Annotated in this window: 49 protein-coding genes, 1 tRNA gene, 1 other RNA gene and 4 pseudogenes (2 of these 55 cut by a window edge); 11 read left to right on the top strand and 44 right to left on the bottom strand. The window is 55.2% G+C overall.

Annotation, left to right across the window (positions count from 1 at the left end):
- The 4 genes from O1V66_RS21050 to O1V66_RS21035 form a co-directional block, all read right to left on the bottom strand.
- Positions 1-32: transfer RNA gene (locus tag O1V66_RS21050), tRNA-Gly, on the bottom strand; it reaches 42 nt to the left of the window's first position.
- Positions 33-271: 239 nt separating this feature from the next.
- Complete coding sequence (locus O1V66_RS21045) at positions 272-1,603, bottom strand: c-type cytochrome (protein ID WP_045049545.1); 1,332 nt, start codon at positions 1,601-1,603, stop codon at positions 272-274.
- 10 nt (positions 1,604-1,613) lie between these two features.
- Entirely contained in the window at positions 1,614-3,398 is a 1,785-nt protein-coding gene (locus O1V66_RS21040; RefSeq protein ID WP_045049546.1) for a GMC family oxidoreductase, read from the bottom strand.
- Between the two features lie 2 nt (positions 3,399-3,400).
- Positions 3,401-4,138, bottom strand: coding sequence for a gluconate 2-dehydrogenase subunit 3 family protein (locus tag O1V66_RS21035; RefSeq protein WP_045049547.1), 738 nt, complete (start codon positions 4,136-4,138; stop codon positions 3,401-3,403).
- Here O1V66_RS21035 and O1V66_RS21030 point away from each other — a divergent pair.
- Positions 4,044-4,241 carry a hypothetical protein gene (locus O1V66_RS21030; RefSeq protein WP_187329840.1) on the top strand — a complete coding sequence of 66 codons (198 nt, stop codon included), beginning with the start codon at positions 4,044-4,046 and terminating at the stop codon, positions 4,239-4,241. The genes O1V66_RS21035 and O1V66_RS21030 overlap by 95 nt on opposite strands.
- A gap of 253 nt (positions 4,242-4,494) precedes the next feature.
- Here O1V66_RS21030 and lysS read toward each other — a convergent pair whose 3' ends face one another.
- The 5 genes from lysS to xerD form a co-directional block, all read right to left on the bottom strand.
- Positions 4,495-6,027, bottom strand: a complete 1,533-nt coding sequence (gene lysS / locus O1V66_RS21025) for a lysine--tRNA ligase (RefSeq protein WP_045049548.1) — start codon at positions 6,025-6,027, stop codon at positions 4,495-4,497.
- Positions 6,028-6,036: 9 nt separating this feature from the next.
- Positions 6,037-7,135, bottom strand: a protein-coding gene (gene prfB, locus O1V66_RS21020; protein ID WP_152623670.1) for a peptide chain release factor 2 whose coding sequence is annotated in 2 segments (ribosomal slippage) — positions 6,037-7,059 and positions 7,061-7,135 — 1,098 coding nt in all. Because the reading frame shifts where the segments join, the coding sequence is not laid out codon by codon here.
- A gap of 126 nt (positions 7,136-7,261) precedes the next feature.
- Entirely contained in the window at positions 7,262-8,995 is a 1,734-nt protein-coding gene (gene recJ, locus O1V66_RS21015; RefSeq protein WP_045049550.1) for a single-stranded-DNA-specific exonuclease RecJ, read from the bottom strand.
- A 108-nt stretch (positions 8,996-9,103) separates the two neighbouring features.
- Complete coding sequence (dsbC, locus tag O1V66_RS21010; RefSeq protein WP_045049551.1) at positions 9,104-9,811, bottom strand: bifunctional protein-disulfide isomerase/oxidoreductase DsbC; 708 nt, start codon at positions 9,809-9,811, stop codon at positions 9,104-9,106.
- Positions 9,812-9,836: 25 nt separating this feature from the next.
- Positions 9,837-10,718: a site-specific tyrosine recombinase XerD gene (gene xerD, locus O1V66_RS21005; protein WP_045049605.1), complete on the bottom strand. Its 882-nt coding sequence runs from the start codon at positions 10,716-10,718 to the stop codon at positions 9,837-9,839.
- Positions 10,719-10,870: 152 nt separating this feature from the next.
- Here xerD and fldB point away from each other — a divergent pair, with 152 nt between their 5' ends.
- The gene (gene fldB, locus O1V66_RS21000; protein WP_045049552.1) at positions 10,871-11,389 is read left to right on the top strand and encodes a flavodoxin FldB; all 519 of its coding nucleotides are present in this window, start codon (positions 10,871-10,873) and stop codon (positions 11,387-11,389) included.
- 145 nt (positions 11,390-11,534) lie between these two features.
- Here fldB and O1V66_RS20995 read toward each other — a convergent pair whose 3' ends face one another.
- Entirely contained in the window at positions 11,535-12,002 is a 468-nt protein-coding gene (locus tag O1V66_RS20995) for a protein YgfX (protein WP_045049553.1), read from the bottom strand.
- The gene (gene sdhE / locus O1V66_RS20990; protein ID WP_045049606.1) at positions 11,983-12,249 is read right to left on the bottom strand and encodes an FAD assembly factor SdhE; all 267 of its coding nucleotides are present in this window, start codon (positions 12,247-12,249) and stop codon (positions 11,983-11,985) included. Before sdhE ends, O1V66_RS20995 begins: the two co-directional genes overlap by 20 nt.
- Positions 12,250-12,574: 325 nt before the next feature.
- On the opposite strand from sdhE, the gene ygfZ reads away from it, so the two are divergent.
- Positions 12,575-13,567: a tRNA-modifying protein YgfZ gene (gene ygfZ / locus O1V66_RS20985; protein WP_045049554.1), complete on the top strand. Its 993-nt coding sequence runs from the start codon at positions 12,575-12,577 to the stop codon at positions 13,565-13,567.
- Between the two features lie 112 nt (positions 13,568-13,679).
- On the opposite strand, the gene trhA is transcribed toward ygfZ, so the two are convergent.
- On the bottom strand, positions 13,680-14,324 hold the full coding sequence (trhA, locus tag O1V66_RS20980) for a PAQR family membrane homeostasis protein TrhA (RefSeq protein WP_045049555.1): 645 nt from the start codon (positions 14,322-14,324) through the stop codon (positions 13,680-13,682).
- 300 nt (positions 14,325-14,624) lie between these two features.
- Here trhA and O1V66_RS20975 point away from each other — a divergent pair.
- Positions 14,625-15,234 (top strand): annotated as a pseudogene (locus O1V66_RS20975) (HD domain-containing protein).
- Between the two features lie 88 nt (positions 15,235-15,322).
- On the opposite strand, the gene O1V66_RS20970 reads toward O1V66_RS20975, so the two are convergent.
- The 17 genes and pseudogenes from O1V66_RS20970 to O1V66_RS20890 form a co-directional block, all read right to left on the bottom strand.
- Positions 15,323-16,630, bottom strand: coding sequence for an ABC transporter substrate-binding protein (locus tag O1V66_RS20970; protein WP_045049557.1), 1,308 nt, complete (start codon positions 16,628-16,630; stop codon positions 15,323-15,325).
- Complete coding sequence (locus O1V66_RS20965; RefSeq protein WP_187329835.1) at positions 16,623-17,732, bottom strand: ABC transporter ATP-binding protein; 1,110 nt, start codon at positions 17,730-17,732, stop codon at positions 16,623-16,625. The genes O1V66_RS20970 and O1V66_RS20965 overlap by 8 nt, the downstream gene beginning before the upstream one ends.
- A complete protein-coding gene (locus tag O1V66_RS20960) occupies positions 17,732-18,559 on the bottom strand; it encodes a phosphodiesterase (protein WP_045049559.1) in 828 nt (275 codons plus the stop codon). The genes O1V66_RS20965 and O1V66_RS20960 overlap by 1 nt, the downstream gene beginning before the upstream one ends.
- A 9-nt stretch (positions 18,560-18,568) precedes the next feature.
- A pseudogene (locus tag O1V66_RS20955) lies at positions 18,569-19,458 on the bottom strand (carbohydrate ABC transporter permease).
- Positions 19,448-20,321, bottom strand: a pseudogene (locus O1V66_RS20950) (carbohydrate ABC transporter permease). Before O1V66_RS20950 ends, O1V66_RS20955 begins: the two co-directional pseudogenes overlap by 11 nt.
- A gap of 151 nt (positions 20,322-20,472) precedes the next feature.
- Positions 20,473-21,402, bottom strand: coding sequence for a ribokinase (locus tag O1V66_RS20945; protein ID WP_045049562.1), 930 nt, complete (start codon positions 21,400-21,402; stop codon positions 20,473-20,475).
- Between the two features lie 22 nt (positions 21,403-21,424).
- The gene (gene alsK, locus O1V66_RS20940; RefSeq protein ID WP_045049563.1) at positions 21,425-22,345 is read right to left on the bottom strand and encodes an allose kinase; all 921 of its coding nucleotides are present in this window, start codon (positions 22,343-22,345) and stop codon (positions 21,425-21,427) included.
- Positions 22,346-22,360: 15 nt separating this feature from the next.
- Positions 22,361-23,041 carry a D-allulose 6-phosphate 3-epimerase gene (gene alsE, locus O1V66_RS20935; protein WP_045049564.1) on the bottom strand — a complete coding sequence of 227 codons (681 nt, stop codon included), beginning with the start codon at positions 23,039-23,041 and terminating at the stop codon, positions 22,361-22,363.
- A 64-nt stretch (positions 23,042-23,105) separates the two neighbouring features.
- Entirely contained in the window at positions 23,106-24,134 is a 1,029-nt protein-coding gene (locus tag O1V66_RS20930) for an ABC transporter permease (RefSeq protein WP_045049607.1), read from the bottom strand.
- A 112-nt stretch (positions 24,135-24,246) separates the two neighbouring features.
- Complete coding sequence (locus tag O1V66_RS20925) at positions 24,247-25,236, bottom strand: ABC transporter permease (RefSeq protein ID WP_045049565.1); 990 nt, start codon at positions 25,234-25,236, stop codon at positions 24,247-24,249.
- A pseudogene (locus tag O1V66_RS20920) lies at positions 25,229-26,763 on the bottom strand (sugar ABC transporter ATP-binding protein). Before O1V66_RS20920 ends, O1V66_RS20925 begins: the two are co-directional and overlap by 8 nt.
- A gap of 2 nt (positions 26,764-26,765) precedes the next feature.
- Complete coding sequence (locus O1V66_RS20915; protein ID WP_045049567.1) at positions 26,766-27,749, bottom strand: substrate-binding domain-containing protein; 984 nt, start codon at positions 27,747-27,749, stop codon at positions 26,766-26,768.
- Between the two features lie 100 nt (positions 27,750-27,849).
- Positions 27,850-28,668 (bottom strand): DeoR/GlpR family DNA-binding transcription regulator, encoded by an 819-nt coding sequence (locus O1V66_RS20910; RefSeq protein ID WP_045049568.1) that lies wholly within the window; start codon positions 28,666-28,668, stop codon positions 27,850-27,852.
- A 430-nt stretch (positions 28,669-29,098) separates the two neighbouring features.
- Complete coding sequence (locus O1V66_RS20905) at positions 29,099-30,424, bottom strand: MFS transporter (protein WP_045049569.1); 1,326 nt, start codon at positions 30,422-30,424, stop codon at positions 29,099-29,101.
- Positions 30,421-31,065: a DUF4286 family protein gene (locus O1V66_RS20900; protein WP_045049570.1), complete on the bottom strand. Its 645-nt coding sequence runs from the start codon at positions 31,063-31,065 to the stop codon at positions 30,421-30,423. The genes O1V66_RS20905 and O1V66_RS20900 overlap by 4 nt, the downstream gene beginning before the upstream one ends.
- A gap of 88 nt (positions 31,066-31,153) precedes the next feature.
- Positions 31,154-32,437 carry an amidase gene (locus O1V66_RS20895; protein WP_269128000.1) on the bottom strand — a complete coding sequence of 428 codons (1,284 nt, stop codon included), beginning with the start codon at positions 32,435-32,437 and terminating at the stop codon, positions 31,154-31,156.
- Positions 32,438-32,551: 114 nt separating this feature from the next.
- Entirely contained in the window at positions 32,552-33,250 is a 699-nt protein-coding gene (locus O1V66_RS20890; RefSeq protein ID WP_045049572.1) for a DUF2848 domain-containing protein, read from the bottom strand.
- Positions 33,251-33,386: 136 nt separating this feature from the next.
- Here O1V66_RS20890 and O1V66_RS20885 point away from each other — a divergent pair, with 136 nt between their 5' ends.
- Positions 33,387-34,064 (top strand): GntR family transcriptional regulator, encoded by a 678-nt coding sequence (locus tag O1V66_RS20885; protein ID WP_045049573.1) that lies wholly within the window; start codon positions 33,387-33,389, stop codon positions 34,062-34,064.
- Positions 34,065-34,069: 5 nt separating this feature from the next.
- Here the strand turns inward: O1V66_RS20885 and O1V66_RS20880 are convergent, their stop codons facing one another.
- The gene (locus O1V66_RS20880) at positions 34,070-34,816 is read right to left on the bottom strand and encodes an SDR family oxidoreductase (protein WP_045049574.1); all 747 of its coding nucleotides are present in this window, start codon (positions 34,814-34,816) and stop codon (positions 34,070-34,072) included.
- 186 nt (positions 34,817-35,002) lie between these two features.
- Here O1V66_RS20880 and O1V66_RS20875 point away from each other — a divergent pair, with 186 nt between their 5' ends.
- Both O1V66_RS20875 and O1V66_RS20870 read left to right on the top strand, forming a co-directional pair.
- Positions 35,003-35,557 (top strand): chorismate mutase, encoded by a 555-nt coding sequence (locus tag O1V66_RS20875; protein WP_045049608.1) that lies wholly within the window; start codon positions 35,003-35,005, stop codon positions 35,555-35,557.
- Between the two features lie 120 nt (positions 35,558-35,677).
- On the top strand, positions 35,678-36,973 hold the full coding sequence (locus O1V66_RS20870) for a carbohydrate porin (protein ID WP_052673476.1): 1,296 nt from the start codon (positions 35,678-35,680) through the stop codon (positions 36,971-36,973).
- Between the two features lie 142 nt (positions 36,974-37,115).
- On the opposite strand, the gene gcvP is transcribed toward O1V66_RS20870, so the two are convergent.
- From gcvP to O1V66_RS20835, 7 genes are all read right to left on the bottom strand, one after another.
- The gene (gene gcvP / locus O1V66_RS20865) at positions 37,116-39,989 is read right to left on the bottom strand and encodes an aminomethyl-transferring glycine dehydrogenase (protein WP_045049575.1); all 2,874 of its coding nucleotides are present in this window, start codon (positions 39,987-39,989) and stop codon (positions 37,116-37,118) included.
- A 141-nt stretch (positions 39,990-40,130) separates the two neighbouring features.
- On the bottom strand, positions 40,131-40,517 hold the full coding sequence (gene gcvH / locus O1V66_RS20860; RefSeq protein WP_045049576.1) for a glycine cleavage system protein GcvH: 387 nt from the start codon (positions 40,515-40,517) through the stop codon (positions 40,131-40,133).
- 50 nt (positions 40,518-40,567) lie between these two features.
- Entirely contained in the window at positions 40,568-41,662 is a 1,095-nt protein-coding gene (gene gcvT, locus O1V66_RS20855; RefSeq protein WP_045049577.1) for a glycine cleavage system aminomethyltransferase GcvT, read from the bottom strand.
- Between the two features lie 397 nt (positions 41,663-42,059).
- Positions 42,060-43,283 (bottom strand): FAD-dependent 2-octaprenylphenol hydroxylase, encoded by a 1,224-nt coding sequence (gene ubiI, locus O1V66_RS20850; RefSeq protein WP_045049578.1) that lies wholly within the window; start codon positions 43,281-43,283, stop codon positions 42,060-42,062.
- A gap of 55 nt (positions 43,284-43,338) precedes the next feature.
- The gene (gene ubiH, locus O1V66_RS20845) at positions 43,339-44,517 is read right to left on the bottom strand and encodes a 2-octaprenyl-6-methoxyphenyl hydroxylase (RefSeq protein ID WP_045049579.1); all 1,179 of its coding nucleotides are present in this window, start codon (positions 44,515-44,517) and stop codon (positions 43,339-43,341) included.
- Positions 44,518-44,521: 4 nt separating this feature from the next.
- Entirely contained in the window at positions 44,522-45,850 is a 1,329-nt protein-coding gene (pepP, locus tag O1V66_RS20840) for a Xaa-Pro aminopeptidase (protein WP_045049580.1), read from the bottom strand.
- A gap of 78 nt (positions 45,851-45,928) precedes the next feature.
- Positions 45,929-46,501, bottom strand: a complete 573-nt coding sequence (locus O1V66_RS20835) for a YecA/YgfB family protein (RefSeq protein ID WP_082051070.1) — start codon at positions 46,499-46,501, stop codon at positions 45,929-45,931.
- 206 nt (positions 46,502-46,707) lie between these two features.
- Here O1V66_RS20835 and zapA point away from each other — a divergent pair, with 206 nt between their 5' ends.
- The 3 genes from zapA (at position 46,708) to O1V66_RS20820 (ending at position 47,950) form a co-directional block, all read left to right on the top strand.
- The gene (zapA, locus tag O1V66_RS20830; RefSeq protein WP_009637913.1) at positions 46,708-47,037 is read left to right on the top strand and encodes a cell division protein ZapA; all 330 of its coding nucleotides are present in this window, start codon (positions 46,708-46,710) and stop codon (positions 47,035-47,037) included.
- A gap of 60 nt (positions 47,038-47,097) precedes the next feature.
- Positions 47,098-47,280: non-coding RNA, 6S RNA (gene ssrS, locus O1V66_RS20825), on the top strand.
- Positions 47,281-47,317: 37 nt separating this feature from the next.
- Complete coding sequence (locus tag O1V66_RS20820) at positions 47,318-47,950, top strand: 5-formyltetrahydrofolate cyclo-ligase (protein WP_045049582.1); 633 nt, start codon at positions 47,318-47,320, stop codon at positions 47,948-47,950.
- Between the two features lie 57 nt (positions 47,951-48,007).
- Here O1V66_RS20820 and serA read toward each other — a convergent pair whose 3' ends face one another.
- Positions 48,008-49,246 carry a phosphoglycerate dehydrogenase gene (gene serA / locus O1V66_RS20815; RefSeq protein WP_045049583.1) on the bottom strand — a complete coding sequence of 413 codons (1,239 nt, stop codon included), beginning with the start codon at positions 49,244-49,246 and terminating at the stop codon, positions 48,008-48,010.
- Positions 49,247-49,604: 358 nt separating this feature from the next.
- On the bottom strand, positions 49,605-50,270 hold the full coding sequence (gene rpiA / locus O1V66_RS20810) for a ribose-5-phosphate isomerase RpiA (protein WP_045049584.1): 666 nt from the start codon (positions 50,268-50,270) through the stop codon (positions 49,605-49,607).
- 189 nt (positions 50,271-50,459) lie between these two features.
- Here rpiA and O1V66_RS20805 point away from each other — a divergent pair, with 189 nt between their 5' ends.
- Positions 50,460-51,362: a LysR family transcriptional regulator ArgP gene (locus tag O1V66_RS20805; RefSeq protein ID WP_045049585.1), complete on the top strand. Its 903-nt coding sequence runs from the start codon at positions 50,460-50,462 to the stop codon at positions 51,360-51,362.
- 125 nt (positions 51,363-51,487) lie between these two features.
- Here the strand turns inward: O1V66_RS20805 and O1V66_RS20800 are convergent, their stop codons facing one another.
- The 5 genes from O1V66_RS20800 to O1V66_RS20780 all read right to left on the bottom strand — a co-directional run.
- The gene (locus tag O1V66_RS20800; RefSeq protein WP_072045124.1) at positions 51,488-52,222 is read right to left on the bottom strand and encodes an oxidative stress defense protein; all 735 of its coding nucleotides are present in this window, start codon (positions 52,220-52,222) and stop codon (positions 51,488-51,490) included.
- Between the two features lie 80 nt (positions 52,223-52,302).
- A complete protein-coding gene (argO, locus tag O1V66_RS20795) occupies positions 52,303-52,920 on the bottom strand; it encodes an arginine exporter ArgO (protein WP_045049587.1) in 618 nt (205 codons plus the stop codon).
- Positions 52,921-53,095: 175 nt separating this feature from the next.
- Positions 53,096-54,034, bottom strand: a complete 939-nt coding sequence (mscS, locus tag O1V66_RS20790) for a small-conductance mechanosensitive channel MscS (protein WP_045049588.1) — start codon at positions 54,032-54,034, stop codon at positions 53,096-53,098.
- A gap of 131 nt (positions 54,035-54,165) precedes the next feature.
- Positions 54,166-55,437 (bottom strand): MFS transporter, encoded by a 1,272-nt coding sequence (locus tag O1V66_RS20785; RefSeq protein WP_045049589.1) that lies wholly within the window; start codon positions 55,435-55,437, stop codon positions 54,166-54,168.
- Positions 55,438-55,495: 58 nt separating this feature from the next.
- Positions 55,496-57,671: the 3' portion of a beta-galactosidase gene (locus tag O1V66_RS20780; protein WP_045049590.1), read on the bottom strand. Its footprint extends 956 nt past the window's final position; the window shows 2,176 of its 3,132 coding nt (coding positions 957-3,132); its start codon lies off the right edge, out of view; its stop codon occupies positions 55,496-55,498.

Below are 57,671 nucleotides of genomic sequence, written 5' to 3'. Positions count from 1 at the left end.
AAGCTACCGTTCTACCATTGAACTACACCCGCTTCGGTGTGAGGTGCATTATAACCCCTTGTGGCTGGGTAGCAAGGTGCTCTCTTAAATAACTGCAATATTTTTAAGTATTTAGATGCCCTTAAAAATCATATCGAAAAAAGGGGTTGCCCATTCATCAGGCAACCCCTTTTTAATTTTCACGATATCCGTATTTGCTGCCGTTATGGCAATCACTGCATTTGCCGCGACAACCGTGAGTACCGCATCTACTGCGATTGTCTCGTCGTGATTACTTCACCGGCGGCAGTTTCTCGAGATTCATGTTCCCGAGCAGCTTTTTGTCGACAATCATGTCTTCGTCATCACGAACCTTTTTAACATCGGTAGCGGTCACTTTGTCCTGCGCCGTGTTGCCCCAGCTGGTGCGCACAAAGTTCACTACGTCGGCGACCTGCTGGTCGTTCAGGCGCCAGCCGAATGCAGGCATGGTGATGTTTGACGGAGCGCCTTTCACGCCCGGCAGAGTATCACCGGTCAGCACGATATGAATGACAGACGTCGGGTCATCGGCCAGCACAACCGGATTGCCTTTCAGCTCAGGGAAGAAACGCTTGTAGCCGGTGCCGTCGGTTTTATGACATGCCGCGCAGCTATCGACATACACCGCCGCGCCCTGTTTGCTGTCATCGCCTTTCCACAACGCTTTCGCTACCGTGTCGTCAGGTTTGAACGCAGGCTCGCTGTTATCCCTGGCATCCAGAGACTTCAGATATTTGGCGATAGCCGTCGCGTCTTCCGGCGTCAGGTATTGCAGGCTGTGTTTCACGACGTTGGTCATGCCACCGAATACGGCGGTGTGATCGTTACGTCCGGTGCGCAGGAACTGGACCAGATCGTCTTCGCTCCAGCGTCCAAGGCCGGTACGATCGTCGCCGCGCAGATTGCTGGCGGTCCAGCCTTCAATCGGTGCCGCACTGCCTGACAGGAAAGCATTGCCGCCGTCGTTGTTCATGGCTTTTTCTTTCATGGTGATGTCGCGTGGCGTGTGACACGCGCCACAGTGCCCAAGGCCTTCTACCAGATAACGACCCCGCGCCAATTGCGGATCTTCATTCATTTTCGCGGTAAAGGGCTGCACATTCGGCGCAAAAGCGGTACGCCAAATTGCCAGCGGCCAACGCATCGACAGTGGCCATGGAATGTCGCTGTCGCGATTAGGTTCGGCAACCGGCTTCACGCCATGCATGAAGTAGGCATACAGCGCCTGCATATCGGCATCGCTCACCACGGAATAAGACGGGAACGGCATGGCCGGATACAGCGTCTGGCCATTTTTCGCCACACCCTTGCGCACCGCGTTTTCGAAATCTTCGAGCGTATAGTCGCCGATTCCGTTGGTTTTGTCCGGCGTGATGTTGGTGGAATAAATAGCGCCAATCGGCGTTACCATCTTCAAACCGCCCGCAAACGGCGTGCCGCCTTCGGCAGTATGACAGGCTACGCAGTCACCGGCGCGAGCAAGATATTCACCGCGTTTAATCAGCTCGGCACTGCTGTTATCGTCGGCCAGTGCTGCAAACGCCACCGAGCCCAGGAACAAGGCAGAAAGTAATTTTTTCATCGCAATTTCCTTATGCCTGAACCAGAGGGCCGGGGTTTTTCAGATAGGTCTCGCGAATCGCTTTTGCAGACCAATACGTTAACGCCGCCACCATGCCGGTCGGGTTGTAGCCCAGCCCCTGCGGGAAGGCAGACGCGCCCGGAACGAAGACGTTATGCACGTCCCAGCTTTGCAGATAGCGGTTGATGGCGCTGGTTTTCGGATCTTCACCCATAATCGCGCCGCCGTTCATGTGCGTGGTCTGGTAAACGGTGCTGTCAAAATGCGTGTTGGCATTTTTCGGCGCGCCGGAAATCACCTTTGGATTCATCGCTACTGCAATCTTGTGCATCTTCTCGTACATGAATTGCGACATCTTGACGTCGTTTTCCTGCCAGTCGAAAGTCATACGCAGCAGCGGTTGGCCGTGAATGTCTTTGTAGGTCGGATCGAGGTCAAGATAGTTGGAGCGGTAGGACTGGTGCGCGCCGTGGGCATCCATCGACACGTTATGGGTGTAGGAATCCGCCACTGCCGCTTTCCATTTACTGCCCCAGGCCGGCGTGCCCGGAGGGGTCGCGACGCCTGAAATCGGTTTCGAACCCGCCTGGTTAACCCAGAACGGCGAACCGCCGACAAAGCCATATTTGGCGTGATCAAAGTTGTCGGCATTGAAATCATCCACGCCCACCCCGGCTCCGCCTGCACCAATAAAGGTATTGGTGAACTTGTCGGTATCGAAGAAGGTCTTGATGGTCGTCAGGTTCTGATAGGCAAAGTTACGGCCAACCACCCCTTCGTTGGTGATAGGGTCATAAGGCTTGCCGATGCCGGACAGCAACATCAAATGCACGTTGTGGAACTGGAAGGCAGAAAGGATGACGAGATCTGCCGGTTGTTCAACCTGCTGGCCCAGCGCATCGACATAGGTCACGCCGGTGGCGCGTTTTTTGTCGTCGGTCAGATTAACGCGCAGGACATAGGCATTGTTACGCAGCTCGAACTGGGATTCCTGACGCAGTGAAGGCAGGATATTCACGTTCGGCGAGGCTTTGGAATACATGTAACAGGCGTAACCGCTGCAATAACCGCAGAAGTTGCATGGGCCCATCTGCGCGCCATAGGTGTTGGTATACGGGCCGGAAGTGTTGGCAGAAGGCAGGTCATAAGGATGATAACCTACTGATTCTGCTGCCTGTGCAAACAATTGTGCCGAGTAGGTGCGCTTCTGGGCTGGCAACGGGAACTTGTCGGAACGGTCTGGCGCAAAGGGGTTACCCTGACCTTTGGCTCCGACTTGCTGGCCTTTGATAGTCCACGGCGAACCGGAAGTCCCAAACACTTTTTCGGCTTTGTCGAAGAAAGGTTCAAGCTCGGTATAGTTCACCCCAAAGTCTTGAATAGTCATCCCTTCTGGAATGAATTTTTTGCCGTAGCGCTCTTCATAGTGGCTGCGCATGTTCAGCTCGATAGGATCGACGCGGAAATGCACACCCGACCAGTGCAGGCCTGCGCCGCCAGTACCGGTTCCTGGCAGAAAGGCGTTCAGCTGGCGATAAGGCATTGCGGTCTGCGTAACATTGTGGCGAATGGTCACCGTGCTTTTCGACAGATCCTGGAACAGTTTTTTACGGATGTTATAGGTCAGTTCATCTACGACCTGCGGGTACGCGCCGTCTGGATAGGTATCGCGGCTTGGGCCACGTTCAAGCGCAACAACGCTCAGACCCGCTTCGGTCAACTCTTTGGCCATGATTGAGCCAGCCCAACCAAAACCGACGATAACTGCATCAACTTTCTTCATTGCTTTAGGCATAGTTACGCTCTTTCACCACTGATAGACACCGGCGGGAACGGATAGCGTTCGCCGCGTTCAACCCAATCCATAAAGTCGGCACGGGCACCGGGGAAGCCGATAAGCTTCCAGCCAACCATTTGATTGTTGCCGCCGTGGATAGGGTCGCAGAAGAAACCTTCGCGGGTGTTTTGCAGCAGGAAGGAGAAGAAGACTTTGCTCGGAACCTGTTTGAATTCGGCTTTGCCGCTTTCAAATTCTGTAAGCAGTGTCTCTTGCTGTTCGGCATTCAACTGATTGAAGACTTTACCAAATCGGGTTTTGGCATAGTCGTTGGCATCGGCAATACCCAGCTGATAAATCTGGAACGGGCCGAGTGGCAGCTGGTATCCAAAGTCGTGTTCGGCTTCAGGATTGAAAGGCCCCTGCATGTACCAGTTGGCACCGGTGGCGTAAGGCGTATCCATCTGACGATCGATATATTCCGGCACGCCCGCTTCCAGTGCGCCCGGACCGCGATCGTCTGCGGGAATCAAACGCGCAACGGCAGCCTGCAAGAAGGCGTACTCTTCGGCAGTGAATTTGGTTGGGTGATAATCGGGAGCCTTTACGTCCGCCGATTGAGACGGTTTGGATTCGCTTGCCTGCACAGGAGCAGACATAGCAATGAAACCGGTTCCATTTAAAGCCACGGCAGGTGCGATTGCGATGGTTTTGAGAAGGAAGTCTCTACGGGAATTTCCAGTATTTTTAGACGACATAGCAGGTGTTGTATTAACCAGAAAGTGGTGGAATTTGTTATACGCCTATGACCAGCGCGCTGATTTGTTAATTTCTTCCAAACTAAGCTGGAAGAATATGTAAAAATTTTACCACAATGTTAATACGTGTAATTGGCGAATGATGCCAATAAATGTTTCTTGTTGTAAAAATATGGTTATAAAATAAAAATTATTTTGTAGTTTTTATAAAATTAGTTGAGTTAAATTGCAGCGGTTTTTTACTGGGCAAGTGCGGGGAAAAGGGGTAAAAATTTTTGAATTCAAAGAGATGAAAAAGAATTTTTTGATATGGCGGGGAAAAATAACCCTCCCTTTAAAGAGAGGGTCAGGTTCAATTATTTCTGTGGGCGCATGGCCGGGAACAGAATAACGTCACGAATAGTGTGACTGTTGGTAAACAGCATAACCATACGGTCGATACCAATACCCAGGCCTGCTGTCGGCGGCATGCCGTGTTCCAGCGCGGTCACGTAGTCTTCGTCGAAGAACATGGCTTCGTCGTCGCCTGCATCTTTCGCTGTAACCTGGTCTGCGAAACGCTGCGCCTGATCTTCGGCATCGTTCAGCTCGGAGAAGCCGTTACCGATTTCACGTCCGCCGATGAAGAACTCGAAGCGATCGGTCACTTCAGGGTTTTCGTCGTTGCGGCGCGCCAGCGGAGACACTTCAGCCGGATATTCGGTGATGAAGGTCGGCTGGATCAGATGGCTTTCTGCAACTTCTTCGAAGATTTCACAGACAACACGGCCCAGACCCCAGCTCTTCTCAACCTTGATACCAATGGATTCAGCGATAGCGCACGCCTTGTCCATGTCGGCCAAATCGGCGACGTTGGTTTCAGGACGGTATTTCAGAATCGCTTCGGTCATGGTCAGCTTGGTGAACGGCTTGCCAAAGTCGAAGGTCTGATCGCCATACTGCACCACGCTGCTGCCCAGCACGGTTTCGGTCAGCGTGCGGAACAGAGATTCGGTCAGCACGATGAGGTCACGATAATCCGCATACGCCATATAGAGTTCCATCATGGTGAACTCTGGGTTGTGACGTGGAGAGACGCCTTCGTTACGGAAGTTGCGGTTGATCTCGAATACGCGATCAAAGCCTCCCACAACCAGACGCTTCAGATACAGTTCCGGCGCAATACGCAGGTACATGTCGATATCCAGCGCATTGTGGTGAGTAATGAACGGACGTGCAGAAGCACCGCCAGGGATGACTTGCATCATTGGCGTTTCGACTTCCATAAAGTCCTGATCAACCATGAACTTACGGATACCAGCCATGATTTGCGAACGGATCTGGAAGGTTTTGCGTGATTCGTCGTTGGCAATCAGATCAAGATAACGCTGACGATAGCGAGTTTCCTGATCGGCAAGGCCGTGGAACTTGTCTGGCAACGGACGCAGTGCCTTGGTCAAAAGGCGCAGTTCAGTAACATGAATGGAGAGTTCGCCGGTCTTGGTTTTGAACAGCTTGCCTTTGGCACCCAGAATATCGCCCAGATCCCACTTCTTGAACTCTTCGTTGTACTGGCCTTCCGGCAGGTCGTCGCGCGCAACGTACAGCTGAATGCGGCCGCCAACATCCTGAAGGGTCACGAACGATGCCTTGCCCATAATACGGCGCGTCATCATACGGCCACCCACGGTGACTTCGACGTTCAGCGCTTCCAGCTCTTCGTTTTCTTTGTTGCCGTATTCCGCATGCAGTGCATCGGACACGCTATCACGACGGAAATCGTTCGGGAAAGCGATGCCTTTCTCACGCAAAAGGGCCAGCTTCTCACGACGCGCTTTCAGCTCGTTGTTAAGTTCCTGCGCGCTTTCCGCGCCCTGTGGCTGCTGCCCAGATGGTTGTTGCTCAGACATTTCGGTTCCTTATAACCCGGCTTTCAAACTTGCTTCGATGAATTTATCCAGGTCGCCATCTAATACGGCCTGTGTATTGCGTGTTTCCACACCCGTGCGCAGATCTTTGATACGCGAGTCGTCCAGAACGTAGGAACGGATCTGGCTGCCCCAGCCGATATCGGACTTGCTGTCTTCCAACTGTTGTTTATCAGCATTTTTCTTTTGCATCTCATACTCATAAAGCTTGGCTTTCAGCTGCTTCATGGCCTGATCACGGTTTTTATGCTGTGAACGGTCGTTCTGACACTGCACCACGATGTTGGTTGGCATGTGGGTAATACGTACCGCAGATTCGGTTTTGTTGACGTGCTGACCGCCCGCACCGGAGGCGCGGTAAACGTCGATACGCAAATCTGCCGGATTGATTTCGATGTCGATATCGTCATCAACTTCAGGATAGACGAACACGGAGCTGAACGACGTATGGCGACGGCCGCCGGAGTCGAACGGGCTTTTACGCACCAGGCGGTGAACGCCGGTTTCGGTACGCAACCAGCCAAACGCGTAGTCGCCGATGATTTTAACGGTGGCGGATTTAAGTCCGGCCACATCGCCATCGGACTCTTCGATGATTTCGGTTTTGAAACCACGGGCATCGGCCCAGCGCAGGAACATACGCAGCAGCATGCTGGCCCAGTCCTGAGCCTCGGTGCCGCCGGAGCCTGCCTGAATGTCGAGGTAGCAATCGGCGCTGTCGTATTCACCGGAGAACATGCGGCGGAACTCGAGCTGGTCCAGCTTGGACATCAGCACATCAAGCTCGGCTACGGCTTCGTTGAAAGTCTCTTCATCTTCGGCTTCAACGGCCAGTTCCAGCAGGCCGGCAACGTCTTCACGGCCCTGATACAGCTGGTCGATGGTATCAACGATGGCTTCCAGTGCGGAGCGCTCTTTACCCAGCGCCTGCGCGCGTTCAGGTTCGTTCCATACGTCCGGCTGTTCCAGCTCGGCGTTAACTTCTTCTAGGCGTTCTTTCTTGGTATCGTAGTCAAAGATACCCCCTAAGAACCGCGGCTCTGTCGGCCAAGTCCTGAATGCGGTTTTTTACCGGATTAATTTCAAACATGATTTTTTCGCGTCTTACGTTGAGTCGGTTCTGGCACAGCGCCATTCGAACCGCATATTCTAAAGGAAATGGCGCCTCTTTTATAGCAAGAGGCGCTAATAATCTACTCGGCGGCGGCGGTGCGCTCTAGCGCGGCCACAAATGTTGAATCATCAGTTGAACGCTGCGATTACCGCGATACTCGTTGATGTCCAGCTTGTAGGCCAGTTGCACTTCGCGCACGCTGGTGTCGGGCCACAGCGTCGGGTCGATATTAAAGGCAATGCCGTCAAGCAGCGGACCGCCGCCGAGCGGTTCGATCATCAGCTTCAAATGCCGCTCTTTCAGCAGCTTTTGCTGAAGAATACGGAAGGTGCCGTCGAAGACCGGCTCGGGGAATGCCTGTCCCCACGGGCCGCCATCACGTAATAGCTCGGCGGTTTCAAGAGACATCTCGCTCGCCGACAGTTCGCCATCGGACCAGACAATGCCCTCGAGATGCGAAGGGTCGAGCCATTCCCCCACAAGCTCTGCAAAACACTCACGAAACTGGTCGAACTTGCTCTCTTCGAGTGAAAGCCCGGCCGCCATGGCATGTCCGCCGAACTTCATCATCAACCCCGGATTGAGGGTATCGATACGCTCCAGCGCATCGCGCATATGCAGGCCACTGATGGAACGCCCGGACCCTTTGAGTACCCCCTCGCCCGCCGGGGCAAAAGCGATAACGGGGCGATTAAAACGTTCTTTCAAGCGCGAAGCCAGAATGCCGACTACGCCCTGATGCCACTCCGGATGGTACATCGCCAATCCGTACGGCAGATTTTCACTGCGAGTTTCCAGCTTCTGACAAAGCGCCAGCGCTTCAACCTGCATGCCCTGCTCGATTTCGCGGCGGGTCAGATTCAGGGCATCGAGGTCACTTGCCAGTGCGCGCGCCTGTGCCATGTCTTCACTCAGCAGCAGTGCTACACCGATAGACATATCGTCGAGACGGCCCGCCGCATTCAGGCGAGGCCCCAGGGCAAAGCCGAGATCGCTGGCGGTAAGTTGCCTTGCATCGCGCCCTGCTACTTCCAGCAATGCCCGCACACCCGCACGGCATTTACCGGCGCGGATACGATTAAGCCCTTGATAAACGAGAATACGGTTATTGGTATCGAGGGGGACGACGTCGGCCACGGTGCCAAGCGCCACGAGATCCAGCCATTCGGCCAGATTCGGCATAGGCAGGCCACGTTGTTCAAACCAACCGCTTTCCCGCAATTTACTGCGCAGTGCCAGCATCAGATAAAATGCCACGCCGACGCCTGCCAGCGATTTCGACGCAAAGGTGCAGCCGTGCAGGTTCGGGTTGATAATCGCTTCGGCGGCAGGCAGCGTTTCGCCGGGCAAATGGTGATCGGTGATTAACACCTGAATGCCCAGTTTATGCGCCAGCTCGACACCCGCGTGGGAGGAAATGCCGTTGTCGACGGTCAGGATCAGCTGCGCACCGCGCGCCGCAGCCTGCTCGACTACTTCGGGACTTAATCCATAGCCGTCTTCAAAGCGATTGGGGACCAGATATTTTACGCTGTCGCAGCCCATACTGCGCAAAGACAGCACGGTCAATGCGGTGCTGGTTGCGCCATCGGCATCAAAGTCGCCCACAATCATGATTTGCAGACGCTCGGCCAGCGCATTTTGAAGCAGGCTTACGGCCGCATCGATGCCGTCCAGATCCTGATAGCCGAGTAAACCTTTTACACCGCGCTCAAGCTCCTGGCTCTGTTTGACGCCGCGCATGGCGTATAGACGACGCAGTAAGGGGGCAAGGTCGGCAGGGAGATTTGCGCCTTCTTCCACATTACGGCGCTTAAGCTGGGTCTTGACTGTCACTAAAACCAACCTTTTGTAGTGCCAAACTCTTACAGAGAGAAAGGCGATCGGTTTTTGGCCGATCGCCTGCTGTTAACGGCTATTTTAACCGCATTGACGAGGGAAGTCCTACGCCTTGATCCCAAGTATCTGCGCCATCGCCGCTGGCGGTTGATATCCAGGCATCAGCGTACCGTCTTCAAGCACAATGGCAGGCGTGCCGGTTACGCCAAGCTGCTCACCCAGTGCGTAATGCTTTGAGATATCCACTTTGCTGGCGGCAGATTTGGCGATAGGCGAAATAGTCTCGCCGCGCATTGCGTCATCCAGTGCCTTGTTACGATTGGCGGTATTCCAGATAGACTGCATGTTTTTCTCGGTTTCAGAACCCAGCCCTTCGCGCGGGAATGCCAGATAGCGTACGGTGATACCGAGATCGTTATAGCCTTTCATCTGCTGATGTAGCCTGTGGCAGTAACCGCAGGTAATGTCGGTAAATACGGTGATGACCTTTTTCTCGCTGGCCGCCTTGTAAACGATCATCTCGTTTTTCAGCGCGTCCACTTTGGCGATCAGTGCCTGATTGCTGAGATTGACCGGCCGCTCGCCGCTGACATCAAACAGCGGCCCCTGCAACACATAGCGACCATCTTCGCTGACATAAATGACGCCCTGCGGCGTGGTCACGGCTTTCAGCCCTTTGACGGGCGAAGACTGAACCTCGGGATTCTCGAGGCCAATCTTGTTGAACGTCGCCTTCAACGCGGCATCGTCGGCGTGTGCGGCGTTGAAAAGTCCTGCTGACATCATCGCCAGCATCAATACCGTTATTTTCATCATGACGTCCTGTATTTGCCTCGGATCAAGCACGAGGGTGATGTTGTTGATGTAGCTGCTTTAAACGCTCCGTCGCGACATGCGTGTAAATCTGGGTGGTCGACAGGTCGCTGTGCCCCAAAAGCATCTGTACGACACGCAGGTCGGCCCCGTGGTTCAAAAGATGTGTCGCAAATGCGTGGCGCAGCACGTGGGGCGAGAGTTTGTCGGCATTGATACCCGCCAGTACGGCGTAATGCTTGATACGGTGCCAAAACGTCTGCCGCGTCATTTGCTGGCTGCGACTGCTCGGGAAAACGACGTCAAGCGACTGCCCGTTGAGCAGCCACGGCCTGCCATGTTCGAGATAATACTCAAGCCAGTAAACGGCCTCTTCGCCAAGCGGTACGAGGCGTTCTTTATCGCCTTTACCAATCACCCGCACCACGCCCTGTCGCAGGCTGATGTCGCTCAGCGTGAGTCCGACCAGCTCGGTAACGCGCAGACCCGTGGCATAAAGCAGCTCAAGCATCGCCTTGTCCCTAAGCTCAAGCGGAATTTCCGTGCTGGGCGCGGCCAGCAACGACTCTATCTGCGCCTCGCTCAAGTCTTTCGGCAGTCGTTGTGGCAGCTTCGGCGAGGAGAGCAGCGCGGTAGGATCGTCTTCACGCAGCGATTCTCGATTCAGGTACTGAAACAACCGACGCATGGCACTCAACAGACGCGCCGAACTGGTCGCCTTGTAGCCCCCTTCAACTCGCTCGGCGAGAAAAGACTGCAACTCCGGTGCCTGAACATGAATCAGGTCGGTTTGATGATGCCCAAGCCACGCCAACAGCGTTTTCAGGTCGAGACGATAGGAAGCCAGAGTGTTTTCGGCGAGGTTTCTTTCCAGCCACAGCGCATCGAGAAACTGTTCGACCAGCATTGAGTCATCGTCCACTTTGGGCACATTTTCTCCTTTATCCTGTTTCCAGGCGTTGGCCAAGGGTCTTGGAATACCTGCGCATTATGCCTTAATTTGCTGCAATTCTGGTACACTCAACGGCATTCATTGACTTACCGAGTACGATTGCAAGAATGAAGATTGGTTTGTTTTACGGCTCAAGTACCTGTTACACCGAGATGGCCGCTGAAAAAATTCGCGATATTCTGGGTGAAGAATTGGTGGATCTGCACAATTTAAAAGACGTTGATCCTTCCGTAATGGAAGATTACGACATTCTTATTCTCGGCATCCCGACCTGGGACTTCGGCGAGATTCAGGAAGACTGGGAAGCGGTCTGGGATCGCCTAACCACCTTGAATCTGCGTGGAAAAATCGTTGCCATGTACGGCATGGGCGACCAGCTGGGTTACGGCGAATGGTTCCTCGATGCCCTTGGCATGCTCTATGACCGCCTGCTGCCGCTCGGCGTGCAGTTTATCGGGTTCTGGCCGATAGAAGGCTTCGAGTTTACCAGCCCCAAACCCCTGAGCGCCGACGGCAAACACTTTGTAGGTTTGGCACTGGATGAGGTCAATCAATTCGAGATGAGCGACGATCGCCTGCAACAGTGGTGCGACCAAATCCTGCTTGAAATGGACGCCCTGCTCTAGTCTTGGTTCAACGCTGCCGCCAGGTTCGGTGCAATCCACGACAGCGGCACTCCACCAGCAATAGCATTGCAACCAGAACCCAAAGCCACGCCTTGCACGAGGCGGGCTAAAAGCCTTCCGCTGTGGAGGCTGCCCCATGACCAGCTTACAGCGGAGGGGGCCGGTGATTTGCCGAACCGGCACCGCGTTTACCGGTCAGCAGCAATAGACGCAGGTGACGCCACTCTTCCTGACTCATGCTGTCAGAGGCCAGCCATAGCTTATGCTTTCGGCTGCGAAACGCCTGCCGCCAATCATCGCCAATATGCTCCCTTCGCAGAGACAATAAAATACCGCTGTCGATCATCCAGACTGGCTGGCGGATTTTCCATTCGTTACCACGCCACCACAGTTTGTCCTGAGCCAGCAGGCTGATTTCGCCCTGCACGGCGCTGATACGGCGCTGGCTGCGGATGGCAAGAAACACCATCACGACCATGAGAATCAGCCAGACCATCCAGTAGCCCGGCGGCCAGGGCGTGAGTAAAATCAGCAGGATAAGCGCGGCGTGCACGGCCAGTGAAAACAGCTGACTGCGCCACGACACCCGTAAGTCACATTGCCACAGGGCCACGGTCTTTATTTCGCGTCTGAATAAGGCTAACTATACGTTTCAATTCAAGGTCGTCCGGCTCGCCGTAGTTCATCAGCCAGTTGAATAAATCAGGGTCGTCGCATTCAAGCAGGCGCGCAAACTGCTGTTTGTCTTCAACACTCAACGTATCGAATTCGTATTCAAAGAACGGCAGGATGGCCATGTCCAGCTCTTTCATGCCGCGGCGGCAGGCCCAGTGGATGCGGGATTTGTTGTTAATATCCATGGTGCAGGTATCCATATAGTTGCACGTTTGCCAGGCTCCTGAAGGGGCCGGACGGTTTGAGAACATAAAGAGGCATCGGGTTTTCATGATTCGGCGTTGATTCTATCAGCCGAAAGTCCTCACGCGTAACTATTCAATGCCGCAACGTCACAAGATGATCAATTCTGGGTAACGTGCCGCAAAAGTGCCGGTACCGGCGGCAACGACTAAGCTTTCCATGCGAGGCGTCCCGTAAACAGCACCAATAAGTGTTTTCAAAGCGGGTCAGCTCTTTTACCATGCCTGAATACATCCCTACATCAGCAGCCCAGGATTAGGACATATCATGACGTACAAGTACCCGTTTCCTCCGCAAAAGCCTTCATCTTCATCGCATCTTCCGCTGACTATTATCTCGCTGGAAGACTGGGCACTGGTCACGCTGACCGGCGCTGATACCATTAAATATCTGCAGGGTCAGGTCACCGCCGACGTCGAGAAGCTGGCTCCGGAAGAGCACGTCCTGTGCGCCCACTGCGATGCCAAGGGCAAGATGTGGAGCAACATGCGGTTGTTCAAACGTGGCGACGGCATGGCCTATATCGAACGTCGCAACCTGCGCGATAACCAGCTTACCGAAATGAAAAAGTACGCGGTGTTTTCCAAGATTACCTTTACCGCCGATGACGATGTCGTATTGCTGGGCGTAGCCGGTTTTCAGGCCAGTGCGGCGCTGAAAGGTATTTTCGCGACACTGCCCGATGCAACAACGCCTGTGGTTCAGGAAGATGAAACCACCCTGCTGCACCTTCCTTTGCCCGCCGACCGTTACCTGATTGTCACAAGCCCCGAAAAGGCGCAGCAGGTTACCAAAGAGCTGGGTGAACAGGCGCAGCTTAATGACAGCCAGCAGTGGCTGGCGCTGGATATCGAAGCGGGTTATCCGATTATCGATACCGTCAACAGCGTGCAGTTTATTCCGCAGGCCACCAATATTCAGGCGCTGGAGGGCATCAGCTTCACCAAAGGCTGTTATGCAGGCCAGGAGATGGTGGCGCGTGCCAAATATCGCGGTGCCAACAAGCGCGCGCTTTACTGGCTGACGGGTAAATCGAGCAAGGTTCCGGCGGCCGGCGACGACCTGGAACTGCAACTGGGTGAAAACTGGCGTCGTACCGGAACCGTTCTGGCGGCGAGCCAGTTAAATGACGGTTCACTCTGGGTTCAAGCCGTGCTGAATAACGATCTCGATGCCGAGAGCCACCTACGCGTGCGTGAAGAAACCGGCAGTGCCTTAAAAATTCAGCCGCTGCCTTATTCGCTTGAAGAAAAGAAATAACGCGCGTTGAACAGGCAATAAAAAACCCGGCCAGTGACATCGGCCGGGTTGATAAAGGGCAAGCTGTGTATCGATTTGCCGTAGAAGTTAGATGTCATGCTGGCGAGACGAGCTAAACGTAATAGTAGATAGCCAGAAAGTGGCAGAAGCAGCCGCCAAGCACAAATCCATGCCATATGGCATGACCAAAACGCAGGCGCTTCGAGGCATAGAAAATGACCCCCAGCGTGTAGATGATGCCGCCCGCGGCAAGCAGAATCACGCCGCCCGTCGACAGCTTCATTGCCAGCTGATAAATCACAATCAGCGAGAGCCAGCCCATCGTGAGATAAATAATCAACGACAGCACTTCAAAACGGTGGGCGAAGATCAGTTTAAACACCACACCAAATGCGGCGATGGACCAGATAACAATCATCAGCCCCTTGGCTAGCGGTGAATCCAGTCCCACCAGCAGAAAAGGCGTATAAGTGCCTGCAATCAGTAAATAGATTGCGCAATGGTCAAGTTTTTTGAGCCAGAACTTGGCCCTTTCGTGAGGAATGGCGTGATAAAGCGTTGAGGCCAAAAACAGCAGGATCATGCTGCCGCCATAAAGACTGTAGCTGGTAATTGCAGTGACATCGGCGTTTGCGCCGACCGCCTGAACCAGCAAAAGCACCAAACCGATAATACCGAAAACGACCCCAATACCATGACTTAGGCTATTGGCGATTTCTTCCGCCCACGGATATCCCTGTGGTGATGATTTAACCATACGTTGATAACCTCGAGACCAGAAAGTGAACAAGTTAACTGCATCGGCACTGTAGCCGACAATGATTCCAGTGTACACGTGTAAGCTTAAATATTGTATAAAGCGATGTAACCGTCTCTCAAGGCTCTTTACAATGTGTGTCCGTCAATGCCGAAAAACACGCTCGCAGTTTGCTTTTATCTTGGCTTAAAGCATGATTTTTTTAGCTTTTGGCTTTATGGTACTCACTCGACTGCATACAAAAATGCAGGGTTGAGGGATTTTTCTGAAACAGCCGTCTCTAATGACTAAGGTGTAATTATGTCTGTAGCCTCCCCGGCACTTAATTTCGGCCCGATGACCGAAGTTTTTCAATTTTTGATGGAAATCGACAAATTGAAGAGCGTGCAGCGCCGTACCAAGGTGTTAGGTACCCAGCGTCAGGAAAACTCGGCGGAGCACAGCTGGCATTTCGCTATGGCGGCCATGAGTCTGGCACCTTTCGCCGGAAAAGACGTGGATATCCAGAAAGTGATTCGTATGGCGCTGCTGCACGATATCGTTGAAATCGATGCCGGTGATGTACTGGTCTATGATCTTGCCGCGCGTGAAGCGGTTCACGATCAGGAAGTCGCTGCCGCACATCGCCTGGTTCGGCATGTTGCCTGTCCCTTTAAATCAGCAGTTTCTGGATTTATGGAACGAATACGAAGCCGGTGAAACGCCCGAAGCGCGTTTTGCCCTGATGCTCGACCGCGTTTTGCCTGTCGTCATGAACCTCAGCAATCAGGGTCAAAGCTGGGTAGAAAACAACATTCGTCTGGAGCAGGTGTTGTCTCGCAATGCCTTTATCAGCGAAATCAATCCGGCGCTTTGGGAGCATCTGATTGTTCACCTCAACCACGCCTATGAACAAGGCTGGCTGAAGTAAGGGAAGCGATTTTCACTCAAACCATTGAATTAAAAACAATAAATATGGCAGCAGGCAGTGTCTTACTCGCCTGCCGCCATGAAAGCAGTTACTGCGGCGTGCGCAAGGCAGTCTGCTCGTTATAAGGCTTCATGATCAAATCCGCTTGTTTCTGCGCTTCGTTAGCGGCCGCTTCCGGAGTCAGTTTGGCGTCGTTCATCAGCGCCCCCAGTTGGTTTTCCATGGCTTGACGTACTGCGACCGTTTCATAGGTTGCATACCAAGGCATGGCGTATTTCAGCTGATCCAGAGCAATGGCTGCACGCGGATCCCCGGCCAGGTAATCTTTCATCTCCGGCGTAGCGTAGGCATCTTTACGCGGGGAGAAATAACCGGTGAAGCGGCTCCAGCTGCCGTTGACCTTCGGGCTGACCAAATATTGCAGGAAGCGGTAGGCGGCTTTTTTCTGCTCGTCCGAAATGCCTTTGAAACTCACCAGACTGGCGCCGCCGATAGTAACCGCATGACGGGTTTCCTTTGGCAACATCGCCACGCCCAGCTCGAAATCCCTGGTATTTTCGCGCATAAAGCCCAGCGCGCCCGTGCTTAGCATCGCCATACCCAGCTTGCCTGAAAAGAATGCGGCACTAATCTGCTTGGAGTTCAGCACCCCTGCCGGCATGACATTGTCGCGATACACCAGATTCTGCCAGAATTTCAGCGCGCCAATGGTAGAAGGTTGGTTGTAGTACACCTCGCCGGGGTAATCGGCGTTGTAATAATTGCCGCCATTGGCACGGGTAAGCGCAGATAGGATCCAGCCGCCGTAGTCGTCATTGGTCGAAGGCAGCATGATACCCCACTGGCCTTTCGCCGAATCGGTCAGCTTTTTGGAATCCGCCAGCAGTTCGGCCCAATCAGCCGGAGGATGATCGATTCCGGCCTTCTTGAACAGGTCTTTGTTGTAATAGAGAATCGGCGTCGAATTATGGAAGGGAATCGCGTAAGTCACGCCGTTGACCTGCGCATTTTGTCTCATCGCGGGCCAGAATTTGTCGACCAGGAAAGGGGTCGCTTTTTCATCGCCGTATTTGAACAGTTCGTCCATCGGCAGAATTTCATTTTTAATGGCTAAGTCGGCAGTAAAGTTTGCCGACATAATAACCAGCGCCGGTGGCTGACCCGATTTGGCGGCGGCTTCGGCCTTTACTTTGGTGGTGTCATAGTTGCCGGTGAAAATGCCCCGTACCTCAACCTCATTCTGCGACTGATTATACTCTTTGATTACTCGGGTCATTTCCATCGTAAGCTTGCCGTCGACCGGCGCAGGAAACATAAAATCAATACTTTCTTTTGCTGAAACGGCGCCTGTGGTCATCATGGTGACCGCCAGAGTGAGCGCCTGTACGTTACGCATGCTGCATCTCCCGGTGTAAATTTAGCTGGTTCTGGCCTGAAAAAAGATGAATGTCGTGCAATGAAAAACTCAAGTTAACCTGTTGATTGACAACGGGCGCATCGCCCCGATTTTCTCGTAGATAGCGCACTGCGCCGATCGGGGTCTGTGCATGGTTCAGGTATTCGGCACCCAGCAATTCGCAGAAGGTCAGCGCGGCTTCAAGCTGTATGCGGTCGTGGCCTTGGCTTTCGGCAATACGGCTCGAGGTATTGTCCTCGATATGCTCCGGCCGAATGCCCAGATAGACTTCGTTCAACTCGCTGGCATGTGCGGTGTCAGGCAATCTGATGGCCTGTCCGGCCACTGTGACTACGCCGTTCCGGCACGGAAGTTTGAAAATATTCATGGCCGGTGTACCGATAAAGCCTGCCACGAAAAGGTTGGCGGGATGCGCATACAGGGTCTGCGGCGCACCAATCTGTTGCAGATGGCCCTTGTTGAGTACCGCGATTCTGTCGGCCATGGTCATGGCTTCCATTTGATCGTGCGTGACATACACGGTGCTGGTTTTAAGCTGCCGATGCAGAGTCATAATGCCGTCGCGCACTTCGGTACGCAGGCGCGCATCAAGGTTCGACAGCGGTTCGTCCATCAGAAACAGTTTTGGGTCGCGGACAATCGCACGCGCCATCGCCACGCGCTGCCGCTGACCGCCGGAAAGCTTGCCCGGTTTACGTCCCAGTAATTCGCCGAGCTGGAGCAAATCGGCCACTCTGTCCACCCGTGCCCGATGCCGGGATTTCGGCTCGTTGCGCATCCGCATGCCGAAAGTGATGTTCTGCTCAACCGTCATATGGGGAAACAGCGCATAGTTCTGAAAAATTATCGAAAAGTTACGCTCGCGCGGTTCAAGCAGGGTGATGTCATTTCCTGCCTGCAAGATGCGCCCTTCACTGACCTCTTCCAGACCGGCCAGCAGGCGCAACAGGGTGCTTTTGCCACAGCCGGAAGGCCCTACCAGCACCAGAAATTCGCCGTCGGCAATCTCGAGTGACAGATTGTTCACCGCCATGCTGCCTTCGAATTTTTTACTGACATTTTCCAGACGGAGAGTCGACATTATTTTTCATCCAACGGGCAGCTGATATTGGCATCATAAAGGTACGGTCCCGCGTATTGGGTCAGCGGATGCAGATAACTCACCAGGCCCGTGTTGTCGATAAGGCGATGCATCAAACACGCGGCGGGCTCGAGGTTGTAATAGGCCGCCGGATTTTCATGGAAATACGGCACCTGATGCACCGTTCCCGGAATAGTGGAGATAATCGCCTGCCGATACTGGGTGAAAATCAGGCGATGAGTATGGCCGCAAAATACGCGAGTCAGCGAAGGGAAACGGTCGATTAAAGACAGCAGCCGGTCGCCATTTTCGCAGGCAATCCGGTCCATTTGCGCCGAGCCTAATTTCATCGGCGGATGGTGCATAAATACCGTCGTAGGTTTATCGCCGCCCTGCTCCAGCTGGGTTTCGAGCCACGCGAGGGTGTCTTGAGTCAGCCAGCCTCTGGATTCACCGGCCACACTGGTATCGATAAACAGCAGGCGCATGGCAAAGTCGTCAACGGCATAATGCATGTTATTCGGGTCGGTGCCGAGCTGCGGGCACAGGGGGCCCATGGCTTCCAGAAACTGGGCTTTATCGTCGTGATTGCCGGGAATGATATACAGCGGATAACGCAAATTGCCCAATGTCTGACGGGCAACCTCATACTCGGAAGCTAAACCGCAGTTCACAATGTCGCCGGTAATCACTACCGCGTCCGGGCGTTCTTCCAGCGCATTCAGCTGGCTCACCACCTCGGCATTACCGCCGTTGACGTCGATAAAGTCATAAAGCTTGCGACCGTGGCTGCGAAAATGCAGGTCGGAAATTTGAGCTAAAAACATGAAAACTCCCTATTTGATGCCTGAAAAACCGAAGCTTTTAAGGAACTGTTTCTGAAAGAGGATAAAGGCCAGCATCAGCGGCAAGCAGACCATCAGCGTGCCCGCCGTAATCAATCCCCACTGACCGCCGGATTCTGCGCCCATGGCAAACGACACCAGCCCGACCGTAAGCACCTGTTTATCCGGATCGTTGAGCACCATCAGCGGCCACAAATATTCATTCCAGTGATAGGTAATGCTCACCGTGGCAAACGCCAGAATGGCGGGCCACGACATTGGGATCAGTACGCGGAACACCACCTGCCACCAGCGGCAGCCTTCCATTAGCGCGGCTTCTTCAATTTCACGTGGAATTGCGAGAAAAGCCTGACGCATCAGGAACACGCCAAATGCCGAGGCGAAATACGGCATCATGGTGCCGGTCAAGGTATTGAGCAGACCGATTTGCTTGAGAATCATCATGTTGGGAACCATCATAATGACCGGCATGATCATCAGCTGAATCAGCAGCAGGTAAAACAGGGTCTGTTTGCCGCGAAATTCGTGATAGGCAAAGACGTAACCTGCGGTTGTAATGGTGATGAGCTGGACTAGAAAGGTGCCGAAGGCGAAAAAATCGTATTGGCATACAGACGCAACCAGTCGGCGCTCTGCCAGGCATCGCGGAAGTTGTCGAAAGTCAGCGGGAAACGCGGCAACAACGACGCCATATCCGGCGAAAAGCTGCTTGTGCTAAAAGCCGAAGAGAGCATCCAGATAAAAGGCGTGAGCCAGAGCAGCGCGGCGCACGTGAGCAAAATGGGCAAGGTCAGTGATGAACTGCGGCGTACCAGCAGCGTGCGACGGCGCGCCCGGCCCTGCGTTTTCAGCATCGGCCGAGGGGATGTTTCAACGCTCATGATGAGCTCCTCTTTCCAGAACACGAAGATTTAGCACTGAAAAGGCAAACAGCAGCACCAGAGTGACGAAAGTCGCGGCAGAGGCTTTGCCGAGGTCATGCGTATCGTTGGCAAGGCTCTGAATGTAATAAAGCAGCACGGTCGTGGCGTTGTTCGGCCCGCCCTGCGTCATCACCGCGACGTGGTCGATTTGAGTAATGGAATAAATCAGGGCAATCGTGACCACAAAACTGATAGTCGGTCGTAGCAGGGGAAGGGTGATGTAGAAAAAGACCTGTAAACGACTGGCGCCTTCCATCAGCGCGGCTTCACGGGCGGAAGCAGGAATCGATTGCAAACCGGCCAGGAAAAACAGCATGTAATAACCGGCAAATTTCCACACGCCAATTACGCTGAGCGCAATCAGCGCGCTGTTGCTCATGCCAAGATAATTGTTGTTCATCGGACCGAAAACCTTCGCCAGATAGTAATCGAGCAGGCCCATGCCCGGCATGAAAATAAACAGCCACAGGGTAGCCGCGCTGACGAGCGGGATTATCATCGGGAAGAAAAAGGCCGTGCGCAGCCAGCGATTCAGCGAGGTGTTTTCCCACAGCGCAACTGCCAATAGCAGCGCAAGCACAATGCCGGGGATAACCGTCATCAGGATATAGGCAAGATTATTGAGCAGTGCGCGCCAAAATACCGAATCGGCAAACAGGCGCTGATAGTTTTGCAGACCGGCAAATGGCGGATTGTCGCTTGCCATGCGGCTGTCGAACCAGGCTGTCCAGCGCTGAGCGCAGCAGCGGATAGTAGGTAAACGCCAACAAAAAAATCAGAGTCGGCAGCAGTATCAGATAGGGAAACATCTTGTGGCGCATCGCTATTTTCCAGCGGCTTTTAACAGGATGCTTACCCTAATCTTTCTCTATTTCAGCCATGTTTCCGTCAGGTTTCACTAACGTGATTGTTTATTGTTCAAATGTTACTGAACAATATGGCTTTTTTAGCTTCTCCCCTGTCAGCTTGCGGCTACAGCGTTGCCCATTGGCGTTTCAAGGCTTCCTCATAGGTGGGCATTGAAGCGGCGGCACCGGCCCTTTCGACACAGACAGAAGCATAGGCCGAGGCGAAATTCGCCGCCTCCAGCAGATTGATACCGCTGGCCAGTTGAGCGGCGAGCGCGCCATTAAAGGCATCGCCTGCGCCCGTCGTGTCTTTCGGCACGGCCGGAAAAGCGGCGATCAGCTGAAAATCGCCCGCCACCGACAGTAACGCGCCCTGCGTGCCAAGGGTGATGATCAAGGCGTAAATCCCCTTGTCATGCAGTACGTTGGCGGCCTGCTGCGCGGTGGCAATATCGATGACCTCAATGCCGGTGAGCAGTGTGCATTCGGTCGCGTTTGGCGTCAGCAAATCCACTTTAGCCAGCAGCGCATCCGAAACCGGCTGGAACGGCGCAGGATTAAGAATAATAAAGGTGCCCGCCTCTTCAGCAATATCGATTACCTTTTCTATCGCCGAAAGATTATTTTCGAGCTGAGTCAGCAAGATATCGGCGGCGGCTATTGCAGGGCGACACTGTTCAATCTCCTCGGCGGTGAAGGTGAGATTCGCGCCCGGATCGACCGCAATCATGTTTTCGGCATCAATACCCGCCACATAAATCAGTGCGTTACCCGTCGGAAAATCGGGGGTAGAAAAGAGCGTGACTGCATCGAAACCGGCACTGTCGAGATGCCGACGGGCAAAGGTGCCGAAATCATCCCGTCCCACCTTGCCGATGTAATGTACCCGTGCGCCTGCCCGCAGCGCCGCAACCGCCTGGTTTGCCCCCTTGCCGCCCGCGCCCATCATGCTGTTGTGCGCAATCAGTGACTCGCCGGGTTGCGGAAAACGCGACATCCCGGCGACGATATCCAGATTGAAAGACCCCAATACGCAGACCTTGCCCTTTTTCATGCCTTTCTCCTTAACGGCATTTTCATGCCGGAACCCGGGGATTCATCGCTTCGTAGTCGCGCTGGGCTGCCAGACAGGCCCCACGACAGCCTGTCTCATCCGTTACACCGCTTTGAATAATAGTCAAACCCTCGGCAGGTTGCGGCCCGCGAAGATGCTGACGAATTTGCCGTTCCAATCGCGCCAGCGGGAAGGCAGCCATCGACAGCACGCCGCCACCCAGAATCAGATATTCAGGGTCGAGAATGTTCATTTCGCTGGCAATCGTACGCGCAAGTCGATCAACAAACTCCTGTAAATCAGCATGCTGGCCGAATTCGGTAAACACATCTTCAAACGCCGTGGTCGCAGCGTGCTGACGTTTCCAGCCTGCCAGCCAGTTTCCGGAGGTTAGCGTCTCGACACAACCCACTTTTCCGCACGGGCACAGCGCCGGATTGCCGGCCAGCGGAATATGCCCAAGCTCGCCTGCGGCCCCATGCGCGCCGTGATAAAAGTCCTGATTCAGCCACAGGCTGTTGCCTAAACCGGTGCCGAGATAAACGCCCACCGCCACATCGGGCAAGGCTGAAAGACGGGTTAAATCCCACCACATCAGATGGTTAACGTCTTTGTCCATCACCACGTTCAGGTTCAGGGCGTGTGAAAGCAACTGTGCCACCGGCCTGTTGTCCAGCGCGGCAATGAAAGGCAGCGACAGCACGGTCTGGCGATCCCGCGACAGGATGCCGGGTAATCCCAGCATGACTCTAACGACCTGCTGCCGCACCCCTGCCTGAATTAAATATTCCTCAATCAACTGCTGCAAGCCGCTCAACGGGTCACTCAAGCTCGCCCATGACTGAGTCGGGACTTTTTGGTAACCATAAAACTCCTGACTGCCGTCCATCAGCATCAAACGGGTGTTGGTGCCGCCAATATCTACGCCGAGAAAACAGTGCATACGGCTCTCCTGCCCTCAGGCTGCCTGACGTGCCAAACGCATCTGGTCGAGCATTTTGTCCCAGGCCTTATCCAGATCGTTATCCAGATTAAACAGGCCGGAGGTGCCCACGATTAACACTTCAGCGCCCGCGCCCATGAGATCATGATAAGTACGCTCGTTGCAGGATCCATCGATTTCAATAAGATACCTGTAGCCGTGCTGCTGTTTTAAATCACGTAATTGGCTGACTTTATTCAGCATTTCAGGAATGAACGGCTGCCCGGCATAACCCGGATCGACAGTCATGATGGTGATTTTATCCAGCAGGTGAATATAGTGCTGGATGAACTCGACCGGCGTCGCCGGATTGAGCACCACGCCCACTTTTTTGCCAAAGGATCGGATCAGGTTGATCACGCGGAACGCATCGCGATTGATCGTTTCGGCGTGGGGACAGATAAAATCGGCACCGGCCCGGGCGATCGCCTCGATAAAGTCGGTCGGATTTTCCACCATCATGTGCACGTCGAGCACAAGCTGGGTGTGGGGGCGGATTTGTTCGATAAAGAACGGGGAAAGCGTAATGTTTTTCACATAATGCCCATCCATGATATCGATGTGCAGCATGTCTGCGCGGCGATTGAGCACCGCCAGTTGTTCTTTGATATCAAACAGGCTCATACACATTAATGACGGCGAAATTTTGTATTCCATGGCGTTTTCCTGAAGGCCCCCAGAGGCCATTGTTCGAGTGTAAGTGAAAGATAAAACGAGAAAATCAGAGCAGCGCACGCGCTTTGGCGGCGCTGCGACGACTGGCTCGGCGCTGTAGATAACGGGTGCGGAAGAATTTCACCGCCAGAACGGCAATCAGCACCACGCCCCACATCGCCAGGCTGAAATGCGGGCTGACGTTAAGCAGATTCAGACCAGTCGCGATAACTTGCAGCACGATTAACGACAGCACGACGCCGCTGACTTTTCCGAAGCCGCCAAAGGGATCGGTGCCGCCGAGAATAATCGCCAGCACGGTGAGCAGCAGATAAGAGTCGCCGTATCCCATCCGCGCCGAGTTGAAACGCGCCATCATGATGAGACCCGCAATCACGCACAGCATGCTCGACAGCACGTAAATGGCGATCAGCACACGGTGGGTGTTTACGCCGCTGAAATGGGTGGCATTGATGTTGCTGCCACTCATATAGATGTATTTGCCAAGGCGAGTGCGCTCAAGAAAAATGGAAATCAGCACCGCCGTGGCTAGAAATACGATAAGCGGCACCGGAATTCCCCACACGGTTTCAGCACCGATAAAACGCACGATGTCGGGCATGCCGCTGAGCGCCGCGCCGCGAGAAAGATAAATACCGATACCGTTGACCATCGTCATGGTGGCGAGAGTCACCAGAATCGGGTGCGCGCCGATGTAGGCCACCAGCGCGCCGGTCAGCATGCCAATCACCAGCGCCAGAATCATCGCGCCCACCAGCGCAATCGTCAGCCATACGGCCTGCATGGTCATGCTGGCATCGGCGGGCAGATAGGTCATAAATACCCACGCCATCAGCAAGCTGGTCAGGTTCGCGGTGGCGATAATGCACAGATTCAACCCGCCGCTAAGGATGGGAATAAACATCGCCAGCGTCAGCAGACCCAGCTCGGGCAGCTGAAACGCAACACTCATAAAGGTTGCGTCACTGAAAAAGCGGCCCGGCATCGCGATGCTAAAGCCGATAACCACCAGAATCAGCAGCAGCGAAAGGCCAACATTCGTCGGATGCATTTTAAAGCGGGTCAGTGACGGCATCTTGTTGTCGGTTTTCTGTTTCATGGTCAGACTCTTGGATTTGGCAAACATGGCTGCTCCTTTACTTGTCCTGTCATCGAGATCAATGCATCAACTGCCGGGACGGGAAACGTCAGGCAAAGCCGACATCGGTTTCTTTGCGTTTCTTGTAGTGCGTTACGGTAATTGCCACCACGATCACGCAGCCGATAACCACGTTCATAAAGTAGTTGGAGACGCCTATCAGATTCAGGCCGTTCTTGAGGATACCGATGAGGAATACGCCCATCAGGGTGCCGACCACGCTTCCCTTGCCGCCGTTGAGGCTTGCACCGCCAAGCACCGCTGCCGCCAGCACATCGAGCTCGCCGCCCACCAGCGCATTGGGCACCACTTCGCCAACGCGATAAACCTGCACCAGCCCGCCAATCGCCGCCATCGCGCCAAGATAGCCGTAGGCAAACAGATGCAGCAGCCCCACGCGGATCCCGATACGACGCGCCGATTCCTGATCACCGCCGACGGCAAACAGCTGACGTCCGAGGTGCGTTTTGTTCAGCAGGATCCACGTCAGCCCCGCGACCGCCAGCATCACCACCAGCGGCAGACCAAGCTGGTAATGATCGCTGCCGACGCTAAACGGCAGGATTTTCAGCGGCGTAATCAGCCACTCCGGCAGGTCATACAGACTGGTGCCCTTGGTCAGCCACATCAGCATGCCGAACAGCAGAGACTGCATACTGATGGTCACGATGATCGACACAATGCGCAGGGAATAAATCAGTACGGCGTTTACCATGCCAAGCGTGGTGCCGATGGCGATTGCCAGCACGATACTGCCCAGCGGATTGGTCATGCCGTAACTGATGGCAAGCGTGGCAATAAGGTATTGCACCACCGAGGCAACGGCGGCGAACGAGATATCAATGCCGCCGGTCACCAGCACCACGAACAGCCCAAGGGCAAAGATCCCGCTTACGGCGTAGCTTTCGCTGAGATCCAGCAGATTACGCAGCGTAAGAAACTGATTGCTGAGCAGGGAGAAAATGACAATCAGCACCACCAGCACCCAGGCCAGATAGCCTTCGTTGCTGGCAGGTTTTAGTCGATTGAGTTTACGCATTGACCGCCTCCGCCAGCTGCTGCTGGGTTATCGCCCGTGGAAAGTATTCGCCGAGCACGGTGCCTTCGCTAAAGTGCAACACGCGATCGCAGTTGAAATAGACTTCGGGTACTTCGTCCGAAATCAGCAAGATAGAGATACCTTCCGCCGCCAGCTGGTGGATAAGCTGATAAATACTGGCTTTGGCGCCGACATCCACGCCGACCGTTGGCGAGTCGAGAATCAGGATCTTCGGCTGGGTGAGCACCCATTTGGCCAGAACGATCTTTTGCTGGTTACCGCCGGAAAGCGTCGAAATCGCCTGATCAGGATCCGCCACTTTGACGCCGAGCTTTTCGATCCACTGGTAAACAATCTTGTTTTTGCGGTACTCGTCTATCAGATGAAAACGGCTGCGCAGCTGATCCATAATCGCCAGCACGGTGTTGTCGCCCACGGATTGCTGCTGCACCAGACCCAGCGTCAGACGGTCTTCGGAAACATAGCCAATCCCCGATTTGATAGCATCTTCATGACCGCGAAAACGTACCGGCTTGCTGTCGAGATACATTTTTCCGCTGTCCGGACGCGTCATGCCGAACAAACTCAGCGCCAGCTCTGTGCGCCCCGAGCCGAGCAACCCGCAGAGTCCCAGCACTTCGCCCTGATACAGCTTGAGATTGACATGGTGGTACTGGTCGGCGCGGGTCAGGTTGTCCAGCTCCAGCATGATTCGCTCGTCGTGCTGGTTCGCCGCCTTCAACGCGTAGTTGAGTTTCAGGCCCGTCATCAGTTCGGTAAGCCGCTCGCTGCTGACTTCGGCGGCGGGGAAGGTCCCGACTTTCTGACCATCGCGGATAACCGTCACGCTGTCGGAAATCTCCAGCACTTCATCCAGTCGATGGCTGACAAACACGACGCTGATGCCTTTTTGTTTCAGATAATGCACGGTGCGCAGCAGTTGATTGACTTCGGTACGCGTCAGCGAGGCGGTCGGCTCATCCATAATCACCAGCCGGGCATCGGCGACCAGCGCGCGGCAGATGGCGACCTGCTGGCGCTGTGCTATCGGCAGTGCAGCGACTTTGCTGTCGAGATCCAGCGAAAACTGCAGTTCGTCGAGTATTCGCTGTGCGGCCTCGCGCAGACGGCCCGGCCGATACCAGCCGAGCAGGCCGCGCAGGTTGTGCTCGAAAGCGATGTTTTCGGCCACGGTCAGATTCGGAAACAACGACAGATCCTGATAGATAACCTGAATCCCGAAACTGCGCGCCTGATCCGGCGTCAATTTGCTGAATGTCTGATCGCCGAGCATAATTCGGCAGCCGCTGTCAGGCTGGTAAACCCCGAGATAACCTTGATAAGCGTGCTTTTTCCGCAGCCGTTGGTCCCTGCCAGACAGTGGACTTCACCCGGCATCAATCGCAGCGAAATATTGTTGAGTGCGCGCTGACCGCCAAAAGTCACGGAAAGATCGTGAACGTCGATTAACGGACGCCCGCTTTCTGCGTCTGTGGTGTCATGCTGGATAATCTCGGAGATCGCCATAATTACAGCCCCATTTTGACCAGTTTCGGCAGGTTTTCCTTGTCGAGACTTTCGGTACGATTGCCGACAATCGTGTGCGTCGTTTCATCGACTTTCACTTTGCCCATGCCTTCGATGTCCATCCCGTCCGTGATTTTCTGCCCTTTCTCAATCATTCCTGCGATGCGCACGAAAAGCTCGCCGGCAACCATGGGATTCCAGATAAAGCCACCATCGATAGCGCCGTTTCTCACAAGCGAAGCGCCCTGACCCGGACTGAATGGCCCGTAAACGCAGATGTCATCGGTCTTGCCGCGATTAAGAACCGCACGACCCGCGCCGATGGGGCCCTGCGAACCAATTGCCAGAATGCCTTTCAGATCAGGGTATTTGGACATCAGATCATTGGTGGTTCGGATGGTGTCATCCAGAGATTCCGCAACCCCGAAACGGTCGCCCACCTGATGCATATTGGGATAGTGTTCCTGCTGATACTTGACGGCCGCATCGGCCCATCTTTTGTGTACCGGCACTGTCAGACTGCCGACGTAAACCGCGTAATTTCCGGTTTCTTTCATGCATTTCGCCAGCGCAATCATGTGGTTGATGCCGTGCTGTTCAGCATCGACCATCTCGAAATCCCAGTCTGCGTATTTCTGATCCGGTGATTCGTGCGTGATTATCTTGATGCCTGCGTCGTGGGCGCGCTTGAGTACCGGCTCCAGCACCTTGGCGTCATTCGGCACAACGCCGATGATATCGACCTTCTGGGCAATCAAGTCTTCGATGGCGCGAACCTGCAACGCGGGGTCGGCACCGGTTGGGCCGACCTGCCAGGCATCGATGCCCTCTTTGGCCGCTTCCTGCTTGATGCCGACTTCCATCGCGTTGAACCACGGATTGCCGCCGACTTTGACCACGACGCCCATCCGGATTTTGTCGGCGGCATGCGCCGAGAGAGACAGAGCGGCGGCGGCAAACAGACAGGCCAGGACAGTTTTCTTCATGTTTTTCACTCCACAAGGTGTCAGTTTTGCCGCAGTCAGTGACTCGCCACGGCTGTTATTGTTGTTGTGACTAAGAGGTAAAAGTTTCCGGGCTTACATTTCAGGTTCTGGACCGGCTTTTCACCGGCGCCACTTCAATCACGTTAACGTTGCTCCAGGCCAGCTCCTGTCTGAACTCTTCATCGTCAAGCGAATCGGTAATCAGCGTGTCTATCTCGCGGTAATGACAAATACGTGCAAACGAACGACGACCAAATTTGCTGGAGTCGGCCAGCAGAATCTTGTGTTCCGACGACAGCAGCATCTGCTGTTTCAATCGGGCGTGATGCTCGTTGCTTTCGCGGATCCCGCCTTCATGACTGATGCCGTGACAGGAGAAAAACAGCTTGTTAATCACGAACTCTTTCAAGATCTTTTCGGCCAGCACGCCAATGAAATCTTCATACTTTGCCGAATACTCTCCGCCCAGCCCGATGGTCTTGACGTTGGCCTTGGCCGCCAGCGTTTGAATGATGTGCAGGGAATTCGTCAGCACCACCAGCTGGATGTCCGGCAGCTGGCGGGCGAGAAACCAGCTGGTTGAACTGCTGTCGAGCAGCAGACAGTCGCCCGGATTAATGAAGGCCAATGCCCGTTTGGCGATCCGCGTTTTCTGATCCGGCGCCTGATTGCTGCGGTCACGAAACGATTCTCCCTGCTCGATTTGCGACGGCACATAGAGCTTTTCGCTTTCCTGCTCACTCACAAACACCGCGCCGCCGTGACTGCGTTGCAACACACCGCGTTTCTCCAATAGCGAGAGATCACGGCGAGCCGTTTCCATCGATATCTGACACATGGCGGCTACTTCCTGCACCAGCACACGACCGCGCTGGCTAAGGACTTCGGTAATAAAACGATGACGTTCGACAGGCAGCATTTTTGTCCCCTTCCTGATGTTCAATAAGATACGCAAGCGCCCGAGTGATGAATGCGCGTTGCCTCAAAGCCGATCGCGCAGTCTTTTTGCCGCGCTCGCCATGTGATAGTTGTCAAAAAAAATGAGAAAAGGTGAAATGAATTAATTGCGATTTGCCGCCTTGCTAGCATTAAATCGCTTTTAATCTTGCAAACGGTCATCGGGATTACAGCAAACGGTCACAAAACCACGACGTCATGACTGACCGTTAATGACCGTTTATGTGGGATTGACCGAATTCGGTCAGAGGAGAGGTGACGGATAGTCGTGACAGGCTAAAGAGAAGTCCCTTGTGCGAGGGCCGCAACCCGACGACGTCTCCTGCCCGCAATAAAAAGCGACCCTGCGGGTCGCCTTTTACAGACGCTGTCTGCCCTTTCATTCTGGCGTGCTACAGCGGTTTTCGGGCTGTTTCCCGGGAGGCAAACACGGCCAGCAAGGTCAGCAGCAACGCCACGGTGACATAAGCTGAAACGGCGAATGTCGTGCTGTACTCCTTATACAGCGAGGTGATTATCAGGGGCGCAAATCCGCCGCCGACAATACCGGAAAGCGTATAGGCCAGTGAAGACCCCGCGTAACGCACTCGCGCCGGGAACTGTTCGGTGACGAAGGCCGCCTGAGGTCCGTACATCATCGCGTGAACCTGCAAGCCTCCGATTACCGCCAGACAGATAAGCACCGGATGTGCGCTGTCGAGCAGCATAAAGAACACGAAAGACCAGACAATCGCCAGCGCAGCGCCCAGCATGTAGACCGGACGACGCCCCCATTTGTCCGACAGTGCGCCAAACAGGGGAACGGTAATGGCATTGCCCAGCGCGCCCAGCATGGTTGCCGTCAGCGCCAGCGGACGCGGCAGGTTCAGCACCGTCGTCACGTAGGTCAGCGTAAAGACCACCACCAGCGCGTAAAGCACATCGGAACCAATTCGCGCGCCACCGGCCACCAGCAACGGACGCAGATGCTGCGTAAACACCTCTTTAATCGGGGCGTGTGTCGTGTTTTTGGTTTGCTCGAGCTTGAGGAAGGCCGGCGTTTCACCCACGCCGCGGCGCAGCCACAGGCCAAAGATAACCAGCACCAGGCTCAGCACGAAAGGAATGCGCCAGCCCCATTGCTGGAAGTCTTCTGCCGAGAGAAACACGGTCACCAGCGTAATAAGGCCGGTACCAATCAAGGTGCCGCAGGAAGGGCCGACCTGGGCAAAAGAGGCATTGCGACCGCGCTGCTCGGGTTTACCGTGTTCCATCGACAGCAATACCGCGCCAGCCCATTCGCCGCCGAGGGCAATCCCCTGAATAAAGCGCAGACTGACCAGCAGCAACGGACTCCAGATCCCCCAACTTGCATAACCCGGCAGCAGGCCCATCAGCGCAGTGGTCACGCCCATGATGACAAGCGTGGTGACCAGCACGAACTTACGGCCAAGCACATCGCCCAGATGCCCGAAGATCATGCCGCCGATAGGACGGGAAACATAACCTACGGCATAGGTCGAGAACGCCAGAATGGTGCCGACCAGCGGATCGAAAGACGGGAAAAACACATGGTTGAAAATCAATGCCGCCATGATGTTGTAGACGGTAAAGTCATACCACTCCAGCGCGGTCCCTATCGAGCTTGCCGCTGCCAGGCGGCCGGTTTTAGGCGGCGCGTGCTCGGTATCGGCGGTATTTTTTGGCAAAACCTTTGGATCGGTAGAAGAAAGACTCATGATTTCAACTCCTGTGCAGTAAGTTGCCAGCCAAGGCCATAGTGCAGCACGTCGGCCAACGGGCAATCCAGAGCGTGGCAGGCATGAGCCGCCAGACGCTGCGAGGCTTCGACGCTGCTGCTTTCAATCAGCATCATGGGGAATAACACGCGATTTTCGGTGGACTCTTTCGGCAGCGGCGTGCTGAGTGCGGCGTCAGGGGTCAGCAGGCTCGAGCGAATAAATCCGCTATGGGCAGAAAGCGTTTCTCCGAGCGCGGCAATGGCGTCTTCCCGAGTGCCTTCCGGCAAGGCAAGAATGGCAAGATGGCTGCCAGTGCCCATTCCAACCACGGCACGGATGGCGCACACGCGGCGCATTGGCGAGCGCATTTTTTGCAGGTTGGCTACCGACCACGCTGTCTGGCGGGTAAAGGCTGCGTGATAGGCCGCAGAAGTGAAACTCTCCAGAGACTCGGTTTTGTAGAGGCCGAGATATTTACGTCCGCCCTGCAACGCCTGATAGCGGGTGCCGGAAAGAAATCCTTCGATACGTACGCGTTCTTCAACGTGTTCGCGGTCGTACCATTGATTGAAATCCGCTTCGTCCTGAGCGGCGACGTCTGTGGCGACAAAAAGCATGCCCTGATTTGAAGAGTTCATTGTCTGTCCTGTCTTTATCCAGAGTGATTGTGGTGTTGTAAAATAAGTGCCGAAAAAATCTCTATTTCTGTTGTTCCTGCCGCAGCCTTTACCGGGCTTTGAGGCAGCGTTCCATTTCCAGCGCCCAGCTCATCAGCGTTTCGTCCTGCATCGGTAAAGCCGCGACCATCAGTCCGACCGGCGCCTGACCTTCAGCCTGACAAGGAAGGGAAACCGCACAGCCGTCGAGGAAGTTGATGACGGAAGGGTTGCGCAGTGCCGCGCCGTTAACGCGGAAATAGGTCGCCTCGTCGGCTTCCAGTTCGGCAATGGTCGGGGCGATAAATGGCACTGTGGGCATCAGGAGTGCGTCGTATTGTTGAATCTTGCTGCCAACGCGCTGTTGCCAGTCGGCGCGCTGACTGACCAGTTGCTGACGATCGCTTTCACCCAGCGGTTCGCCACGACGAATGCGCGAAACGACGCGAGGGTCATAACCTTCGGCGCGTTCGGCAATCAGCGGTTTATGCCATGCCCAGGACTCCAGCGCGGTAAATCCGCCGGTGGCGTTGATGCTGGCGAGTTCCGCGAGTTCTTCGAGCGGGATCTCGGTAATCTGCGCCCCGCCCTGTTTCAGGGTGGCGATGGCCTGCGCAAAGGCGGCGCTCACCTCTGCATCCAGGCCGTCCAGCACCAGCGTTTGCGGAATGGCAAAATGGGCATCGGCAAGATGTTTCACTGTCAGCGACAACGGATTCCCGGCGATGGCGGCGTCCAGCGCCACGCAGCTCGCCACGTCGCGGGCTATCGTCCCGACCGAATCCAGCGAGGCCGAAAGCGGCAGTACGCCCGACAGAGATATGCGGCGAGCAGTAGGTTTGAAGCCGGTCAGGCCGCAGAAAGCTGCCGGAATTCGCACCGAACCGCCGGTGTCGCTGCCGACGGCACCGAACGACATCTCATCGCTGACCGACACTGCCGCGCCGGAAGACGAGCCGCCCGGAATGCGGCGCGCGGCGCGGTCCCACGGATTTGCCGGCGTGCCGTAATGAGGATTGATGCCCAAACCGGAATAGGCGAATTCCGTCATGTTGGTTTTACCGACAATGACCGCGCCAGCAGCCAGCAGCCGCGTAACGATATCGGCATGGGCCTCGGCAGCAGGGGCATCAGCCAAAACGCGCGAACCGCCGGTCGTGGCTTCGCCCTGCACGTCGAACAGATCCTTGATGGATACCGGCACGCCGTCGATAGCCGACAAGGTTTCACCCGCCGCGCGGCGTTGAGTAGAAGCCGCCGCCTGCTCGCGCGCCCAGTGTTCATAAACCTGAGTAAATGCCCGCGCGCCCTCGCCTTCGGCGGCATTGATGTTGGCCAGCACGCGCTCTGTCAATTGCGTGGCCGTGACGGTGCCGAGTGCCAGCTGGTTCGATAGCCTGTTGCAGGCTTGGAAAAATCTGCGATGTCATGGTGATGCTCCTCAATCGGGGTCGGCGTCCGGTCGCGATTAGGCGACAACGGGCAGTTCAAGGCTTAAATAGGTGTGGCTGATGCTGCGACCCAGAATCTCGTCGACAAGCTCCATCCGGAATTCCGTTGCAGGACGGATGCCACCTATGGCCGCGACCGTGCCGCAGGTCATGCCCAGACCGTCGGCAGGCACTTCACTTTCCTCGAGATAACGGCTTAACAGGTCGTCAGGTTTGCGCAGGCTGGAAAGCGGGCCTTCCTGATACAGTCGGTATTCGCCGTCTTCTTTTATCCATGCACGCAGAATCAGCTGGTCCCAATGTTCAGCGACGTCCTTCATCCGCCACGCGGTCGTGGCGACGGGCTTGATGCACAGCTGCTTGGAAAGCGCGACACTGTGTGATTCCAGCTCGCGGTCCGTGTGGTCTGAGGCCAGCGAAACAAACATCTCGCCCCGATGGGTAAAAATAAAGACTTCGGCTTCACCGGAACTAGCGCTACCGATGACCTCCACCGTTTTATCCTGAGTCAGCTGGTTGGCCGCCACGCGGTAAAACAGCGGGACTGCACTCGGACGGGGCACGCCTATTGCTTCAAGCTCACTGATATGGTGCAGAATGGCGTCGGGGTCGCGGCCTGCCCAACCGGCAATCACCAGCTTGTCGATATCGGCTTCGAACGTTGAAAATCCTGGGTTTTTATCGGTACTTTCGGGCAGGGAAAAGGTCAGTTTCATGGCTTGGCATCCTCGGGAAATCGGTCTGTTTTAAAAACACAGTGAAATTTCACTATAACTTTATTCATTAAATAAGCGATTTCCGTGCCATGTTTTTGTGTAGAATGTCTAAAAATTAATTCGGCGGGAGTAAGGCGTGAAATCTGTGGACGCAGAAAGTCATGGAACAGCGGTAAGCGATGAATCCAGTTTGTCGTTAAACGAGCAGGCCTATCGCCGCTTTAAGCAGGCGCTGGTGACTCTCGGTTATAAACCGGGCGAATATTTGAATACCGCGCAGGTGATGAACGATCTGTCGATGGGCCGCACGCCTATCAATCAGGCTATCCATCGTCTGTCGAATGAAGGGCTGCTGCAGATTATTCCGCGCAAGGGGGTCATGGTGTCACCGCTGTCGATAGATGACGCGCTTGAGCTTATCGAGGTCCGCCTGGCGAACGAGGTGCTCTGCATGAAGCTGGCAAGCCCGCGTATTTCACTGCAGGATCTCGAAGAACTCGAGGCCATCAACCACCAGATTGAACTGGCCAGCGAACGGCGCGATCGCAATCGCATGATGCTGCTGGATAACCAGTTTCATCAGCGTCTTGCGCAGGTGGCCGGCAACAAGATGCTGATGGATATTCTCAGTGTGCTGCACGCACAGGCGCAGCGCTTCTGGGCCAGTTCGCTCTCCAAGGAGGGCCACGTGCAGGAAGTTATCAAGGAACACCGGGCCATTATCCACGCGCTGGCCGAACAAAATGCCGAGGCTGCTGCCCAAGCCGCCGAAGCGCATATTCTGTCGTTCCGCAATGCGCTGCTGCGGGGCTAACAGTCTTACTTTCCGCCCGCAAGGTCGATAAAACTGCCGGTCACGTAAGAGGCGGCTTCTGAAAGCAGCCAGACGATTGCCTCTGCCACTTCTTCGGGTTGTCCACCCCGCTGCATGGGCAAACCGGCTTTCACTCTATCCACACGACCCGCTTCTCCGCCGCTGGCGTGGATTTCGGTGTAGATCAATCCGGGCCTGACGGCATTGACGCGAATGCCCTGTGCGGCCACTTCCAGCGAAAGACCGGTAGTCAGCGCGTCTACCGCGCCTTTCGACGCCGCATAATCGACGTATTCGCCGGGTGCGCCCAGTCGAGATGCCGCCGAAGAGACATTGACTATCGCGCCGCCCTGCCCGCCGTGTCGGTGAGACATGATGTTGACCGCCTCCCGGCAACACAGGAAGTATCCGGTCACGTTCGTGCTCAACACACGATTGATACGCTCTGCCGAGAGGTTTTCAATCGTCGATTGTTCAAACAAAATGCCTGCGTTATTCACCAGCGCCGTTAATGGCCCCCACGTCGCCACAATGTGGGCAAACATTGCGACAACCTGATGTTCGCTGGAAATGTCCGCCTGCACGGCCATCGCCGTCCCGCCGCGAGCGGTAATCTCGTCGACAACCTGTCGCGCAGCTTGATGGTTGTTCACATAATTAACCGCGACCTGATAACCTTTTTCCGCCAGTAACAGCGCCGTAGCACGACCAATGCCACGGCTGCCGCCAGTGACCAGAGCAATTTTCTTCATCTTCTTAAACCTTTGGCAAACGTTCAGGATTGAGTGAAAAATGGGCGGTTTTATTCTGCCCTTTTATCGCCGAATGCGTATGATGTTGCTTACACTTCATCAAGATAGTCAATAATACAGGGAATAATAACCATGCCTGCCCGTTGCCTGCCGTTTCCCGCATTAACCTCGTCTTTTCCCATTCTTATGGGCAAAACCTTTTGCCGCGCACTGCTGTTTAGTGCCGTCACGGCGGCGACCCTGCCGCTTGCGGCGCTGGCCTCGGACAAAGACACTCTGCCGGGTCTTATCAATCAGCGGCTTTCCTACATGAAAGACGTGGCAGGCAGCAAGGCAGTCAATCATCAACCGGTCGAGGTGTTGTCTCAGGAAGATAAAGTGCTGGTCGCCACGCAACAGACGGCAGAAAAGCTGGGGCTTGATCCTCTCTCCGTAAAGCCTTTCATCGTGGCGCAGATGAGTGCGGCCAAGGCCATTCAATATCGCTATCGCGCAGACTGGCTGGCCTCACCCGAAACCGCGTGGCAGCCGCGTCCTCTGGACGAGGTCAGAAAAAATATTGCCTCGCTTTCCGACCAGATTCTGCAAAGGCTGGCGCTGGAGTTAAAGGCCAACGGCAAAATCTCTCCCGACAATCAGGCCGAATTTATTGAAGACTTACAGCAGGATAATCTGACTCGGGCCGACAAGATCCAACTCTATCACGCGCTTGGGCAGGTGCATCTCAAAGCGCAAAAATGAAAACGGCTCGTTATGTAAAATGAGCAAAAGTTGCTATTTTGTAATGCAGGTTATTTCGAATCATTTGGTTCAATGTATAATGCGGCCGGATTTCCTTCTGCACTTCAGGCCTCATACTCGATGAAAACAAGATTTTTGACTCTTTCCCCTCTGGCCGCAAGTCTTCTGTTCTGGTCCGCGGGGAGTTTTGCTCAGGCGCAAGCCGTTGATTTTTGGCATCAGGATACCTTAACCGGCGATTGGGGCGGCGAACGCACCCAATTGAAGAATGACGGCGTAACCCTCACGGGGGAATACGTCTCCGAAACCGCAGGCGTTATCAGCGGCGGTGAAAGCTACGGCACCCGCTATGCCCAGCAGGTCAAAGTCGGCGCAACCTTTGATCTCGACAAGATGCTGGACAGCGACCACGCCGGTACCGTGCAATTGCTGATTAACGACCGCCGCGGCCGCAGCACCTCCGAAGATCTGGTCGGCAACCGCCTGCCAGTGCAGGAAGTGGCGGGCGGCTATTACACCCGCCTTTCCGAATTCAGCTATGCGAACTGGCTTGCCACGCCAAAACTGACGTACAAGATTGGTTTGATGGCGATGGGCAACGATTTTGGCGGCATGTCGCTCCTGACCACCTTCATGAACGCCGCCTTCTGCGCGCATCCGTTGACCATGTCGGGCGGCAGCGGCTGGGGCAACTATCCTTCGGCGCATCTGGGTGGCGAAATCAAATATCAGCTCAATGACAGCTGGGCGATTCAAACCGCCGTTTTCGATGTCAATCCGCGCACCAGCAGCGCGCCGTCCAAGGCCTTTAATCCGTTTGTTCACGGCACGACCGGCGCCATCATTCCGGTTGAAGCGATTTACAGCTATCACGGTGACCTGCCGGGCCAGTATAAATTTGGCTACTACCACGATACGTCGAAAGTCTCGCGCATCGACAACAGCGACAGCCTCTCTTCAGGACGCAGCGGGGGTTACATTCTCGGCGATCAGACCATTTGGAAGTCTTCGACCAACAAGGCGCAGTTCCTTCATCTGTTCGGCGAATGGACTACGGCCGATAAAGCCACTGCCACTTTCCGCCACTGGTATTCGGCAGGTTTTGTGCTGACCGCTCCGTTCGAGTCGCGCCCTAAAGATGCCATCTCCATCGGGTACGGCAAGGCGGTGTACAATCGCAACAGCCGCAACAATGACATCGCCAGTCTTCAGGCGGCCGGCGATTACGCGGGCGCGGATACCGTTTCCGGTCTGGATCGCGCAGAGCAACTGGTCGAGCTGACCTACAGTCTGCAGGCTACGCCGTGGCTGTCGGTGCGTCCGAGTCTGCAATACATCAAAGAGCCGGGGGCTTTCACCAACAAGCAGATTACCGATGCGTGGGTCGCAGGCGTGCAGGTTAAAATCCAGCTCTAACCGGGTGTAGGCGTTTTCGACACCCGATTGAGAAGCAAAAAAATCCCTGACAGTGATGTCAGGGATTTTTTTATGGGGCGTCGAACCCCGTGTACAGCCGATATCTGCGCTGCCAGCGGAACACTCCGGCAGCGCGAGGCGATTATTCGTAGTCGGCAATCGGCACGCATGAGCAGAACAGATTACGATCGCCGTACACGTCGTCGAGACGTTTTACGGTCGGCCAGTATTTGTCGTCGCTGCCCGCAGGGAACACTGCCAGCTCGCGGCTGTAGGCGTGCTCCCACTCGCTGACCAACTCGGCCTGCGTGTGCGGCGCGTTAACCAGCGGGTTGTCCTGCAGCGTCCATTGACCTTGCGCGACCTGCTCAATTTCAGCGCGGATCGCCAGCAATGCATCGACAAAACGGTCGATCTCGACTTTGCTCTCTGATTCGGTTGGCTCGACCATTAGCGTGCCCGCAACCGGGAACGACATGGTCGGCGCGTGGAATCCGTAGTCGATCAGACGTTTGGCGATATCCATTTCACTGATACCGGTCGCCTCTTTCAGCGGGCGGATATCCAGAATGCATTCGTGCGCCACCCGGCCATCTCGGCCGGTGTACAGCACAGGATACGCATCCTTCAAGCGGGTCGCGATATAGTTGGCGTTAAGAATAGCCACCTGGCTCGCCTGCTTCAGGCCTTCCGCGCCCATCATGCGGATGTACATCCAGCTGATAGGCAAGATGGAGGCGCTGCCGAACGGTGCCGCCGAAACCGCGCCGTTCTGGGTCAGCACGCCGTCAATCTGCACGACGCTGTGACCCGGTACAAACGGGGCCAGATGCGCTTTCACGCCGATAGGACCCATGCCCGGACCGCCGCCGCCGTGTGGAATGCAGAAGGTCTTGTGCAGGTTGAGGTGCGAAACATCGGCGCCGATATAGCCTGGCGTGGTGATGCCGACCTGCGCATTCATGTTTGCGCCGTCGAGGTAAACCTGACCGCCGTACTGGTGAACAATCTGGCACACTTCGCGAATGGTTTCTTCATACACGCCGTGGGTAGACGGGTAAGTCACCATGATACAGGACAGTTCGTCGCCCGCCTGCGCCGCTTTCTCGCGCAGGTCATTCAGGTCGATATTGCCCTGTTTGTCACAGGCGACCACCACTACGCTCATGCTCGCCATCTGGGCCGACGCCGGGTTCGTGCCGTGCGCGGAGCTTGGAATAAGACAGATATGACGACCGCCTTCGTTACGGCTTTCGTGATAATGACGAATCGCCAGCAGACCCGCGTATTCGCCCTGCGCGCCGGAGTTTGGCTGCATGCAGACCGCGTCATAGCCCGTCAATTGAACCAGCCACTGGGAAAGCTGACCTATCATCTGCTGGTAGCCGGCTGCCTGCTCGATAGGGCAGAACGGGTGCAGCGAGGCAAATTCAGGCCAGGTGATAGGGATCATCTCGGCCGCAGCATTGAGCTTCATGGTGCAGGAACCCAGCGGGATCATCGCCTGATTCAGCGCCAGATCCTTTTTCTCGAGACGATGCATATAGCGCATCATTTCGGTTTCACTGTGATATTGGTTGAATACCGGATGCGTAAGGACAGGATCCTGACGCAGCATGGCGGCAGGGATCGCGTTGCTGTCAGTGCTGGCGGCCTTGTCGAGCGCATCGATATCCAGCCCGTGATCCTCGCCCAGCAGCACGGAGAACAACACCTGCACGTCTTCGCGAGAAGTGGCTTCATCGAGGGTAATACCGACCGCATTGTGAATATCGGTACGGAAATTCAGGCCAAAGCTCAGGGCGCGATCCAGCACGGCGGCTTTGTCCTGCACGTCAACGGTCAGCGCGTCGAACCAGCTTTGATGGCGCAGGGTCAAACCGCCTTTTTTCAGGCCTGCGGCCAGAATGCCGGTCAGACGATGAATGCGGTTGGCGATGCGTTTCAGACCTTCAGGCCCGTGGAATACGGCGTACAGGCTCGCGATGTTGGCCAGCAGCACCTGCGAGGTACAAATGTTGGAGTTGGCTTTCTCGCGGCGGATATGCTGCTCGCGGGTTTGCATCGCCATGCGCAGCGCGGTGTTACCGGCGGCATCGCGGGAAACGCCGATAATGCGGCCCGGCATGGACCGTTTGAATTCGTCGCGGCAGGCAAAGAATGCGGCGTGTGGACCGCCGTAGCCCATCGGCACGCCAAAGCGCTGCGCGGAGCCAAAGACCACGTCGGCACCCTGCTTGCCCGGTGCGCTCAACAGCACCAGCGCCATGATGTCGGCGGCAACGCTTGTAATAATCTTGCGGGATTTCAGCTCGGTAAACAGCGCGCTGTAATCGTGGATTTCACCGGTTGTGCCGACCTGCTGTACCAGCACGCCAAACACGCCGTCGAGATCCAGCACTTTTTCGGCCTTGTCGACGATGATGTCAAAACCAAAGGTCTCGGCACGGGTGCGCACGACGTCCAGCGTCTGTGGATGCACGTCGTCGGCCACGAAGAAACGGTTCGCGTCTTTCAGCTTGCTGGCGCGTTTTGCCAGCGCCATCGCTTCTGCGGCGGCGGTCGCTTCATCGAGCAGCGAAGCGGAGGCCAGATCCAGACCGGTCAGGTCGAGGGTCAGCGTCTGGAAGTTCAGCAGCGCTTCGAGACGGCCCTGCGACACTTCCGGCTGATAAGGCGTATAGGCGGTGTACCAGCCCGGATTCTCAAGCATGTTGCGCAGGATAACCGGCGGGGTCAGCACGGCACTGTAGCCCATGCCGATGTAGGATTTGTAGCACTGGTTCTGGCTGGCAATCGCCTTCAGCTCCGCCAGAGCCTGATGCTCGGTCACCGCATCGCCGACCGCAGGAGGACCCGGTAACTGGATGTCGGCCGGAACAATCTGCTGGATTAGGGCGTTCAGCGAGTTCGCGCCTACGGTTTCCAGCATCTGCTGCTGCTGAAGGGATGAAGGACCGATATGGCGACCGATAAAGGCTTCGCTGTGTTCAAGTTGGCTAAGAGTCTGAGTCATGTGCTACGCATTCCTAAATCTTGCATTGAGGTATCGAGACAACGCGTTACTGAAATTATCGAACTACTCACTATTTACCCGGGGTCATTGGCGCGACGGCAAGGCGGCCAATGCGGCTGTCGTTTCAGGTACGACGCGTCATTAGTCTTCGAATGTGGCGGCGTAGGCCGTGGCATCGAGTAAATTGTCGAGTTCGGATTCGTCGGAAGCTTTGATCTGGAATAGGAAACCGTCACCATAAGGCTCGCTGTTGACCAGTTCAGGCGAAGATTCCAGTTCACTGTTGATAGCGACGATTTCACCGCTGATAGGTGAATAGATGTCTGACGCCGCCTTCACGGATTCGGCCACGGCGCAGTCTTCGCCTGCGTCAACGGTGCGACCGACTTCCGGCAAGTCGACGAAGACCATGTCGCCCAGCAGCTCTTGCGCGTGCTCGGTGATGCCGACACTGTACAGGCCGTTGCCTTCTGAACGAATCCACTCGTGAGAAGACGCGTATTTCAATTCTGCTGGGACATTGCTCATAATTACTCTCCGAAATTTTTTAATTTATAGGTGAATCAATAAGAAAGCAGTTAAACCAGGCTTTTGCCGTTACGCACGAAGCTCGGTTTTGTCACACGCACCGGCATTTCACGGTTGCGGATTTGTACGATAGCCTGCTCGCCGATACCCGCTGGGACGCGAGCCAGCGCAATGCTGTAACCCAGAGTCGGTGAGAAAGATCCGCTGGTGATAGCGCCTTCCTGCACGTTGCCCGCGGCGTCGGTGAAACGCACCGGCAGTTCGTTACGCAGCACGCCTTTTTCAGTCATGATCAGGCCAACCAGTTGATCGGTGCCGTCTTCACGCTGTCTTTCCAGTGCGTCGCGACCGATAAAATCACGATCTTCCGGCAGCCAGGCGATGGTCCAGCCCATGTTGGCAGCCAGCGGCGACACGCCTTCGTCCATCTCCTGACCATACAGGTTCATGCCCGCTTCAAGACGCAGCGTATCGCGCGCGCCAAGACCGGCCGGCTTCACGCCCGCCGCCAGCAGTTTCTGCCAGAATTCGGCGGCCTCTTCCTGCGGCAGGGCAATCTCGTAACCGGCTTCACCGGTGTAACCTGTAGTGGCAATAAACAGCGAACCGGCTTCTACGCCGAAGAAAGGCTTCATGCCCTCTACGGCCTGTTTTTGTTCATCGGTAAACAGCGTCTGGGCGCGCTCTTTGGCCTGCGGGCCCTGCACGGCAATCAGCGCGAGGTCATCACGCACGGTCAGTTCAACGCCAAACGGTTTGGCGTGTTCGGTGATCCAGGCCAAGTCTTTTTCACGCGTGGCGGAGTTGACGACCAGACGGAAGAAATCTTCGGTAAAGAAATAGACGATGAGGTCATCGATAACGCCACCGGAGGCATTCAGCATGCCGGTGTACAGCGCCTTGCCCGGCTGGGTCAGCTTGGCAACGTCATTGGCCAGCAGATAACGCAGGAATTCGCGGGTGCGTGCGCCATGCAAATCGACGATAGTCATATGGGAAACGTCAAACATGCCGGCGTCATTGCGAACAATATGGTGCTCATCCAGCTGGGAGCCGTAATGCAGGGGCATCATCCAGCCGTGAAAATCGACCATCCGTGCGCCACAGGCCACATGTTGATCATATAACCGAGTCTGCTGTGTCATCTTTTTCCTCATTCTTTATCAAAGCGGTATGCCCGATTTATGCGCAGTGCCGAGGCCGCAACAGCCTTGTGAATTGAACGACAATGCATCAAAACCGGGTCGAGAACTGTGCAAGAACTGTGCCGACGCAAACGATACCTTTTCCTGAACGTTACCACCGAATGTCCCTGCTAACCATAAGTTAAAATAGGTGTCATCGGTTGAGTATCAGGAAATGCCGCGCGGCATGATGCAGAATTTTTAGCTGGAAAAATGGGGTTTATCGCGCAAAATCTATAAATAAATCGCAAAGAGATCGATGTTATGTAACGCGAGCGCAGAATTTCGCACCATTTGTGGTGTGCGAAATTCTGCGCCGGATTAGAAAAAGTAATGGAAATTGATGAGCGGAATTAGATTATTTCAGCTGAAGATCTTTGCTCTGCAACCAGTCGGGTAAATCGTTCAGCCCCATCGCCTGACGCAGCAATTGCGGCTTCACACCGGGCAGGGAATCGGCCAGCGTAAGGCCGATGTCGCGCAGCAGTTTCTTGGCCGGATTATTGCCCGCAAAGAGTTCACGGAACCCCTGCATGCCCGCCAGCATCACCGCGGCACTGTGTTTGCGTTTGCGTTCGAAACGTCGCAGATACAGGTACTGACCAAAATCTTTGCCTTCTCGTTGCAGGCGCTTGATTTCAGAAGCCAATTCGGCGACATCCATAAAGCCGAGATTCACGCCCTGCCCCGCAAGCGGATGCACGGTGTGGGCCGCATCGCCAATCAGCGCCAGCCGCTGCGCCGCGAAACTGCGCGCATAACGGCCGGTCAGCGGGAAGGTTTGGCGTTCGCTGACCACTTCACACACGCCAAGGCGCAGATCGAAAGTGCTGGAAAGAATCTTGTTGAACTCGGCATCCGTCAGCGCAGACAGCCGCTCGGCCTCTTCCGGCGAAACGGACCAGACTATCGACGACAAATGCGCATCGGCCAGCGGCAGGAAAGCCAGAATACCTTCGCCGTGGAAGACCTGACGTGCCACAGATTGGTGCGGTTCGTCGGTGCGAATCGTCGCAACCAGTGCATGATGGCGATAATCCCAGAAGGTCAGCGGGATATCCGCGTGCTGGCGCAGCCAGGAATGAGCACCGTCGGCACCGACCACCAGCCGTGCGGTGAGCATGCGGCCATCTTCGAGATTGATAAAGGCTTCGTTCTCGCCCCATGCCACGTTTTTAAGCTTGGCGGGCGCGAAGATTTCGACCTCGTTCAACTGCTCGGCACGCTGCCACAGGGCGCGGTGAATCACCTGGTTTTCGATGATATGCCCAAGATGGCTGAACCCGTATTCTTCGCTGCGAAAGGCGATTTTGCCAAAGCTGTCGCGGTCCCACACTTCCATGCCCTGATACGGGTTGGCACGCTGGCCGATGATAGCGTTCCAGGCACCGATGTGCTGGAGCAGGCGCTCGCTGGCGGCATTGATTGCCGAAACGCGCACGCCCGGGATCTCGGGCAAAGGGGCGTCGTCGGGCTGCCGGGTTTCGAGCACCGCTATTCGCAGGCCGCTGCCCTGAAGGCTGCAGGCCAACGCCAGTCCTGTCATGCCGCCACCGGCGATAACCACATCAAAAGATTGCATAATTTATTCCATTCCTGTCATTTTCTGCGGTCAGGCTGGACCTGTGCCAGCGTGTTCAGCGTTCTGTCCAGCCGAGAGTGCGGCGGGTAAAGGCATCGCGCAGAGGAGGGATTCGCTCCATCGCCATCAGTCCGAGATTACGCCCTGTGACCAGCGGCGTATAGCGATTGGCAAACAGGCGCACCAGACCATCGGTAATGCCGACGGTCGCGCGTTGATCGGGTTGGCGACGCTGCTGATAGCGGCTCAACACCTGATAGCTGCCGATGTCATGATGGTTCTGCCAGGCCTCGGCGAGAGTCTCGCTCAGGGTCATGACATCGCGCAGGCCGAGATTGAAGCCTTGTCCGGCGATAGGGTGCAGCGTCTGCGCCGCATTGCCGACCAGCGCCAGACGGTGGGCGATGTGCCCGCTGGCCGTTGATAATTGTAAGGGATAACTTTGCCGTGCGCCGGTTTGCTGCATCTTCCCGAGCCGCCAGCCAAAGGACTGCTGTAATTCGCCAAGGAAGCGCTCGTCACTCCAGCCGTTGATTTCCTGTCTTTTTTCAAGGGGATGACACCACACCAGCGAACTGCGTCCCTTGGACATCGGCAATAACGCCAGCGGGCCGTGTTCGGTAAAGCGTTCAAAGGCGCGTCCCTTGTGCGGCAAACTGGTCGTGATATTGGCTATCACGCCCACCTGCCGATAGCTTTCACGCTGCCAGCGAACGCCGCAGGCCTGTGCCAGCGTGGAATGAGAACCGTCGGCGGCCACCAGCAGGCTGGCCGTCAATGTCTCGCCGTTGTCGAGCGTAACGCTGGCGCTGTCATTTTGTCGCTCGACGTTGACCACGCGGGCCGGACAATGCAACTGCACGCCCGGCGCTTTCGCCAGCAGCGCAAACAGCCGTTGTCCGGCATCGTGCAGTTCGACCACCTGGCCGAGCGCCTCGACGCCATAATGTTCGGCATTGAGGTTCACCACACCGGCATGGCCGCGATCGCTGACGTGAATATCGACGATAGGCGTGGCGCAGTTCGCCAGCGCCGACCAGACCCCGATCCCCGCCAGTTGCTGACAGGTGCCCTGCGCCAGCGCAATTGCCCGTGCATCGAAACCGGGATGGGTAACGTTCTCGGGCGAACTCGCCTCGACCAGATGAATCGGCAGACGCCCCTGGGTTAGCGAAGAGAGCGCCAGCGCCAGCGTCGCACCGGCCATCCCGCCGCCTACAATGATCATGCTCATCAGATTATCTTGCCGCCGCCATCAGTGCTTCAATCTCGTCGGCTTCTTTCACAACGTCGCCGGTCAGAATGTCGATACCGGTTTTGGTGATGACGATATTGTCTTCAATACGAATGCCGATGCCGCGATAGGCTTCGGGCACGTCGGCGTCGGGCGCAATATACAGACCCGGTTCAACGGTTAACACCATGCCCGGTTCCAGTGTACGGCTGCGATCGGCCGTGCCGTAATTGCCGACATCATGCACGTCCAGCCCCAGCCAGTGCGACAGACCGTGCATGAAGAACTGACGATGCGCCTGCGCGGCAATCAGCTCGTCGACCTCGCCTTTCATCACGCCAAGACCGACCAGCCCCTCCACCATCACGCGGATGGCGGCTTCGGTCGCTTCCTGAATGCTGCGGCCCGGACCCAGAATCTCCAGTGCCTTGTATTCGGAGGCGAGCACGATGTCGTAAATCTCGCGCTGCGCCGGGGTAAACGTGCCGCTGACCGGGAAGGTTCGGGTGATGTCGCCTGCATAGCTCTGGTATTCGCAGCCTGCGTCGATAAGCACCAGGTCGCCGTTGCGCAGCTCGGATTCATTCTCGGTGTAATGCAGAATGCAGGCGTTGTCGCCGCTGCCCACAATGGTGTTGTAAGACGGCGAGCGCGAGCCGTGACGGCTGAATTCGTAGTGAATTTCGCCTTCAAGATGATATTCATACATGCCGGCGCGACAGGCCTGCATCGCGCGGATGTGACCTTTCGCCGTAATCTCGCCCGCACGGCGCATCACCGCAATTTCATGCGGCGATTTGATTAATCGCATCTCATGCACCCAGGGACGCCAGTCGGTGATGGTCGCAGGCGCGGAGAGATTCTGCCGAAAACCGTTGCGCAGTTTTTCCATCGCGCGATTCACAATGCTGTCGGCGTAATCGTAATACCCCTGGGCGTGATATACCACGTCCAGACCGTTCAGCAGCAGGTGAAGCTGTTCGTTGATATCGTCAAAAGGAAGCGCCCGATCAACGCCAAGGCGCGCAGGTGCGGCATCCTGACCGACACGACGGCCAAACCAGATCTCGGCGGTCAGATCACGCACGCGATTGAACAGCACGCTGTGATTATGGTTATCGTCACTTTTGACCAGCACCAGTGCCGCTTCCGGCTCGTTAAAGCCGGTCAGATACCAGAAATCGCTGCTTTGACGATACGGATATTCGCTGTCGGCGTTGCGCGTTGCTTCGGGAGCGGCAAAGATGATTGCCGCGCTTCCTGGCGCCATTTTGGCAATAAGCGCCTGACGACGCGCCTGAAACTCCTGTTGAGGAAGGGTCACTGTTGTCATCACCTGCTCCTGAAATTGAATGTTATCCACGTTTACCGGACTTTTTTGTTGTTCTTGTATGGATTGTCTTCTTGAAGCTTAGTGCAAAGTACGTTGATTTTCGGGTGCCGTCGGGTGGCTGTGGCCAAATTCGCCAAAGCACAGGATAGCCGCCACGCGCACATACTCGACCACTTCTTCCAGTGATTGCGCCAGCACTTCCTGATCTTCGTCTTCTTCATAGCCAAGCTGCGCAATGCTGCGCAAATCGTCGATGGCTTCACCGACTTCGCCTTTTACCTTGGCAAGCTTCGGCTGCATCATGCCCAGCCCCAGCAGGAAATGGTTGACCCATCCTGCCAGCGCATCGGCGCGTTCGAACACGCTCGCATCGTCGCTTGGCATCAGCATTTTAAATTCGAAGCTGTCGTCTTCGAGCGTATCGGCGGTGATTTTTCGCAGTTGCTGCAGCATCTCGGCCAGTGGGTGGCCAAAAGCCATGCCTTCGTTGGTCAGGTCATGCACCTGGGTTATCCAGCTGCCGTCGCGGTTGCCACCGCAAAGTAAACCACTGATAAGTCCGTGCATTTCGGCTGCGGTTAACGCAACTGACTGCTGCTTCAGGTTTTGATTCAGCGAATCATAGTTTGGATAGGTATTCTCAATAGACATGCGCATTCGCCATCGTTGGCTGGTTAAGTTCGTGTTATGCTACCACCAAGGCAAGTCTCAGTACCAGATTCGCTAGCTACGCAGCCGTACTTAACGACGTTGCAAATCTGGAGTGAGGTATATATAGTTGCGCCCGCTTTCGATGTCCTGCGTCTCGTCGCAGTGTTGCAATCGGAGGTCGGCGAATAATATGGCAGGAAGGTGGCATGTCTGCACAACCGGTAGATATACAAATTTTTGGTCGCTCATTAAGAGTAAATTGTCCGCCAGAACAACAAGAAGCGTTGAACATGGCTGCCGAGGATCTTAATCAGCGGTTGCAAGATCTTAAAGTTCGCACTAGAGTCACAAATACAGAGCAACTGGTATTTATCGCGGCATTGAACGTCTGTCACGAACTTGCTCAAGAACGCTTGAAAACTCGCGATTATGCCTCCAATATGGAACAGCGTATTCGGATGTTGCAACAAACCATCGAGCAGGCTTTGCTCGAACAAGGACGCATCACTGAACGTGAAGGGGCGCCTTTCGAATAAGTCAAGCTGTTGATTTCTATCTCTTTATATGAGATAGTAGATTCACAGTACGAACACAAAATTTCTCTGAGATGTTTGCCAGCGGGCCCGTCCCCTGAGCCGATAATTAGTACCAACAGAATGTGATGATCCGCAATCGGTGCGCATGCTCGGTCCGCCGAGAAGCCTAAAGATTGTGACTGAACGTTCACCTTGAACCATGGGTTCAAGGGTTACAGCCTGCGGCGGCATCTCGGAGATTCCCCTTTTATCTCCCGCTCTCTCTTCTCTGGTTTTCTCTATGTCCTTTACAGCTCAGTCCTTTACGGGTCAACATGCGCTGCTCAGGCAAGCTATTCGTACCGAAGTTCGTCAGCGCAGAAAACAGCTCACCCAGCAGCAGCAACAGGTTTTTGCCCTTGAGGCAACGCAGCGTATAGCCACGCATCCGCGTATTGTGCAGGCTGAAACGCTGTCGGTTTTTCTGTCTTTCGACGGTGAACTCGACACCGCGCCGCTCATCGACAGACTGTGGCAGGACGGCAAAAAACTCTATCTTCCCGTATTGCATCCGTCCGAACCGGGCCATTTGCTATTCCTGCGCTATACCGCCGAGACCCCTTTGGTACGGAATCGTCTGAATATTCTCGAGCCGGTTCTGGAAGAGAGCGAGATTCTGCCGCTTGAACAGCTGGATATCATTCTTACGCCGCTGGTCGCTTTCGACTCGCAGGGGCAACGCCTCGGCATGGGCGGTGGATTTTACGACCGCACGCTGGCGAACTGGCGCGAACGTGGCCCCTACCCAATCGGCATAGCGCACGACTGCCAATGGGTAGAAGCCCTGCCGATAGAAGAGTGGGACGTTCCCCTGCCCGAGATTTTAACGCCGGGCAAGAGCTGGCGTTGGGAACACGAATCTCCCGCATCGTGAAACGTAAAAAGGGCATCTTTCGATGCCCTTTTTTATGCCAGACAGGAGGATTGCAGATTAGTAGAGCAGACGCGCACGAATGGTGCCCGGAATCGCTTTCATCAGTTGCAGCGCGGTATCGACGGTTTCGATATCCGCTTCCACGTCGATGACCACATAACCTACTTCCGGGCTGGTTTGCAGATACTGCGCAGCGATGTTGATGCCCTGCTCCGCGAAAATCTGGTTGATGCTGGTCAGCACGCCCGGACGGTTTTCGTGAATATGCAGCAGACGGCTGGCCTTGTCGCTGTGCGTTGGCAGCGAAGCCTCGGGGAAGTTAACCGCAGACAGCGTAGAACCGTTGTCGGAATACTTCGCCAGTTTACCGGCCACTTCAAAACCGATGCCTTCCTGAGCTTCCATTGTCGAACCGCCAATGTGCGGCGTCAGGATCACGTTGTCGAACTCGCACAGCGGCGAAGTAAACGGATCGCTGTTGGTTGCAGGCTCTTCCGGGAAGACGTCGATGGCAGCCCCTGAAAGGTGTTTGCTGCGCAGCGCGTCGCACAGCGCCGGAATATCGATAACCGTTCCGCGCGAGGCGTTGATAAGCAATGAGCCCGGCTTCATCTGTGCCAGTTGTTCAACACCAATCATGTCTTTGGTATTCGCCGTTTCCGGAACGTGCATGGTAATCACGTCGCTGGTGTTCAGCAGTTCGTTCAGGCTGGAAATCTGCTGCGCGTTGCCGAGAGGCAGCTTGCTTTCGATGTCGTAGAAATAAACCTTCATGCCCAGACCTTCGGCCAGGATCCCGAGCTGGGTGCCGATATGGCCGTAGCCGACGATGCCGAGACGTTTGCCGCGCGCTTCATAGGAGCCGACGGCCAGCTTGTTCCAGATACCGCGGTGCGCCTTGGCGTTGGCCGCAGGAATGCCGCGCATCATCAGCAGCATCTCGCCCAGCACCATTTCGGCAACCGAACGGGTGTTGGAGAACGGCGCGTTGAAGACAGGAATACCGCGTTTGGTCGCGGAATTCAGGTTAACCTGGTTGGTACCGATACAGAAACAACCCACGGCAACGAGTTTTTCCGCCGCAGCGAAGATCTCTTCGGTCAGTTGGGTACGGGATCGGATTCCGACGAAATGGGCATCACGGATGGATTCTTTCAGCGCTTCGCTGTCGAGCGCGCCTTTATGAAACTCGATATTGGTATAACCCGCCGCGTGAAGCGTGTCGATCGCGCTTTGATGGACGCCTTCCACCAGCAGAAACTTAATTTTGTCTTTTCCGAGTGATACTTTTGCCATTTCCCGACCCTACTATTTTATTCATACCGGCAGTAACGCATACCGAAAGTTATTCATGCTGAATGCAGACTTCAGAAGTCACTGCTTGATGCAGTTCACAGTCAACATAACAAAATTTTTGCGTCGGGCAATACAAACGATTGCCTGACTCCTAGCACAAGCCCTGATCCCGCCCTTCATTTTTAGCATGTAACACTTTCAATGCACAACATCATGGAGGTAAACGTTAAAACGGCGTCATTGTGTGACATAACTCACCAAATTCGCCGCTTTGCAGAAAAGATGATTCAGGCTAAAAATTATCATCTTCATAACATTGCATTATGACGCTGGCACAAAGTAGATCGTGAGCTTATCCTCAGCGCGAATTTTTGACGACTTTTACACCGTCTGCAGTGCCGACCAGCGCAATATCTGCCCCGCGATTGGCAAATAACCCGACGGTCACGACACCGGCAATGCCGTTAATCCTGTTTTCGAGCGCGATGGCATCAAGGATGCTGAGATTATGCACGTCGAGAATGACATTGCCGTTATCGGTGACGACATTCTGACGGTATTCCGGTAATCCCCCAAGCTTCACCAGTTCGCGGGCGACGTAGGAACGCGCCATCGGAATCACTTCGACCGGCAGCGGGAATTTGCCCAGCACGTCGACCTGTTTGGTCGCATCGACGATACAGATGAACTTGCGCGAAATGGCGGCGATTATCTTCTCGCGGGTCAATGCCGCGCCGCCGCCCTTGATCATCTGCATGTGGCCGTTGATTTCGTCCGCGCCGTCGACATAAATATCGAGTTCATCGACTTCATTGCTGTCAAACACGTGGATACCGTAGCTTTTCAGTTTGGCGGTGGACGCATCGGAGCTTGATACTGCGCCTTCGATCTGGTGCTTGATTGACGCCAATGCATCGATGAAATGCGCCGCCGTGCTGCCGGTACCAACGCCGACAATCGTGCCTGGCGTCACGTAATCCAGCGCCGCCCAGCCTACCGCTTTTTTTAATTCATCCTGAGTCATGATGGTTTCTCTTTGGATATAGCTCTGTGGATATAGAAAGGAATCGCTAAGTTGTCATTAGTATAAAGCAAGACGCGGGCGGACTCGTAGCCGATAAGGAGAAGATTTTGTGCGCCGCAAATTTTGATGAACTGTGGCATAGTGTCGGAATATGTGTGAATCCCGAACGAGCCAAGGAATAGATTTTCGATGAAACGCCCAGACTATAGAACGCTGCAAGCGCTGGACGCTGTGATCCGTGAACGCGGTTTCGAACGTGCAGCGCAAAAGCTGTGCATTACCCAATCCGCTGTTTCTCAACGTATTAAACAATTGGAAAATTTATTCGGCCAGCCTTTGCTGGTGCGGACCGTTCCGCCACGGCCAACCGAACAGGGCCAGAAACTGCTGGCGCTATTGCATCAGGTCGAACTGCTCGAAGAAGAGTGGCTGGGCAGCGACAACATCAACGACAGTAATGATACGCCACTGCTGCTGTCGCTTGCGGTCAACGCCGACAGTCTGGCGACCTGGCTGTTGCCGGCGCTGAAATCGGTGCTGGTCGACTCCCCTATTCGCCTGAACCTGCAGGTTGAAGATGAAACCCGAACCCAGGAACGTCTGCGTCGCGGTGAAGTGGTGGGCGCGGTCAGTATTCAGCCGCAGCCGCTGCCGAGCTGTCTGGTCGACCAACTGGGCGCGCTGGACTATCTCTTCGTGGCCTCGAAAGGTTTTGCCGAACGCTATTTCCCGAACGGCGTGACCCGCTCTGCGTTACTGAAAGCGCCCGCAGTCGCCTTTGACCATCTCGACGACATGCATCAAGCCTTCCTGCAGCAGTATTTCGACCTGTCGCCGGGCAGCGTGCCGTGCCACATCGTCAACTCGTCCGAAGCCTTTGTGCAGTTGGCGCGTCAAGGCACCACCTGCTGTATGATCCCGCACTTGCAGATTGAAAAAGAGTTGGAAAGCGGAGAGTTGATTGACCTGACGCCGGGTCTGTTACAGCGCCGGATGCTGTACTGGCACCGCTTTGCGCCGGAGAGCCGCATGATGCGCAAAGTGACCGATGCCCTGCTGGCACATGGTCGTCAGGTGCTGCGCCAGGACTAGGCGCGTTATCTTTCGCGTCGCAGAATATTGGCGGCTTGTATGGACCCCCAAAACGTCGTTTAACACGTTGCGGGGATCCACATACCCTCTTTCAGTCAGCCGAAAGTGTTGCAAATCAAAGGGTTTTACTTCGCCACTTCGCCGTTCTTCAGCTCGAACACCACATCAACCTGATCGTCAAAGTGAATGCTCTGCTGCTCGTAGGTTTGCGCGGCGTCACTCTGGCCCGCGGCATCGGCGGTTTTATACATTCTGGCTACCGGCATCGGCTGATAGTTCGCGACGTGGTAACGAATGCTGTAAACCTGACCGAGCTGGCTGTGGAAGCCTTCCGCCAGCGCCTTGGCCTGCTGGGTGGCGTTATCAATCGCTTTCTGACGCGCCTGATTGCGATAGGTATCAGGATTCGCCACGCCCAGCTCAACCGCACGGATTTCATTCAGCCCTGACTTCAGCGCGCCGTCCAGCAGCTCGTTGAGTTTGTCCAGCTGACGCAGCGTAACCTGCACCTGACGCACTGCGCGATAGCCTTTCAGCACGCTGCTGCCATCTTTCAGATAGTCATATTCCGGCTGGGTGCGCAGATTGGCGGCATTGATGTCTTTCTTGTCGATATTGTTTTTTTGCAGAAACGCAAAATACTGCGCGACGCGCTCGTCTGCCTGTTTTTTGGCAGAAGCGGCATCTTTTGCAGAAACATTGACTTCAATAGCCAGCGTAGCGATGTCGGGTACGGCATCGACGCTGGCTGTACCTGAAGTTACCACATGCGGTCCCTCTGGTACTTCAGCAGCCTGAAGTGCAGCGGGTAATGTCCCTAATCCCAACATGGCGGCCATAGCCAATGCTTTCAATTTCACAGTGTTTCCCTCAGTCATCTGGTGAGCTACAACCCTACCATAGTCGTTTGGCAACGAAATTAAGATTAGTGATAATTAGTTCACAAATGCAGGTTTTGCAATGCCAGTTGTAGCGCGATACCCCACATCACGATGCCCACGACAAGATTGATCGCCCGCTGCGTTTTACCTTTGTTTAACCAGGGCGACAGCAGCGCGGCAAGGATTGCCAGACCAAAAAACCACAGCGTCGAAGAGAGCACCGCGCCGAGGGCGAACCAGGCGCGTTCGTCGCTGGCAAGGCGTCCGCCCAGACTGCCGAGCACGACAAAGGTATCGAGATAGACGTGCGGATTCAGCCAGGTTACCGCCATCATGCTGCCGACAATACGCCAGCGGCTTTGCGCCATGACTTTCGCTTCCACCTGCTGCGGTTGTGCGGCCAGCGCCGTGCGAAATGCGCCCCAGCCAAACCACAGCAAGAAGGCGACGCCGCCCCAGCTGACGATAAACAGCAGAGTTGGGTAGCTGTCGAGCAGCGCGCTACCGCCAAAGATACCGGCGCAAATCAGCGCAATGTCGCTGAATGCACAAAGTGCGGCAATCATCAGGTGATACTGACGGCGAATGCCCTGATTCATCACAAAGGCGTTCTGTGGGCCGATAGGCAAAATCATCGCCGCACTGAGCATCATGCCCTGCAGGAAGGTCGTGAACATAGTCGAAATTTTCCTTAAAACGCGCTTTTGAAAGGAGATGACGCGAAGTGTAAGGGAACAGGACTATTAGAGGAAATTGAAGTTTCTTATTGAGTATTAGGACAGCTTATGAGGCAGGTATTGATAGCAAAACGCCCTGTAAACAGGGCGTTTTCGTTAAAGCATGAAAGCGAAATTACTCGATGCCGACCTGCGGCGCGCCTTTGCTTTCTACGGCTTTGGCTTCGGCTTCTTTGGCTTCTGCCTCTTTGGCTTCTGCCTCTTTGGCTTCAGCGCTACGGAACAGGTGAACGTCCATCTGCGGATAAGGAATGCCGATGCTGTTGGCATCCAGCGCTTCTTTAAACTGCTCCAGCAGATCCCATTTCACGTTTTGCGAGTCGCCGTTGGTGGTCCAGTAACGCACGACGAAATCCAGCGTCGAAGCGCCCATTTCGTTCATGCGGATTACGATGCCTTTATCTTTGATGATACGTTCATCGGCGTTGGCGATGTCGCCCAGCACCTGTTTCACCTTGGCGATTTCGGCATCATAGGACACGCTGACGATAATGTCGGTACGGCTGGTCGGTTCGCGTGAGTTGTTGGTAATGTTACCGGCAATGATTTTACCGTTCGGCACGACAATCACTTTGTTGTCTGGCGTCAGCAGCGTGGTGGAGAAGATCTGCACGTGCGTTACCGTACCGGCCACGCCGCCCAGATCAACATATTCACCCGCGCGGAACGGACGGAAGATAACCAGCAATACGCCTGCAGCAAAGTTGGAAAGCGAGCCCTGCAAAGCCAGACCCACGGCCAAACCGGCAGCACCGATTACGGCGATTACAGAGGTGGTCTGCACGCCGATTCGGCCCAGCACGGCAATCAGCGTAAAGGCGATAATTGCATAACGTACCAGCGCCGACAGAAAGTCGGAAACGGTCAGATCGATGCCACGCAGATGCATCACGCGACTCACGCCTCTGGAAACCGCTTTCGCAACCAGCAAGCCGATAATCAGGATAACCACAGCGGCCACGATATTGACCGCATAATGAATCAGTAAAGCCTGATTTCTGGCTAACCACGTTCCGGCATTCTGAATGCCATCCACTACGTTCAAATCTTCCATTTAACACACCCTAGCAAGCAATAATGAAACCAGACATTCGCGCTGACACGCACGACGAATGATGACTAAGCCCTTAAGGGTAACCAACATTTCCCCTAACTGCCAACCCGCGTGGCCGCTTTGCCTGCTTTTTAGGCATTGTTGAGAGGCTTATCGGCAATTCTTGTCGCAGGCTTGAAAGCTTGCAGCGGACCGCGTCCGGTCAGGGTGAAAATCGACAGCAACGTGAACGCAAGCGTGATAAGCCCCAGAATCAGATAGGTGCCGTGGAAACCGATTTTGCCGTACATGTCGCCGGCAAAGACCGACATGAACATCATCGCAATCTGCTTGAAGAAGCAGAAACAGACCAGATAGATGGTGGCCGAAAAGCGCACTTCAAATACCGAGGTGATGTATTTGAAACAGCCGACAATCAGGAACGGGATCTCGAACATATGCAGCGTTTTCAGCAACACCACTTCCACCGGCGTGCTGGCAAAGGAGGAGCCGATAATACGGATGGACATAATGGCACCGGCCAGCAGCAGCGCATTCTTGCCGCCGATGCGGTTAACGATGGCGGGCGCAAAGAACATGATAAGCGCGTTGAGCAGTTCGCCGAGTGTCGTGATGTAGCCGAAGACGCGCGTCCCTTCGCTGGGGCTGCTGAAGAACGAGGTAAAGAAGTTGGCAAATTGCTGATCGAACACCTCATAGGTGCAGGACACGCCGACCACGTAAAGCCCGAGGAACCACAGCTTTTTATCCTTGAGCAGTTCTGCCGCCAGACGCAGGTTGAACGGTTTGCTGTTGGCGCCCAGTTCATTGGCCACCCGTGCACTCGAACCGACCGCCGGTTTGGCGATAAGCAGCAGAATCGCCAGAATCACCGCGCAGCCCGATCCCAGCCAGAAGACAAACTGATTGTTGATGGTAAACATGATCCCGACAACGGAGGCGCAAATCGCCCAGCCCACGCAGCCGAACATACGCGCACGGCCAAATTCGAAATCGCTGCGGCGGCTGACTTTCTCGATATAGGCTTCAATCGACGGCGCACCGCCGTTGTAGATAAAACCGAGATAGATACCGCCAACGATGGAGCCCAGCAGAATGTTGGTTTGCAGCAGCGGTCCAAAAACGTAGATAAAGAACGGCGCGAACAGCACCAGCATGCCCGTGATTATCCACAGCAGATGTTTCTTGAGTCCCAGCTTGTCGGAAAGCAGGCCGAATATCGGTTGAAACACCAGCGAGAAGAAAGAGATACAGGCAAAGATAATGCCGGTGTCGCTCTGACTGATGTGGTTGATGTCGTGCAACCAGATAGGAAAGAACGGAAAATAGGCACCCATGATGAAAAAGTAGAAAAAGAAGAACAGTCCAAACGTCCAGAAATTAGTATTTTTTATATAATTCATCTGCAATCCCTCAACCTCGACGGCTGCCGCACACACCGTGCGGCAGCGTAGCTTTCAATTAACGCGATGCGCTTTCGCCCACGGATTTATGCGCCCAGCGCAGCGAATATCGGTATTCACCCGCCGTCAGCAGATATTCCGGGCTGACGCTCGGACTCCAGGAATCATCGCCGCCAATCCCCATGCGGAAAGCATCGATGTTGAGCCAGGTGCCCTCTTCTTCCCTGAGCAGATGACGATGGCTGGTGTCCATCAATTGACGCAGGCTGAAGCGGCTTAGGCCGAAGGCAAAGTCGCCCTGCCATTGCCAGTCGCCATAACGCAACTCGCGTGTCCCGCCGCGTGACCCGTTTTCCGACGGGAACACGTAAGGCGTATAGAGCTGTTCGAGCGGCAGCGTCCAGCGCGAGAATTGCGCGGCCAGCTGGCGATCGGGATAGTTTTCGTGCGGCCCCAGACCCAGCCAGGTTGCCGACTCCTCAACCTGACGCAGACAGCAGGTCAGGCCGATACGCGCCGGAGAAGGCAGGTCGCCCGCGACCTTGACGTTAACCTCGAGTTGCAGTTCGCCCTGCAAGGTGATGCGATAGGTTTTACGGCTTATCAATGCCACGCTCTGTCGTGAAACATAGGCATGCGCCGTATCGATAATGACGGCATCTGCCTGCTGATTCACCTCGAAGCGCAACAGCTGGGTTTCCAGTTCGTACAGACCCGCTGTCTTCCAGCGCTCGACCCAGGCATTGGGATCGATACGGGTCGCTTCGCTGACGCCAATGTCGTTATCCAGCGGCGCGCGTACAAACTGATCCCGTAGCGGCGACAGCAACTGGGGTTTGTCGTGATGCCACCACTGTTCCAGCAGACCGGTTTGACGATTGAACAGCCAGCGTTGAGTCTCCGCCGTCACCTCGACCGCGCCGTCTTCCTTCTGCTGCACTGACGCCGTCTGATGCGTTGATGTCGAGACCGTCGGCAGCGCCAGACCGCGCGGCAGTGGCCATTGATGCCAGGCGCTGCGATGTCCGGCTTCCGACCACGGCGTCTGTTCAGGCTGGATAACGTCGAGGTTGAGCCAGATTTCGCCCGTCGCGCTTATTGCCGGATAGTCGCCGAGCGTGATGCGCTGACTGCCTTTCGGTGGGATATCCAGTGCTGTTTCACCGTGATAAATCGACTGCCCGTCCAGCTCGATGCGCCAGCTCAGGGTTTCATTGTCCGTGTGGCGGAACAGATAATCGCTGAAGACTTCGACCACCAGAGGTTGATGGCTAACCAGCGTAAAGTGGAAGAATTGCTGCGCGCGCTGCGCCTCGAACAGCGCCGGATGCGGCGTGCGGTCCTGAAACACCAGGCCATTCATGCAGAACTGGCGATCGTTGGGCTTGTCGCCAAAATCACCGCCGTAGGCCGAATAGCTGATGCCATCCTCGCCGGTGCGCGTCAGACTCTGGTCGACCCAGTCCCAGATAAATCCGCCCTGCAAGCGCGGAAAGTCACGGAAGGCCTGCCAATATTTGTCGAAGCCGCCGAGGCTGTTGCCCATGGCATGGGCGTATTCACAGAGGATAAGCGGACGGGTTTCGTCCGGCATACCAATCCATTTCTTGATGGACCATTTCGGTACCGCCGGGAAAGGCTGATCTTCGTCGACGCGGGCATACATCGGGCAGATGATGTCGGTCGCCGCCGTATTGGCTCCGCCGCCTTCGTACTGCACCGGACGCGTAGGATCGCTGGATTTTATCCAGCTATACAGCGCGTCGTGCGTCGATCCATGCCCGGATTCATTGCCCAGCGACCAGATAATAATGCACGGATGGTTGCGATCGCGCTGCACCATGCGGGTTACACGTTCGCTAAACGCATTGAACCACTGCGGGTCGTCAGACAGTCGGTTCATCGGCTGCATGCCGTGCGTTTCAATGTTGGCTTCATCCACCACGTACAGTCCATAGCGGTCGCAAAGCGTGTACCACAGCGGATGATTCGGATAATGCGAGCAGCGCACGGCATTGAAGTTATGCTGTTTCATCAACAGGATATCTTGCAGCATCGTCGCTTCGTCTATTGCCTGACCTTTCTCGGGATGATGTTCGTGACGATTGGTGCCGCGAATAAGCAACGGCTGGCCGTTGAGTTTCAACAGACCCTGACTTATCTCGACCTGACGGAAACCGACGTCGTAAGCTTCGGCTTCAATCAGGCGATTATCCGCGTCCAGCAGAGACACT

It is taken from the genome of Rouxiella chamberiensis (assembly GCF_026967475.1).
In the GTDB taxonomy this organism is placed as follows: Bacteria; Pseudomonadota; Gammaproteobacteria; order Enterobacterales; family Enterobacteriaceae; genus Rouxiella; species Rouxiella chamberiensis.
The sequence above is the reverse complement of the archived record's forward strand: the minus strand, read 5'-3'. Positions and strand labels throughout refer to the sequence as shown.

Excerpts from the sequence above, each read along its gene's own strand:
- O1V66_RS21045 (WP_045049545.1), bottom strand. The coding sequence starts at position 1,603 with ATGAAAAAATTACTTTCTGCCTTGTTCCTGGGCTCGGTGGCGTTTGCA.
- O1V66_RS21040 (WP_045049546.1), bottom strand. The coding sequence starts at position 3,398 with ATGCCTAAAGCAATGAAGAAAGTTGATGCAGTTATCGTCGGTTTTGGT.
- O1V66_RS21030 (WP_187329840.1), top strand. The coding sequence starts at position 4,044 with ATGAAACCGGTTCCATTTAAAGCCACGGCAGGTGCGATTGCGATGGTT.
- O1V66_RS21035 (WP_045049547.1), bottom strand. The coding sequence starts at position 4,138 with ATGTCGTCTAAAAATACTGGAAATTCCCGTAGAGACTTCCTTCTCAAA.
- lysS (WP_045049548.1), bottom strand. The coding sequence starts at position 6,027 with ATGTCTGAGCAACAACCATCTGGGCAGCAGCCACAGGGCGCGGAAAGC.
- dsbC (WP_045049551.1), bottom strand. The coding sequence starts at position 9,811 with ATGAAAATAACGGTATTGATGCTGGCGATGATGTCAGCAGGACTTTTC.
- xerD (WP_045049605.1), bottom strand. The coding sequence starts at position 10,718 with ATGCTGGTCGAACAGTTTCTCGATGCGCTGTGGCTGGAAAGAAACCTC.
- fldB (WP_045049552.1), top strand. The coding sequence starts at position 10,871 with ATGAAGATTGGTTTGTTTTACGGCTCAAGTACCTGTTACACCGAGATG.
- sdhE (WP_045049606.1), bottom strand. The coding sequence starts at position 12,249 with ATGGATATTAACAACAAATCCCGCATCCACTGGGCCTGCCGCCGCGGC.
- ygfZ (WP_045049554.1), top strand. The coding sequence starts at position 12,575 with ATGACGTACAAGTACCCGTTTCCTCCGCAAAAGCCTTCATCTTCATCG.
- trhA (WP_045049555.1), bottom strand. The coding sequence starts at position 14,324 with ATGGTTAAATCATCACCACAGGGATATCCGTGGGCGGAAGAAATCGCC.
- O1V66_RS20970 (WP_045049557.1), bottom strand. The coding sequence starts at position 16,630 with ATGCGTAACGTACAGGCGCTCACTCTGGCGGTCACCATGATGACCACA.
- O1V66_RS20965 (WP_187329835.1), bottom strand. The coding sequence starts at position 17,732 with ATGTCGACTCTCCGTCTGGAAAATGTCAGTAAAAAATTCGAAGGCAGC.
- O1V66_RS20960 (WP_045049559.1), bottom strand. The coding sequence starts at position 18,559 with ATGTTTTTAGCTCAAATTTCCGACCTGCATTTTCGCAGCCACGGTCGC.
- O1V66_RS20945 (WP_045049562.1), bottom strand. The coding sequence starts at position 21,402 with ATGAAAAAGGGCAAGGTCTGCGTATTGGGGTCTTTCAATCTGGATATC.
- alsK (WP_045049563.1), bottom strand. The coding sequence starts at position 22,345 with ATGCACTGTTTTCTCGGCGTAGATATTGGCGGCACCAACACCCGTTTG.
- alsE (WP_045049564.1), bottom strand. The coding sequence starts at position 23,041 with ATGGAATACAAAATTTCGCCGTCATTAATGTGTATGAGCCTGTTTGAT.
- O1V66_RS20930 (WP_045049607.1), bottom strand. The coding sequence starts at position 24,134 with ATGCCGTCACTGACCCGCTTTAAAATGCATCCGACGAATGTTGGCCTT.
- O1V66_RS20925 (WP_045049565.1), bottom strand. The coding sequence starts at position 25,236 with ATGCGTAAACTCAATCGACTAAAACCTGCCAGCAACGAAGGCTATCTG.
- O1V66_RS20915 (WP_045049567.1), bottom strand. The coding sequence starts at position 27,749 with ATGAAGAAAACTGTCCTGGCCTGTCTGTTTGCCGCCGCCGCTCTGTCT.
- O1V66_RS20910 (WP_045049568.1), bottom strand. The coding sequence starts at position 28,668 with ATGCTGCCTGTCGAACGTCATCGTTTTATTACCGAAGTCCTTAGCCAG.
- O1V66_RS20905 (WP_045049569.1), bottom strand. The coding sequence starts at position 30,424 with ATGAGTCTTTCTTCTACCGATCCAAAGGTTTTGCCAAAAAATACCGCC.
- O1V66_RS20900 (WP_045049570.1), bottom strand. The coding sequence starts at position 31,065 with ATGAACTCTTCAAATCAGGGCATGCTTTTTGTCGCCACAGACGTCGCC.
- O1V66_RS20890 (WP_045049572.1), bottom strand. The coding sequence starts at position 33,250 with ATGAAACTGACCTTTTCCCTGCCCGAAAGTACCGATAAAAACCCAGGA.
- O1V66_RS20880 (WP_045049574.1), bottom strand. The coding sequence starts at position 34,816 with ATGAAGAAAATTGCTCTGGTCACTGGCGGCAGCCGTGGCATTGGTCGT.
- O1V66_RS20875 (WP_045049608.1), top strand. The coding sequence starts at position 35,003 with ATGGGCAAAACCTTTTGCCGCGCACTGCTGTTTAGTGCCGTCACGGCG.
- O1V66_RS20870 (WP_052673476.1), top strand. The coding sequence starts at position 35,678 with ATGAAAACAAGATTTTTGACTCTTTCCCCTCTGGCCGCAAGTCTTCTG.
- gcvP (WP_045049575.1), bottom strand. The coding sequence starts at position 39,989 with ATGACTCAGACTCTTAGCCAACTTGAACACAGCGAAGCCTTTATCGGT.
- gcvH (WP_045049576.1), bottom strand. The coding sequence starts at position 40,517 with ATGAGCAATGTCCCAGCAGAATTGAAATACGCGTCTTCTCACGAGTGG.
- gcvT (WP_045049577.1), bottom strand. The coding sequence starts at position 41,662 with ATGACACAGCAGACTCGGTTATATGATCAACATGTGGCCTGTGGCGCA.
- ubiI (WP_045049578.1), bottom strand. The coding sequence starts at position 43,283 with ATGCAATCTTTTGATGTGGTTATCGCCGGTGGCGGCATGACAGGACTG.
- ubiH (WP_045049579.1), bottom strand. The coding sequence starts at position 44,517 with ATGAGCATGATCATTGTAGGCGGCGGGATGGCCGGTGCGACGCTGGCG.
- pepP (WP_045049580.1), bottom strand. The coding sequence starts at position 45,850 with ATGACAACAGTGACCCTTCCTCAACAGGAGTTTCAGGCGCGTCGTCAG.
- O1V66_RS20835 (WP_082051070.1), bottom strand. The coding sequence starts at position 46,501 with ATGTCTATTGAGAATACCTATCCAAACTATGATTCGCTGAATCAAAAC.
- zapA (WP_009637913.1), top strand. The coding sequence starts at position 46,708 with ATGTCTGCACAACCGGTAGATATACAAATTTTTGGTCGCTCATTAAGA.
- O1V66_RS20820 (WP_045049582.1), top strand. The coding sequence starts at position 47,318 with ATGTCCTTTACAGCTCAGTCCTTTACGGGTCAACATGCGCTGCTCAGG.
- serA (WP_045049583.1), bottom strand. The coding sequence starts at position 49,246 with ATGGCAAAAGTATCACTCGGAAAAGACAAAATTAAGTTTCTGCTGGTG.
- rpiA (WP_045049584.1), bottom strand. The coding sequence starts at position 50,270 with ATGACTCAGGATGAATTAAAAAAAGCGGTAGGCTGGGCGGCGCTGGAT.
- O1V66_RS20805 (WP_045049585.1), top strand. The coding sequence starts at position 50,460 with ATGAAACGCCCAGACTATAGAACGCTGCAAGCGCTGGACGCTGTGATC.
- argO (WP_045049587.1), bottom strand. The coding sequence starts at position 52,920 with ATGTTCACGACCTTCCTGCAGGGCATGATGCTCAGTGCGGCGATGATT.
- mscS (WP_045049588.1), bottom strand. The coding sequence starts at position 54,034 with ATGGAAGATTTGAACGTAGTGGATGGCATTCAGAATGCCGGAACGTGG.
- O1V66_RS20785 (WP_045049589.1), bottom strand. The coding sequence starts at position 55,437 with ATGAATTATATAAAAAATACTAATTTCTGGACGTTTGGACTGTTCTTC.